Source organism: Ralstonia pickettii (assembly GCF_000607165.1).
GTDB lineage: Bacteria > Pseudomonadota > Gammaproteobacteria > Burkholderiales > Burkholderiaceae > Ralstonia > Ralstonia holmesii.
The window spans coordinates 57,672-113,572 of record NZ_JFZG01000005.1; the positions used below are offsets into that span (position 1 = coordinate 57,672).

57 protein-coding genes and 1 tRNA gene (2 of these 58 cut by a window edge) are annotated in these 55,901 nt (G+C 63.2%); 18 read left to right on the plus strand and 40 right to left on the minus strand.

Translation table 11 applies throughout. The features are described from left to right. From BG83_RS0105860 to BG83_RS0105985, 25 genes are all read right to left on the minus strand, one after another. A protein-coding gene (locus tag BG83_RS0105860) for a sensor histidine kinase (protein ID WP_024975849.1) crosses the window boundary here: on the minus strand, nt 1-283 show its start. 992 nt of this gene lie to the left of the window's left edge; only the first 283 of its 1,275 coding nucleotides appear in the window; its start codon is at nt 281-283; its stop codon lies off the left edge, out of view. A 135-nt stretch (nt 284-418) separates the two neighbouring features. Beyond that, entirely contained in the window at nt 419-1,378 is a 960-nt protein-coding gene (locus tag BG83_RS0105870) for a CysB family HTH-type transcriptional regulator (protein WP_024975850.1), read from the minus strand. 41 nt (nt 1,379-1,419) lie between these two features. After that, entirely contained in the window at nt 1,420-2,529 is a 1,110-nt protein-coding gene (locus BG83_RS0105875) for a sulfate/molybdate ABC transporter ATP-binding protein (RefSeq protein WP_024975851.1), read from the minus strand. Next, nucleotides 2,526-3,506 (minus strand): sulfate ABC transporter permease subunit CysW, encoded by a 981-nt coding sequence (gene cysW, locus BG83_RS0105880; protein ID WP_024975852.1) that lies wholly within the window; start codon nt 3,504-3,506, stop codon nt 2,526-2,528. Before cysW ends, BG83_RS0105875 begins: the two co-directional genes overlap by 4 nt. A gap of 1 nt (nt 3,507) precedes the next feature. Further along, a complete protein-coding gene (gene cysT / locus BG83_RS0105885) occupies nt 3,508-4,422 on the minus strand; it encodes a sulfate ABC transporter permease subunit CysT (protein WP_024975853.1) in 915 nt (304 codons plus the stop codon). Nucleotides 4,423-4,540: 118 nt separating this feature from the next. After that, nucleotides 4,541-5,215 (minus strand): RBBP9/YdeN family alpha/beta hydrolase, encoded by a 675-nt coding sequence (locus tag BG83_RS0105890; protein WP_024975854.1) that lies wholly within the window; start codon nt 5,213-5,215, stop codon nt 4,541-4,543. 10 nt (nt 5,216-5,225) lie between these two features. After that, the gene (locus tag BG83_RS0105895; RefSeq protein ID WP_024975855.1) at nt 5,226-6,104 is read right to left on the minus strand and encodes an EAL domain-containing protein; all 879 of its coding nucleotides are present in this window, start codon (nt 6,102-6,104) and stop codon (nt 5,226-5,228) included. A gap of 40 nt (nt 6,105-6,144) precedes the next feature. Continuing rightward, nucleotides 6,145-6,360 (minus strand): TOBE domain-containing protein, encoded by a 216-nt coding sequence (locus tag BG83_RS0105900; protein ID WP_024975856.1) that lies wholly within the window; start codon nt 6,358-6,360, stop codon nt 6,145-6,147. A 70-nt stretch (nt 6,361-6,430) separates the two neighbouring features. Continuing rightward, a complete protein-coding gene (locus BG83_RS0105905) occupies nt 6,431-7,270 on the minus strand; it encodes an ATP-binding cassette domain-containing protein (protein ID WP_024975857.1) in 840 nt (279 codons plus the stop codon). Nucleotides 7,271-7,289: 19 nt separating this feature from the next. Continuing rightward, nucleotides 7,290-8,096 carry an aliphatic sulfonate ABC transporter permease SsuC gene (ssuC, locus tag BG83_RS0105910; protein WP_024975858.1) on the minus strand — a complete coding sequence of 269 codons (807 nt, stop codon included), beginning with the start codon at nt 8,094-8,096 and terminating at the stop codon, nt 7,290-7,292. 15 nt (nt 8,097-8,111) lie between these two features. Then, a complete protein-coding gene (ssuD, locus tag BG83_RS0105915) occupies nt 8,112-9,275 on the minus strand; it encodes an FMNH2-dependent alkanesulfonate monooxygenase (RefSeq protein WP_024975859.1) in 1,164 nt (387 codons plus the stop codon). 27 nt (nt 9,276-9,302) lie between these two features. Further along, nucleotides 9,303-10,334: a sulfonate ABC transporter substrate-binding protein gene (locus tag BG83_RS0105920; protein ID WP_024975860.1), complete on the minus strand. Its 1,032-nt coding sequence runs from the start codon at nt 10,332-10,334 to the stop codon at nt 9,303-9,305. Nucleotides 10,335-10,339: 5 nt separating this feature from the next. Further along, nucleotides 10,340-11,332 (minus strand): sulfonate ABC transporter substrate-binding protein, encoded by a 993-nt coding sequence (locus BG83_RS0105925; RefSeq protein WP_024975861.1) that lies wholly within the window; start codon nt 11,330-11,332, stop codon nt 10,340-10,342. A gap of 115 nt (nt 11,333-11,447) precedes the next feature. After that, nucleotides 11,448-12,080, minus strand: a complete 633-nt coding sequence (gene ssuE / locus BG83_RS0105930; protein ID WP_024975862.1) for an NADPH-dependent FMN reductase — start codon at nt 12,078-12,080, stop codon at nt 11,448-11,450. Between the two features lie 37 nt (nt 12,081-12,117). After that, nucleotides 12,118-13,137 (minus strand): sulfate ABC transporter substrate-binding protein, encoded by a 1,020-nt coding sequence (locus BG83_RS0105935; RefSeq protein ID WP_024975863.1) that lies wholly within the window; start codon nt 13,135-13,137, stop codon nt 12,118-12,120. A 1,294-nt stretch (nt 13,138-14,431) separates the two neighbouring features. Continuing rightward, nucleotides 14,432-17,020 (minus strand): ATP-dependent chaperone ClpB, encoded by a 2,589-nt coding sequence (gene clpB, locus BG83_RS0105940; RefSeq protein ID WP_024975864.1) that lies wholly within the window; start codon nt 17,018-17,020, stop codon nt 14,432-14,434. Between the two features lie 170 nt (nt 17,021-17,190). Further along, nucleotides 17,191-19,368 (minus strand): 3-hydroxybutyrate oligomer hydrolase family protein, encoded by a 2,178-nt coding sequence (locus tag BG83_RS0105945; RefSeq protein WP_024975865.1) that lies wholly within the window; start codon nt 19,366-19,368, stop codon nt 17,191-17,193. A 146-nt stretch (nt 19,369-19,514) separates the two neighbouring features. Beyond that, entirely contained in the window at nt 19,515-19,895 is a 381-nt protein-coding gene (gene crcB / locus BG83_RS0105950; RefSeq protein WP_024975866.1) for a fluoride efflux transporter CrcB, read from the minus strand. 15 nt (nt 19,896-19,910) lie between these two features. Continuing rightward, nucleotides 19,911-20,432: a molybdenum cofactor biosynthesis protein MoaE gene (locus BG83_RS0105955; RefSeq protein ID WP_024975867.1), complete on the minus strand. Its 522-nt coding sequence runs from the start codon at nt 20,430-20,432 to the stop codon at nt 19,911-19,913. 16 nt (nt 20,433-20,448) lie between these two features. Then, nucleotides 20,449-20,706 (minus strand): molybdopterin converting factor subunit 1, encoded by a 258-nt coding sequence (gene moaD, locus BG83_RS0105960; RefSeq protein ID WP_024975868.1) that lies wholly within the window; start codon nt 20,704-20,706, stop codon nt 20,449-20,451. Nucleotides 20,707-20,718: 12 nt separating this feature from the next. Further along, nucleotides 20,719-21,978 (minus strand): gephyrin-like molybdotransferase Glp, encoded by a 1,260-nt coding sequence (gene glp, locus BG83_RS0105965; RefSeq protein ID WP_024975869.1) that lies wholly within the window; start codon nt 21,976-21,978, stop codon nt 20,719-20,721. Nucleotides 21,979-22,059: 81 nt separating this feature from the next. Continuing rightward, nucleotides 22,060-22,677 carry a uracil-DNA glycosylase family protein gene (locus BG83_RS0105970; protein ID WP_024975870.1) on the minus strand — a complete coding sequence of 206 codons (618 nt, stop codon included), beginning with the start codon at nt 22,675-22,677 and terminating at the stop codon, nt 22,060-22,062. 4 nt (nt 22,678-22,681) lie between these two features. Continuing rightward, a complete protein-coding gene (thrC, locus tag BG83_RS0105975) occupies nt 22,682-24,127 on the minus strand; it encodes a threonine synthase (RefSeq protein ID WP_024975871.1) in 1,446 nt (481 codons plus the stop codon). Between the two features lie 15 nt (nt 24,128-24,142). After that, nucleotides 24,143-25,462, minus strand: a complete 1,320-nt coding sequence (locus tag BG83_RS0105980) for a homoserine dehydrogenase (RefSeq protein WP_024975872.1) — start codon at nt 25,460-25,462, stop codon at nt 24,143-24,145. A gap of 100 nt (nt 25,463-25,562) precedes the next feature. Beyond that, nucleotides 25,563-26,804 carry a pyridoxal phosphate-dependent aminotransferase gene (locus BG83_RS0105985; RefSeq protein WP_024975873.1) on the minus strand — a complete coding sequence of 414 codons (1,242 nt, stop codon included), beginning with the start codon at nt 26,802-26,804 and terminating at the stop codon, nt 25,563-25,565. Nucleotides 26,805-27,100: 296 nt separating this feature from the next. Between BG83_RS0105985 and BG83_RS0105990 the strand changes: the two genes are divergently transcribed. The 12 genes from BG83_RS0105990 to BG83_RS0106045 all read left to right on the plus strand — a co-directional run bounded on the left by BG83_RS0105990 (nt 27,101) and on the right by BG83_RS0106045 (nt 38,979). Then, nucleotides 27,101-27,481 carry an Mth938-like domain-containing protein gene (locus tag BG83_RS0105990; RefSeq protein WP_024975874.1) on the plus strand — a complete coding sequence of 127 codons (381 nt, stop codon included), beginning with the start codon at nt 27,101-27,103 and terminating at the stop codon, nt 27,479-27,481. Nucleotides 27,482-27,485: 4 nt separating this feature from the next. After that, nucleotides 27,486-29,156 carry a glycosyltransferase family 39 protein gene (locus tag BG83_RS0105995; RefSeq protein ID WP_024975875.1) on the plus strand — a complete coding sequence of 557 codons (1,671 nt, stop codon included), beginning with the start codon at nt 27,486-27,488 and terminating at the stop codon, nt 29,154-29,156. A 126-nt stretch (nt 29,157-29,282) separates the two neighbouring features. Further along, entirely contained in the window at nt 29,283-29,654 is a 372-nt protein-coding gene (locus BG83_RS0106000) for an SMR family transporter (protein ID WP_012761830.1), read from the plus strand. 40 nt (nt 29,655-29,694) lie between these two features. Next, complete coding sequence (locus BG83_RS0106005; RefSeq protein WP_024975876.1) at nt 29,695-30,855, plus strand: DegT/DnrJ/EryC1/StrS family aminotransferase; 1,161 nt, start codon at nt 29,695-29,697, stop codon at nt 30,853-30,855. Nucleotides 30,856-30,862: 7 nt separating this feature from the next. Beyond that, nucleotides 30,863-31,858 (plus strand): glycosyltransferase, encoded by a 996-nt coding sequence (locus BG83_RS0106010; RefSeq protein ID WP_024975877.1) that lies wholly within the window; start codon nt 30,863-30,865, stop codon nt 31,856-31,858. Next, the gene (locus BG83_RS0106015; RefSeq protein WP_024975878.1) at nt 31,855-32,796 is read left to right on the plus strand and encodes a formyltransferase; all 942 of its coding nucleotides are present in this window, start codon (nt 31,855-31,857) and stop codon (nt 32,794-32,796) included. The genes BG83_RS0106010 and BG83_RS0106015 overlap by 4 nt, the downstream gene beginning before the upstream one ends. Before the next feature lie 16 nt (nt 32,797-32,812). Then, nucleotides 32,813-33,871 (plus strand): bifunctional UDP-4-keto-pentose/UDP-xylose synthase, encoded by a 1,059-nt coding sequence (locus BG83_RS0106020; protein WP_024975879.1) that lies wholly within the window; start codon nt 32,813-32,815, stop codon nt 33,869-33,871. Between the two features lie 23 nt (nt 33,872-33,894). Continuing rightward, nucleotides 33,895-34,788, plus strand: a complete 894-nt coding sequence (locus BG83_RS0106025; protein ID WP_024975880.1) for a 4-deoxy-4-formamido-L-arabinose-phosphoundecaprenol deformylase — start codon at nt 33,895-33,897, stop codon at nt 34,786-34,788. Nucleotides 34,789-34,884: 96 nt separating this feature from the next. Beyond that, a complete protein-coding gene (locus BG83_RS0106030; protein WP_024975881.1) occupies nt 34,885-35,349 on the plus strand; it encodes a peroxiredoxin in 465 nt (154 codons plus the stop codon). Between the two features lie 467 nt (nt 35,350-35,816). Next, complete coding sequence (locus BG83_RS0106035) at nt 35,817-37,544, plus strand: PhoH family protein (protein ID WP_024975882.1); 1,728 nt, start codon at nt 35,817-35,819, stop codon at nt 37,542-37,544. Nucleotides 37,545-37,662: 118 nt separating this feature from the next. Continuing rightward, nucleotides 37,663-38,088: a hypothetical protein gene (locus BG83_RS0106040; RefSeq protein WP_024975883.1), complete on the plus strand. Its 426-nt coding sequence runs from the start codon at nt 37,663-37,665 to the stop codon at nt 38,086-38,088. A gap of 141 nt (nt 38,089-38,229) precedes the next feature. Next, on the plus strand, nt 38,230-38,979 hold the full coding sequence (locus BG83_RS0106045; RefSeq protein WP_024975884.1) for a C40 family peptidase: 750 nt from the start codon (nt 38,230-38,232) through the stop codon (nt 38,977-38,979). A gap of 78 nt (nt 38,980-39,057) precedes the next feature. Here BG83_RS0106045 and BG83_RS0106050 read toward each other — a convergent pair whose 3' ends face one another. The 9 genes from BG83_RS0106050 to BG83_RS0106090 form a co-directional block, all read right to left on the minus strand. Then, nucleotides 39,058-40,068, minus strand: a complete 1,011-nt coding sequence (locus BG83_RS0106050; protein WP_024975885.1) for an inorganic phosphate transporter — start codon at nt 40,066-40,068, stop codon at nt 39,058-39,060. Between the two features lie 15 nt (nt 40,069-40,083). Next, nucleotides 40,084-40,710, minus strand: coding sequence for a DUF47 domain-containing protein (locus tag BG83_RS0106055; RefSeq protein WP_024975886.1), 627 nt, complete (start codon nt 40,708-40,710; stop codon nt 40,084-40,086). Between the two features lie 149 nt (nt 40,711-40,859). Continuing rightward, complete coding sequence (locus BG83_RS0106060) at nt 40,860-42,248, minus strand: replicative DNA helicase (RefSeq protein ID WP_012435397.1); 1,389 nt, start codon at nt 42,246-42,248, stop codon at nt 40,860-40,862. Nucleotides 42,249-42,391: 143 nt separating this feature from the next. Then, the gene (gene rplI, locus BG83_RS0106065) at nt 42,392-42,844 is read right to left on the minus strand and encodes a 50S ribosomal protein L9 (protein WP_024975887.1); all 453 of its coding nucleotides are present in this window, start codon (nt 42,842-42,844) and stop codon (nt 42,392-42,394) included. A gap of 24 nt (nt 42,845-42,868) precedes the next feature. After that, complete coding sequence (gene rpsR, locus BG83_RS0106070; RefSeq protein ID WP_037022304.1) at nt 42,869-43,147, minus strand: 30S ribosomal protein S18; 279 nt, start codon at nt 43,145-43,147, stop codon at nt 42,869-42,871. Between the two features lie 12 nt (nt 43,148-43,159). Then, nucleotides 43,160-43,486 carry a primosomal replication protein N gene (gene priB, locus BG83_RS0106075; protein WP_024975888.1) on the minus strand — a complete coding sequence of 109 codons (327 nt, stop codon included), beginning with the start codon at nt 43,484-43,486 and terminating at the stop codon, nt 43,160-43,162. Between the two features lie 41 nt (nt 43,487-43,527). Next, a complete protein-coding gene (gene rpsF / locus BG83_RS0106080; RefSeq protein WP_024975889.1) occupies nt 43,528-43,896 on the minus strand; it encodes a 30S ribosomal protein S6 in 369 nt (122 codons plus the stop codon). A 93-nt stretch (nt 43,897-43,989) separates the two neighbouring features. Further along, on the minus strand, nt 43,990-44,982 hold the full coding sequence (locus tag BG83_RS0106085) for an asparaginase (RefSeq protein WP_024975890.1): 993 nt from the start codon (nt 44,980-44,982) through the stop codon (nt 43,990-43,992). 136 nt (nt 44,983-45,118) lie between these two features. After that, nucleotides 45,119-45,895, minus strand: coding sequence for a ferredoxin--NADP reductase (locus BG83_RS0106090; protein WP_024975891.1), 777 nt, complete (start codon nt 45,893-45,895; stop codon nt 45,119-45,121). 255 nt (nt 45,896-46,150) lie between these two features. On the opposite strand from BG83_RS0106090, the gene lexA reads away from it, so the two are divergent. Beyond that, nucleotides 46,151-46,801, plus strand: coding sequence for a transcriptional repressor LexA (lexA, locus tag BG83_RS0106095; protein WP_024975892.1), 651 nt, complete (start codon nt 46,151-46,153; stop codon nt 46,799-46,801). 119 nt (nt 46,802-46,920) lie between these two features. Next, nucleotides 46,921-47,106 (plus strand): hypothetical protein, encoded by a 186-nt coding sequence (locus BG83_RS0106100; RefSeq protein ID WP_024975893.1) that lies wholly within the window; start codon nt 46,921-46,923, stop codon nt 47,104-47,106. A 341-nt stretch (nt 47,107-47,447) separates the two neighbouring features. Here BG83_RS0106100 and BG83_RS0106105 read toward each other — a convergent pair whose 3' ends face one another. Both BG83_RS0106105 and BG83_RS0106110 read right to left on the minus strand, forming a co-directional pair. Further along, entirely contained in the window at nt 47,448-47,759 is a 312-nt protein-coding gene (locus tag BG83_RS0106105; protein WP_024975894.1) for a cupin domain-containing protein, read from the minus strand. Between the two features lie 16 nt (nt 47,760-47,775). After that, the gene (locus BG83_RS0106110) at nt 47,776-49,506 is read right to left on the minus strand and encodes a dipeptidase (protein ID WP_024975895.1); all 1,731 of its coding nucleotides are present in this window, start codon (nt 49,504-49,506) and stop codon (nt 47,776-47,778) included. 132 nt (nt 49,507-49,638) lie between these two features. On the opposite strand from BG83_RS0106110, the gene BG83_RS0106115 reads away from it, so the two are divergent. Beyond that, the gene (locus tag BG83_RS0106115) at nt 49,639-50,031 is read left to right on the plus strand and encodes a DUF4440 domain-containing protein (protein WP_024975896.1); all 393 of its coding nucleotides are present in this window, start codon (nt 49,639-49,641) and stop codon (nt 50,029-50,031) included. Nucleotides 50,032-50,086: 55 nt separating this feature from the next. Here the strand turns inward: BG83_RS0106115 and BG83_RS0106120 are convergent. From BG83_RS0106120 to BG83_RS0106130, 3 genes are all read right to left on the minus strand, one after another. After that, nucleotides 50,087-50,162, minus strand: a tRNA-His gene (locus BG83_RS0106120). Between the two features lie 88 nt (nt 50,163-50,250). Then, complete coding sequence (gene dusA, locus BG83_RS0106125) at nt 50,251-51,285, minus strand: tRNA dihydrouridine(20/20a) synthase DusA (RefSeq protein WP_080693649.1); 1,035 nt, start codon at nt 51,283-51,285, stop codon at nt 50,251-50,253. Between the two features lie 44 nt (nt 51,286-51,329). Next, the gene (locus BG83_RS0106130; RefSeq protein ID WP_024975898.1) at nt 51,330-52,439 is read right to left on the minus strand and encodes an enoyl-CoA hydratase/isomerase family protein; all 1,110 of its coding nucleotides are present in this window, start codon (nt 52,437-52,439) and stop codon (nt 51,330-51,332) included. A 146-nt stretch (nt 52,440-52,585) separates the two neighbouring features. On the opposite strand from BG83_RS0106130, the gene BG83_RS0106135 reads away from it, so the two are divergent. Continuing rightward, complete coding sequence (locus BG83_RS0106135) at nt 52,586-53,491, plus strand: sterol desaturase family protein (protein WP_024975899.1); 906 nt, start codon at nt 52,586-52,588, stop codon at nt 53,489-53,491. On the opposite strand, the gene BG83_RS0106140 is transcribed toward BG83_RS0106135, so the two are convergent. After that, on the minus strand, nt 53,484-54,353 hold the full coding sequence (locus BG83_RS0106140; RefSeq protein WP_024975900.1) for a LysR substrate-binding domain-containing protein: 870 nt from the start codon (nt 54,351-54,353) through the stop codon (nt 53,484-53,486). The genes BG83_RS0106135 and BG83_RS0106140 overlap by 8 nt on opposite strands. Before the next feature lie 187 nt (nt 54,354-54,540). Between BG83_RS0106140 and BG83_RS0106145 the strand changes: the two genes are divergently transcribed. After that, nucleotides 54,541-55,377 carry a transporter substrate-binding domain-containing protein gene (locus BG83_RS0106145; RefSeq protein ID WP_024975901.1) on the plus strand — a complete coding sequence of 279 codons (837 nt, stop codon included), beginning with the start codon at nt 54,541-54,543 and terminating at the stop codon, nt 55,375-55,377. Nucleotides 55,378-55,393: 16 nt separating this feature from the next. After that, nucleotides 55,394-55,901, plus strand: partial view of an amino acid ABC transporter permease gene (locus BG83_RS0106150; protein ID WP_024975902.1) — the 5' portion only. Its footprint extends 185 nt past the window's final position; only the first 508 of its 693 coding nucleotides appear in the window; its start codon is at nt 55,394-55,396; the stop codon falls past the right edge of the window.

Consider the following 55,901-nt stretch of genomic DNA (forward strand, 5'->3'; position numbering starts at 1 on the left):
CGTCACCCCAGAGCACATGGCGCGGTATGCCGATCAGCGAGAACATCGACAACCCGATCGCCTGGCTGAAAACGAAGTCTTTCCAGAAGGTCTCTTCTGGCCGGATGCCGAACGCAAGCACGGCCGCAATCAGCGTATTGATGACGATGATGACCGCGTAGCGGATCACCCAGCGCCGGGCAAGGTGAACGCAATCGGCAAGCGAAGGGAAGGACACATTGGCAAACATGCGGGCGATCTTACCGGACGGTTCTCCGGCGTTGAAGCGTGGGGTTTCCCGCATCAGCGCGGGTCGGCCGGCGTGGTGCCGAGGATGTCCGCAGTATAGGAATGGCGCCCGGGCGGGCGCCACAGGCATGCGACGAATGGCGGCATTGAGCGGATGAACGGCGCGCCACCGGCGCCGCCCACGCAACCGTTAAGCCGCCAGCGCCTCCCGTGCGGACTGCGACAACACCGTGGAAGCCACGGCCTCCGCCACCGTGTCACGGGAGAGGTGCGGCGCAAACATCCCGATGAAGTCATGCGCGTAGCCACGCAGATATGCGCCACGGCGCACCGCCACGCGCGTGGTATTCGGCTCGAACAGGTGATCTGCGCCAATGCAGACGAGGTTGTCGTCCTTGCGTCCGTCGTAGGCCATCGAGGCGATGATGCCCACGCCCACGTCCAGCGCCACATAGGTCTTGATCACGTCCGCGTCCATGGCGGTCAGCACAATCTCCGGGTGCAGTCCGGCGCCGGCAAATGCCGCGTCGATGTTGCGGCGGCCCGTAAAACCCGCGTCGTAAGTGATGAGCGGGTATTGCGCCACGTCTTCGAGCGTAGGGAGCGGGTTCTTCGTCAGCGGATGGTCGGGGCTGACCACCAGCACGTGACGCCAGCGGTACGCCTCGAACGACGTCAGGCCCGGCTCGTTGGCCACCGCCTCGGTAGCGATGCCGATATCGGCCTGGCCCGTCAGCAGCAGTTCGACGATGTGCGAGGGCGATGCCTCCTGCAGCGCCAGCGTGACGTGCGGATATTCCTTGCGGAACGACTGCACCACCTTCGGCAGTGCATAGCGGGCCTGCGTATGCGTGGTCGCCACGGTAAGGCGGCCGGATTGTCGGCCGGAGAATTCCTCGCCGGCTTGGCGCAGGTTTTCGGCTTCGAGCAGCAGGCGTTCGACAATGCGCACGATCTCGCGGCCCGGCTCGGTCAGGCCCGTCAGCCGCTTGCCGTAGCGCTCGAAAATCTCCACGCCCAGCTCATCCTCCAGCTCGCGGATCTGCCGCGACACGCCGGGCTGCGACGTGTACAGCGCGTTGGCAACTTCGGTCAGGTTGAACTGGCGGCGCACCGCCTCGCGGATGGAACGCAGTTGCTGGAAGTTCATGGCTCGTGTCCTCTCGTATTGGTTGTCGTCGGAGCGGCGCGTTATGCGGTCGGCTGCGCGGCGGCCGGCCGTGCACCTTGGGCAAACACGCGAATGGCGCGCGGGCGCACCACCAGCGTTTCGCCTTCACGGAAGCCCTCGGCGCGGAAGCGCTCGATGGGCAGGGAGACTTCGATGATGTCGTCGGTGTCTTCGCGTTCCAGCTCAAGCTGGGCAATGGCGCCCAGCGTGAGCGCGCGGCGCAGCATGACGGGAATGCCCTCGGCACCCGGCGCGTAGCGCTCCAGATCGATTTCATGCGGGCGCACGAAGGCCACCGCCTGATCGGCACGCGAAGAATCGACACCACCCGACGGCACGGCAATGGCTGAATCACCCACGTGCAGCACGCTTCCGCCCTCGCCTTCTTCCAGGCGACCATGGAAGAGATTGACGTTGCCGAGGAACCCGTAGACGAACGGCGTGGCCGGCGTGTTGTAGACCGCATCGGGGCTGCCGACCTGCTCTACCTCGCCGCGGTTCATCAGCACCACGTTGTCGGCCACTTCCAGCGCTTCTTCCTGATCGTGCGTGACGAACAAGCTGGTGACGTGCAGATCGTCGTGCAGGCGGCGCAGCCAGCGGCGCAGCTCCTTGCGCACCTTGGCATCGAGCGCGCCGAACGGCTCATCGAGCAGCAATACGCGCGGCTCCACCGCCAGCGCGCGCGCCAGGGCAATGCGCTGGCGCTGCCCGCCCGACAGTTGCGGCGGGTAGCGATCAGCCAGCCAGTCAAGCTGCACAAGCTCCAGCAACTCTTTCACCTTCGCGCGGATCTGCGCTTCACTCGGCCGCTGCGCACGCGGTTTCACGCGCAAGCCGAACGCCACGTTTTCGAACACCGTCATGTGCTTGAACAGCGCGTAGTGCTGAAACACGAAACCAACCTGGCGCTCGCGCACATGCTGGTCCGATGCGTCTTCACCGTTCAGATGAATGCTGCCCGAATCCGCATGCTCCAGCCCCGCGATGATGCGCAGCAGCGTGGTCTTTCCGCAGCCCGACGGGCCCAGCAGCGCGGTCAGCTCGCCTTGCTTGAAATCGAGCGAGACATCGTTGAGGGCAACAAAATTGCCGAAGCGCTTGGTGATGTGTTGAACCTGGATGCTCATGCTGCGTTCACCTCCAGCGGAGATTGCACGGAGACGTGCGAATTCGAAATCGATGAGGACGGTGCAACGCGTGCCCCCGGGCCTTCACCCACGCCGGCATCTGCATCGGCCAGCTCGCGGCGGCTGCGCCATTCGACCAGCGTCTTCAGTGCCAGCGTCACAAGCGCCAGCAATGTCAGCAGCGAAGCCACGGCAAACGCGGCCGCAAAGTTGTATTCGTTGTAGAGAATCTCCACATGCAGCGGCATCGTGTTGGTCAGCCCGCGAATGTGGCCCGACACCACCGACACCGCGCCGAACTCGCCCATCGCCCGCGCGTTGCACAGGATGACGCCGTACAGCAGGCCCCACTTGATGTTCGGCAGCGTCACGCGCCAGAACGTCTGCCAGCCCGAAGCGCCGAGCACGATGGCGGCCTCTTCCTCTTCGCTGCCCTGCGCCTGCATGAGCGGAATCAGCTCGCGCGCCACAAACGGGAACGTGACAAACACGGTGGCCAGCACAATGCCCGGCACAGCAAAGATGACCTTGAAATCGTGGTCGGACAGATATGGCCCGAACCAGCCCTGCGCGCCAAACAGCAGCACGTAGATCAGCCCGGCAATGACGGGCGACACCGAGAACGGCAAGTCGATCAGCGTCAGCAGCAGGTTCTTGCCGCGAAATTCGAACTTGGCAATCGCCCACGCCGCCGCCACGCCAAACACCACGTTCAGCGGCACGGCAATCGCCGCAATCGTGAGCGTGAGCCCGATGGCCGAGAGCGCATCCGGCTCGACCAGCGCTTCGAGATACACGACGATGCCCTTCTTGAACGCTTCAACAAACACGCTCGCCAGCGGCACGAACAGGAACAGCGCCAGGAACACGAACGATACGAGGATCAGCGTGGTCCGCACCCAGGCCGATTCTGCGGTGGCGCCACGGCGGCCAACAGCCTGCGCGTGACCAAGATGACGGGAAACAGTACCGGCCATGTCAGGCTCCTGCTGCCGCATTGGCGGTCAAGGGTTCGGGTGCGCGCTCGATGGCGTCGTTGCGATTGCCGCGTCGGCGCGTCCAGGCCTGCAGCAGGTTGATCACCAGCAGCAGCGTGAACGAGAGACCGAGCATGACGACGGCAATGGCCGTGGCGCCCGCGTAATCGAACTGCTCCAGCTTGGAATAGATCATCAGCGGCGTGATCTCGGAGACCATTGGCATGTTGCCGGCGATGAAGATGACCGAGCCGTACTCGCCCGTGGCACGCGCAAAGGCCAGCGCAAAACCCGTCAGCAAAGCAGGCAGCAAGGTCGGCAGGACGACGCGAATGAAGGTCTGCCAGCGCGTGGCGCCAAGGCTGGCTGCCGCCTCTTCCAACTCGGCCTCTAGATCTTCGAGCACCGGCTGTACCGTGCGCACGACAAACGGCAGCCCAATGAACGTGAGCGCCACCACGATGCCCAGCGGCGTGAACGCGACCTTCAGCCCCAGCGGCTCCAGTCGCGAGCCGATCCAGCCGTTCGGCGCGTACAACGCGGTGAGCGCGATACCGGCCACCGCAGTCGGCAGCGCAAACGGCAGATCCACCAGCGCATCGATCAGCCGCTTGCCCGGAAAGCGATAGCGCACCAGTACCCATGCCACGATCAGCCCGAACACGAGGTTGATCACTGCCGCGATCAGCGATGCGCCAAAGGTCAGCTTGTACGACGCCACCACGCGCGGCGCGGTGACGGTGGTCCAGAATGCATCCCACGTCATGGTGAACGTCTTGAGGACGGTCGCCGACAGCGGAATCAGGACGATCAGCGCGAGGTACAGCAGCGAAAAGCCCAGCGCCAGCCCGAAACCGGGCAGCACATTGGCAGGCTTACGCCGCCGGGACAAAGAAAACGCAGAAGACAGGCTCATCAGCGCACCGATAAAAAGGGCCGCAGGGCAAAAACACTGCGGCCGATATGCAGATGAACCGATTGTGGCGAACTGTTCTTATGACGAAAACGAATATTTGCGCATGTGCATCATCGTTTTAGATATAAGGAGTGCTCGGTAAGACATCCCACTGGGCTTGCCAGTCGGCGCCATCGCGAGTGGTGTCTTGTGCACTTGCACGGCCGATCAGGCGATCGAGCACCGTCAAGCCAGCGTCCCAGTCGCCGAGGTTGGAGTCAGCGTTGATATGACCAGCCTCGCCAGCGTCAATGAACTCGGCGCCCCAGCGCGCGCCCCAGTCGATGGCGCTGCCTTGCGGCATCCACGGGTCGTTGCGGCTGGCAATGAGCGTGACGGGAAACGGCAAAGCGTGGTCCGGAAGCAGATCGCGCACACCGAATTTGTCCGGATCAGCCGGCGCGACCAGCAGCACCGCAGCCACCGCTTCCTTTGTCTGAACCGTCCAGTGCAGCGCCGCCAGGCAGCCGAAGCTATGCGCCACCAAGATCACGGGGCGCCGCGTGCGCGTTGGCGGGCGCTCGGCCAGCGCCGCGTGCACTGCTTCGCCCACCTGGGCAGACCAGCGCGGCAGGTCGGGCGTTGACCAGTCGGCCTGCTCCACGCGGCGCCAGTTTGGAAACCGATGCTCCCAACGCGTCTGCCAGTGGCCGGGGCCGCTGCCATGCAAACCAGGAACGGTCAGGATGACGGCGTCTGCCGGCCACTGCCAGGCTGGTGCGTCCGATGCGATTACGGGTGCGCTGCGTGCCATGGGGTCGTGCTCATTGCGTGAGAGAAATGCCGGCGCACTGCTGCTGCACCAGCGGCGCCTGCGCCATCGGTATCACCAGCGGCGTAGGTACAGCGTCCGGCTCGGGCTCGGCTGCGGGCAGGATGCTGCCCTGCACATAGGCGATACCGGCGGCCCGTGCCAGTTCCAGATCGCTCGGGCGTTCGCAACGGCGCAATGCCAGCGTCACGCCCAGCTCACGTGCGGAATCGGCCAGCGACACCACGTGCCGCGTGCGCCATTCACGCCGGGCATCGAGCTTCAGATAGGCGGGCTTGGCATGCACGAGCAGCGCGCCCGCTTCTGCCGGGTCCGATGCCTGCACCGCCACAGCAAAGCCGTTGCGCCGGTAGTTGTCCACCACGAACAGCAGCAGTCCCAGATCGTCATTGGCCGTGGACGGCACCTGGATGACGAACTGATCGGGATGCAGCCCGAGCGCCGTCACCGCGCGATGGAACGCCTTGCCGTGGTCCGCAGCCACCGCCGCGAGCAACCGGCCGTGCACGTTCACAACAAGCCGCTGCGCGTCGGTGCGGGAGAAGTAGTTGAGCGTATGCACGAGCCGGCACAGGCGATCCAGCTCGACCAGCGTGCCGTCGTCCGACGCCAGCGAAAACACCTTCCACGGGTTCAGGCCGAGATCGCCGTCGCGTGTCCAGGTGCGCATCAGCGCTTCGTGGCCGGCGGGTGCGAGCGCGCCATCGGCGGCAAGCTGCCAGACCGGTTCAAACAGGCTGGTGAGCGCGCAATGGAAGAACTGGCCCTGCACGCGGCCGGCAGCGTCGCGCCACAACTGGCGGTCCGGCGTCGGGGCGCTCGGCAGCGTACCGAGAAATTGTGCGACTGCGGTGGTGTGCATCAGACTCATCGGGATGGGCTCCTGAAAAAAGTCGCCTCCTCCTCCCCCGTCACAACTTGGCGATCGACACTTCAGTCGCCTTCACCAGCGCAACCACTTCGCTACCGATCTTGAGGCCGAGGTTGTCGACCGAGCGCGTGGTGATGACCGAGGTGACGATGCCGGCCGGGGTCTCCACGTCGATCTCCGAGAGCACGTCGCCCCGGATGATCTCTTTGATCTGCCCGCGAAACTGGTTGCGTACGTTAATCGCTTGGATGCTCATGATGTTCCTTCTTAGATGACAACGGCACTACGTGCCAATGAATGTTTTCAGGAGAACGGGTTTCGCCGGCTTACACGGCCCAGCGCACAGCAGTGGCGGACACGTCAAAGGGTGATGCCCACGCCGTGTGCGAACGCACATCGGTCACTTCGTTCGGATCGATCTTGCGCTGCATCACGCGGTTCAGGATGGCTTCTTCCAGCCGCGCAAACGCGGGCGAACCACGATGGCGCGGACGCGGCAGATCAATGCGTTCATCCAGCGCAATGCGGCCGTCTTCGATCAGCACCACGCGGTCGGCCAGCGCTACCGCTTCGGCCACATCGTGCGTGACGAGCACGGCGGTAAAGCCAAGGCGTTGCCACAGGCCTTCGATGAGGTTCTGCATGTCGATGCGGGTGAGCGCGTCCAGCGCACCCAGCGGTTCGTCCAGCAGCAGCAGGCGCGGTCGATGCACGAGCGCGCGCGCCAACGCCACACGCTGGCGCTGCCCGCCCGACAGGCGTGCCGGCCATTCCCCTGCCCGCTCGGCCAGCCCCACTTGTGCGAGCACTTCAGCGGCTTGAGCGCGCTGCGCTTTCGGCAGCCCGAGTGCAACGTTGTCGAGCACCTTCTTCCAGGGCAGCAGGCGTGCGTCCTGGAACATCACACGGGCATCGTCGTGCAGGCCGTCTTCGGCTGCGCCGTCGCGGCGCAGATGGCCATCGTCAATGCCTTCCAGCCCGGCAATCAGCCGCAGCAGCGTGCTCTTGCCGCAGCCGCTGCGCCCGACGATAACGACAAACTCGCCCGGCGTGATGTCCAGATCGATGCCGTGCAGCACTTCACGATCGCCGTAACGCTTGACGACGTGTTCGATGTGCAAGGCGGTGCCGGCCAGCGCGGCATGTTCAGTGGCGTTGCTTTGCATGCGTCTCTCCAATTCAGCCTCAGGCCGCTGCTTGATAACCGGGGTGCCAGCGCAACCAGTAACGTTCCAGCCCGCGCGACAACCAATCCGCCAGCTTGCCAAGCAACGCATACAGCAGGATGCCGAGCAACACGACGTCGGTCTGCAGGAACTCGCGCGCATTCATCGTCATGTAGCCGATGCCCGCCTGCGCAGAAACCGTCTCCGCCACGATCAGCGTCACCCACATCAGGCCGAGCGAGAAACGCACGCCCACCAGGATCTGCGGCAACGCACCGGGCAGGATCACCTCGCGATACAACTGCGCACGCGACAGGCCGTAGCTGCGTGCCATTTCCACCAGGGCCGGATCGACCGAGCGAATGCCGTGATACGTGTTCAGGTAGATCGGGAAGAACACGCCCAGCGACACGAGGAACAATTTGGCCGACTCATCGATGCCGAACCACAGGATCACGAGCGGAATCAGCGCCAGCACAGGGATGTTGCGCACCATCTGCAGCGTGGTGTCGAGCAGCGTCTCGGCCGTGCGGAAGGTGCCGGTCAGCAGCCCCAGCGCCAGCCCCAACGAACCGCCGATGGCAAAACCCAACAGCGCGCGCCATGTGCTGACCGCCACGTGCGTCCACAGCTCGCCTGAACGCGCCAACGCAACAGCGGATTTCGCCACGTCCAGCGGCGCCGGCAGGATGCGGTTCGACAGCCAGCCCCACTGCGCAGAGGCCTGCCACAGCACCAACAGCACAAGCGGCACGATCCACGGCGCCAGTCGTTGCCGGGCGGTACGCAGGAAGGTGTTTGCCTTCGATTTCGATGCGGATGCCATTACCGTGCCCCCGGCTCAGCTTGCCGACACGCGGGGCACGATGCCGGTGGCGATCACCTCGCCAAACGGCCCGTTGAGCACGTTGCCGGGCAGCTTGTCGCGCACCGAGCGCGGCAGCAGCGGGAACACCAGTTCGGCAAAGCGGTAGGCCTCTTCCAGATGCGGATAACCGGACAGCACGAACGTATCGATGCCCAGCTCGGCGTATTCCTGCATGCGTGCCGCCACGGTTTGCGGATCGCCCACGAGCGCCGTGCCGGCACCGCCGCGTACCAGCCCCACACCCGCCCACAGGTTCGGGCTGATCTCCAGATCGGCGCGCGTGCGTTTGACGCCGCCGGCATGCAGCGCAGCCATGCGTTGCTGGCCGGCCGAATCCATCTTGCGGAAAGCCGCCTGCGCACGCGCAACGGTGTCGTCGTCGAGCTTGCTGATGAGCTTGTCGGCGGCAGCCCAGGCCTCGTCTTCCGTCTCGCGCACGATCACGTGCAGACGGATACCGAAGCGCACGGTGCGGCCATGCTTGGCAGCACGCGCCCGCACGTCGGCCAGCTTCTCCGCCACGGCGGCAGGCGGTTCGCCCCAGGTGAGATACGTGTCGACCTGTTCCGCTGCCAGCTCATGCGCCGCTTCCGACGACCCGCCGAAATACACCGGCGGATGCGGCCGCTGCACCGGCGGATACAGCACCTTTGCGCCCTTCACGCTGAGGTGCTTGCCGGTGTAATCCACCGCAGCGCCTTCATGGCTTGCCGCCAGTGTTTCGCGCCAGATGCGGATGAACTCTTCCGACGCTTCATAACGCTGCGCGTGGTCCAGGAACAGGCCATCGCCGGCCAATTCTGCAGGGTCACCACCCGTGACAAGGTTGACCAGCAAGCGGCCATTCGACAGACGGTCGTACGTGGCAGCCATGCGCGCAGCCAGCGTCGGCGCCATCAGCCCCGGGCGTACCGCGACCAGAAAACGCAGACGCTTCGTCACCGGAATCAGGCTCGCGGCCACGATCCACGGGTCTTCGCACGAACGGCCGGTGGGAATCAGCACGCCCTCGTAGCCGAGCGTATCGGCGGCCACGGCCACCTGCTGCAGATAGGTGTGATCGACCTGGCGGGCGCCCTCGGCGGTGCCGAGATAGCGGCTGTCGCCGTGCGTCGGGATGAACCAGAAAACTTGCATGACAACTCCTCGAATCGTGAATCGTATTCAGCGTTGGGCAATCGCCAGTTGTGCGGGCGTCGGATGCCAGACCAGCTCGATCGGCTTGACCTGGCGTGGAATCAGCCCCAGCCCATGAAAGGCATCGGCCACACGCTGCTGCTCGGCCACCGCTTCGGGCGTGACGGGCCTCACGGGTGAAGGCGGCCGTCGTGACAGGAACAGGTGCACCGTCGCCAGCGACAGGCCGGAAAAATCGGCAATGCGCTGCGCAGCTTCCTTGCGGTTCTCCTGAACGAGCCGGTCGGCACGCGACAGCTCCGCGAAGATCGCCGCGATGGTGTCGCCATGCTTCTCGGTAAAAGCCGTCGGCGCGAAGTAGAACGAGTTGTTCGACGACAGCGTGCGCCCGGTGGCCAGCACGCGCGGCTTGATGGCGAGTTCCGTGGCGGCGTAGTACGGATCCCAGATGCCCCAGGCGTCGACGCTGCCGCGTTCGAAGGCGGCACGCGCATCGGCCGGCGTGAGATACACGGGCTGGATGTCGGTAAAGCTCAGCCCGCCCTTCTGCAAGCCCTGCACGATCAGGAAATGCGCGCTCGAACCCTTCTGCAGGGCCACGCGCTTGCCCTTCAGATCGGCCAGCGTCTTGAGCGTCGAATCCTGCTGCACGAGGATGGCCGAGCTATCCGGCTTGGGCGGCTCCACGCCCACGTAGCGCAGGTCCTTGCCCGCCGCCTGCGCGAACACCGGCGGCGTATCGCCCGTGATGGCGAGATCGAGGCTGCCCGCGGACAGCGCTTCAAGCTGCTGCGGCCCGGCGGGAAACTCCAGCCAGGTGATCTTGGTGCCCGGAAAGCGCTGCTCCAGCGCCCGGCTCACTTTCACGATGACGAGGTTGACCGCGCTCTTCTGGAAACCGATGCGCAGTTGCGCGGGCGGCGTCACCTTGGGTAGGCCCGCCTGCGCAGTTGCGGCAGCGGCGGCATTGGCGGCGTGCGCGACCGGGCCGAAGGTGGCCAGCGATGCGCCCGCCACGGAAGCGCTCAACAGACGGCGGCGTTGGATATCGATGCTCATGGCAATCAGCGCGCGGCTTGCTGCGTGGTGGGCCGCCACGCAGAATCAGCCACCTTGACGGGGCGCGGAATCAGCTTGAGCGCGTGGAACGTATCGGCAATGCGCTGCTGGTCAGCCAACGCCTCGGCGCCCACGGGCTGGATGCCGTACGCAATGCGCGACACCGAACGCGCCACCACGGCAGGCTCCAGCCCCAGTTGCGGGCCCAGGATGGTCGCCACGTCCGCCGCGTTTGCAGCCGCCCAGGTGTCGGTCTTCTTCAGTTCATCGAGCACGATGTTCAGCACATCGGGCCGGGCACCCGCATAGCCTTTCGATGCCAGGAAATACTGCGAGTTGTTGACCACGCCCGTGCCATCGGCCAGCACGCGCGCGCCCAGTTGCTGTTCGGCCGCGGCAAAGAACGGGTCCCAGATCACCCACGCGTCGATGGCGCCGCGCTCGAAGGCGGCACGCGCATCGGCGGGTGTCAGGTACACGGGCTGGATATCGCTGTAAGGCACATTGGCCTTTTCCAGCAGCTTCACCAGCAGGTAATGCACGTTCGAGCCCTTGTTGAAGGCGACGCGCTTGCCTTTGAGATCGGCCACGCTCTTGAGCGGCGAATTCTTCGGCACGATGATCGCCTCGCCGGCCGGCGCGGGCGGCTGGTTGCCGACGTAGACGAGATGGGCCCCGGCAGCCAGCGCGAAGATCGTCGGCGCTTCACCCGTGGTGCCGAAATCGATGGCACCCACATTCAGGCCTTCCAGCAACTGCGGGCCGGCGGGAAACTCCGTCCACTTCACTTCGATGCCTTGTGCGGCAAGGCGCTTTTCCAACGTGCCGCGTGCCTTGAGCACGGTCAGCGTGCCGTATTTCTGATAGCCGATGCGCAGTTGTTTGGCGGCGGTCGGGGGCGGTGCATCGCTGTTGGCGAATGCGGCAGGGGCGCCGAGCGTGGCAAGCAGCGTGGCGGCGATGGTCAAAGTCCTGCGCAGAGGCGAGTGGGTGTTCATGGCGAAATTGGTGGATGCGGTGTGTATGGGCGGCACGATCCGCGCGCAGAGGCTGCGCGGCGTGACAACAACGGGAAAAAGTTGGCTGCGTGTGTAAGGCGACGCGTTCAGCGCATCACGCCAGACATCGCATTCGCCCAGTGTCGGCCTGGGCGTGGATCAGTGCGGCGGCACGTGCGGCGCTGCGGCTGGAGACAATCACCTGCGCCACGGTCGGATGCCGTGCCAGCGCAAGCGCCTGATGCACGCGCTCCACGCCGTCGTCCAGGCGCTGTTGGAGGGATGGGTCGACCGTGACGCCGTCATCGGCCACGACGATCTGCGAGTCGACCGCAAAGATGCCCGGCAGGATCGAGCGCGCAGCCAATGCCGTCAGCACCGGGCGCAGCGCGTAGTCGATCGCAAGCGTGTGGGCGAGGCTGCCGCCGGTGGCAATCGGCAGCACGACCTTGTCGCGCAGTCCGCTCTGCGGCAGCAGATCGAGAAACGTCTTCAGCAAGCCGCTGTAGGCCGCCTTGTAGACCGGCGTAGCGAGGATCACCACCTCGGCCGCTTCCACCCGCGCCACCGCATCGGCGATGGCCTGGTCGGAGACCTGCGCGCCGAGCAAGGCGTCAGCTGGGAGGCTGCGCAGATCCAGGTGATCCGCCCGCTCGCCGGCGCGTTCGAGTTGCGCGCGCACGTGGCCCAGCAAGCGCGCAGACCGCGATTGCGCTGAAGGGCTGCCGGAAATGGTCAGGATTTGCATGATGCGGATCACTCGATGTTGTTGCGTCGCTTGGGTCTTACTTGCCCGGTTGATAGAGCTGGTCAAACTGACCACCGTCGGCAAAGTGCGTCTTCTGCGCCTTCTGCCAGCCGCCGAACGTGTCGTCGATCGTCACCAGCTTCACCTTCGGGAATTCGCTCTCGTGCTTCCTGGCCACTGCCGGGTCGGTCGGGCGATAGAAGTTCTTTGCGCCAATCTCCTGCCCTTGCGGCGAGTACAGGAACTTGAGATACGCCTCCGCAGCCTTGCGCGTGCCCTTCTTGTCGGCCACCTTGTCCACCACCGCCACCGGCGGTTCGGCCAGGATGGAGATGGACGGCACCACCACGTCGAACTTGTCCTTGCCCTCCACGCGCGAGGCCAGCAACGCCTCGTCTTCCCACGCGATCAGCACATCGCCGATACCACGCTCGGTAAAGGTGGTGGTCGCACCGCGCGCGCCCGAATCGAGCACCGGCACGTTCTTGTAGAGCTTCTGCACGAAGCCCTTGGCCGTCGCATCCGAGCCGCCCGGCTGCTTGAGCGCATAGGCCCAGGCGGCAAGGTAGTTCCAGCGTGCGCCACCGGAGGTCTTCGGGTTGGGCGTGATGACGGCAATGCCCGGCTTGACCAGGTCGCTCCAATCCTTGATGCCCTTCGGGTTGCCCTTGCGCACCAGGAAGACGATGGTCGAGGTGTACGGCGAGGCGTTGTGCGGCAGGCGCTTCTGCCAGTCCTTAGCCGTTAGGCCTTTCTCGGCGATCGCGTCGATGTCGTAGCCCAGCGCCAGCGTCACCACATCGGCATCCAGCCCGTCGATCACGGACCGCGCCTGCTTGCCCGAACCGCCATGCGAAGCGCGCAGGGTGATGTCCTCACCCGTTTCAGCCTTCCACTTCTTGGCGAATTCGGCGTTGATTTCCTTGTACAGCTCGCGCGTCGGGTCGTACGACACATTCAGCAGCGTCGTTGCCGCATGCGCACCCACGGTTCCCCCCGCCACGATGGCAGCCGCCGTAGCACGTACCAGCGTGTTGAAAACAAACTTGCGAATCATCTTGCAGGCTCCGTTTCTGATCTCTGATGGATTTGGAATAGGAGCAAGACTACCGAGCGTGTCTTGTACGGGGAACGAATGGTTTCAGGGAATGTTCATCGGTTTTTGCATAAAGGCGGGGATTGGGGCTGCGCGGATGCGGGGCAAAGGGCTTCAGGCGGGGGGTCGAGCGTGGCGCTTGAGGGTCAAACCCTCGGCTTTGGGTGTTAAAGAGCCGAGCTTAGGCCTCGGACAGCGGGACTCCGGGGGTTTTGGGTGGAGGCCGGGCCTTGGAGAGACGTTGGGTCGAGTGTTTTTGGGTGGAGCTTGGGTGTTGGAGCGTGGAGCTTGAGGGTTTTTGGGTGACGCTTGAGTGTTGGAGGGTCGAGGCTGGCTGATTTTGTCGGGCGATTCGAATGTCGGAGGGGCGAGAGCGAGGGTTTTGGGGTGGCGTTCGAGTCTTGGAGGGTGGAGTTCGACTCTTGGAGGGTGAAGTTCGAGCCTTGGAGGGTGGAGGTTGAACCTTGGAGGGTGGAGGTTGAGGGTTTTGGGGTGGGGCTTGAGGGTTTTGGAGTCGCGGCGTCGGGGGCTACCTGGAGCCCTTGGGGTCGGGTTTTGTGGTGGCGTGCGGGGCTTGCTTGCCTGGGGGCGGTCTTTTTTTTGTTGGTGGTGCATCCCTTGTTTCATCCCCTGCCGGGGGCGACTCACTTTCTTTGTCTTGCCAAAGAAAGTAAGCAAAGAAAGGCGCGCCCGAGATGGCGAAAGACTCCTTCAATTTTCGTAACCGGGCGGAGGCGGGGAAAACTCGCTGCGCTCAAACAGTTCCCCGCCTTTTTTCCGCCCGCTTACGAAAATTGAAGGCGCCATCAAGGGCAGGAACGTCAACGACCAAACCGGTGGTTTGCGTGTCCTGTCGGAGTTTCGTTTCTTGCGGTGTGCTGCTTCGCTTCGCTCGCTATCTCAACCTGTTCTTACTGCTTTGCCTCGCGTCTTGCCGCACATCCCACTACTGCGGTTGTGCTTCGATGGTGTGGCCGTACCTTGCCCTAGATGGCGCCTTGAATTTCTGTTGCAGAGAGGAAAAAGGAAGGGAAACTGTCTGAGCGCAGCGAGTTTTTCCCTTCCCCTCTCTGCGACAGAAATTCAAGGGGAAGTCGCCATCTCGGGCGCGCCTTTCTTTGCTTACTTTCTTTGGCAAGACAAAGAAAGTGAGTCGCCCCCGGCAGGGGGTGAAACAAGGGATGCACCACAAACAAAGAACAAAAAAAACCGCTCTGGCGAACCCAGAGCGGCTTTTCGAAGCGCTAACGTAGCCTCAGTGCACAACCCGATCAAACGAGAACTGCCCATCCCGGTAATCCACCGGCACCACATCCTTCGGGGCAAACTTGCCCTCCAGAATCATCCGTGCCACCGGATTCTCAAGCTGCTGCTGGATGGCCCGCTTCAACGGCCGTGCCCCAAACACCGGGTCGTAACCCGCCGATGCCAGCTTGGCCACCGCCTCGTCGCTGATCTCCAGCGCCAAGTCCATCTGCGCCAGACGTGCCGAGAGGCGCTTGAGCTGGATACGCGCGATCGATTCGATGTTGCGTTGGTCCAGCGCGTGGAACACCACCACCTCGTCGATCCGGTTCAGGAACTCGGGCCGGAAATGCGTTTTCACTTCCTGCCACACCGCACCCTTGATCACATCCGCCGGTTCGGTCACCATCTGCTGGATGAGCTGCGAGCCGAGGTTCGACGTCATCACGATCACCGTGTTCTTGAAGTCCACCGTGCGGCCCTGGCCGTCGGTCAGGCGACCGTCATCCAGCACCTGCAACAGCACGTTGAAGACGTCCGGGTGCGCCTTCTCCACTTCATCGAGCAGCACCACGCTGTACGGCTTGCGGCGCACGGCTTCGGTCAGGTAGCCGCCTTCCTCATAGCCGACATAGCCCGGGGGCGCGCCGATCAGCCGGCTCACGGAATGCTTCTCCATGAACTCGCTCATGTCGATGCGGATGAGGTGCTCTTCCGAATCGAACAGGAAGCCGGCCAGCGCCTTGCACAGCTCGGTCTTGCCGACGCCCGTCGGGCCCAGGAACAGGAACGAGCCGTAGGGCTTGTTCTCGTCTGCGATGCCGGCGCGCGAGCGGCGGATGGCGTCCGACACCAGACGCACGGCCTCGTCCTGGCCGACCACGCGCTCGTGCAGGCGGTCTTCCATCTTGAGCAACTTCTCGCGCTCGCCGGTCATCATCTTCGCCACGGGAATGCCCGTAGCGCGGCTGACAACTTCGGCAATCTCTTCGGCACCCACCTGCGTGCGCAGCAGCTTGTTCGGCTGCTTCTGGCCGGCAGACTCGGCGGCAGTGGCGGCCTTGAGCTTGCCTTCCAGTTCGGGCAGCTTGCCGTATTGCAACTCGGCCACCTTGTCGAGCTTGCCTTCTCGCTGCAGCTTGGCGATCTCAAGCTTGATCTTTTCGATCTCTTCCTTGAGCGTCGCCGCACCCTGCGCGGCGCCCTTCTCCGCCTTCCAGATCTCGTCCAGATCGGCGTATTCCTTCTGCAGGCGTTCGATCTCCTGCTCGATCAGCTCCAGGCGCTTCTGCGAGGCTTCGTCGGTTTCCTTCTTGACGGCCTCACGCTCGATCTTGAGCTGGATCAGGCGGCGGTCGAGCTTGTCCATCGCCTCGGGCTTCGAGTCGATTTCCATCTTGATGCGCGCCGCCGCTTCATCGATCAGGTCGATGGCCTTGTCCGGCAGGAAGCGGTCGGTGATATAGCGGTGGCTGAGTTCCGCCGCGGCCACGATCGCCGGGTCGGTGATCTCCACGCCGTGGTGCAGTTCGTATTTTTCCTGCAGGCCGCGCAGGATGGCGATGGTCGCCTCCACGCTCGGCTCGCCCACGAGCACCTTCTGGAAGCGTCGTTCCAGCGCGGCATCCTTCTCGATGTACTTGCGGTATTCGTCCAGCGTGGTCGCGCCGATGCAATGCAGCTCGCCGCGCGCAAGCGCCGGCTTGAGCATGTTGCCGGCGTCCATCGCGCCCTCGGCCTTCCCCGCGCCCACCATGGTGTGGATCTCGTCGATGAAGAGGATGGTCTGGCCCTCTTCCTTCGCGATGTCGTTGAGCACGGTCTTCAGGCGTTCCTCGAACTCGCCACGGTACTTGGCACCGGCAAGCAAACCCGCCATATCGAGCACTAGCACGCGCTTGTTCTTCAGGCTTTCAGGCACCTCGCCGTTGATGATGCGCTGCGCCAGGCCTTCGACGATGGCCGTCTTGCCCACGCCCGGCTCGCCGATCAGCACCGGGTTGTTCTTGGTGCGGCGCTGCAGGATCTGGATGGCGCGGCGGATTTCATCATCGCGGCCGATGACGGGGTCGAGCTTGCCGATCCGGGCCATCTCAGTCAGGTCGATGGTGTACTTCTTGAGCGCTTCACGCTGGCTCTCGGCTTCGGCGCTGCCGACGGTCTGGCCGCCGCGCACGGCGTCGATGGCGGCTTCGAGCGGCTTGCGCGACAGGCCGTGTTCGCGCGCAATGCGCCCCGCCTCGCCCTTGTCGTCAGCAGCTGCCAGCAGGAATAGCTCGCTGGCGATGAACTGGTCGCCGCGCTTGATGCCTTCCTTCTCGGTTTGCTGCAGCAGGTTGCCCAGATCACGGCCGACCTGCACCTGCTCACCGCCCTGCACCTGCGGCAGGTGCTTGATGGCACGGTCCAGCGCCGTGTCGAGGGCGCCCGTGTTGACGCCCGCGCGGGCGAGCAGGTTCTTGGTCGCGCCATCCGGCTGGCGCAGCATGGCCAGTAACAGGTGGACGGGTTCGATGTACGGATTGTCGTTGCCCAGCGCCAGGCTCTGCGCGTCGGCCAGCGCTTCCTGGAAGCGGGTCGTCAGTTTGTCCAAACGCATTAAAAACCCCTTGCGGAAAATGTTTCACTGCTCCGAAAGATAGGGAGCTTCGGTGGCTTTTCAAGCAGGGAAACGCGAGTTTTGATGCAGATTTGCGCCAGAACAAACGGCGGCGCGCCTGCTGGCCACGCCGCCGTCCCAAGTGCGTCAAAACCGTCCCGGCTAGCGCATCAGTTGGGCACCGATACCGTCGCCACACCGCCCGACACGCTCACCGAGATGCGGTCGCCCGCGGCTGGCGTGCTGGTGAAGTTCGGCACGTTTGCCGCATTGATGGCCGGTGCGGCACCGGGCGTGCCACCGCGCGGGGTCGTACGCACCACCTGCGACGGCGGCAACGGCGTGCCGTTCTTCAGGTTCGCGTACATGGCGTCCAGCGCGCGCTGCTCATACAGCACCAGCGGCACGAACAGCGCGTCATAGCCGGGCACAAGGTCGATAAAGCCGTCGAAATGCTGCGCGTTCATCACCTCGATGTACGACAGCTTGCTCGAGCCGCCCTCCACCTTGGCGTTCAGCCCCAGATACGGCCGAGAGCCATGGTTGACCGGCAGTAGCGCGTCATTGCGGCCCTGCACGATCAGCGCGGGCTTGCCCTGCAGATTGCCCGTGCGCAGCGTCTGGCTGATCCCCGTCTGCAGCGATTGGGAGGCGGCATCGGCGCCTGTCAGCAGGTTGCGCAGGCACAGCGCGCCATCGAGGTTGGCGGCCTGCGTGCCGGTCGAGTCCACCGACTGGTTGCTGCGCGTCGGGCCGCCCTGCGCGTTGTTGTTGACGAGCTGCACGCCGGAGGTGGGCGGAATGCCGTTGCCAAGCGCCGCCATCTGCGCGAGCGCCGTGGCGTTCACCGCCGTCGGATGGAACGACGCGTCAGTTGCCGCGAAGCTCAGCCCGCACAGGTTGTCGATCACGCTGGCGCGCGAGAGTGCGTTGCCAAACGTGGTCGCCACCGATGGGTCGATCTCGTAGAACGACATCGACGCGTGCACGAGGTCCGACTCGGGCTCCCAGCCATAGGCGCGCATCTTCTGCAGGGCTTCGTCAGCCTGGGCAGCCGCCGTGGTGGACGTCAGCAGCCCGGCCGCCTTGAGCGCTGCGCAGCGATTAGCCTGCGCGCCAGCCGGGAACGTCGTGAGGCTCGTAAAGAACGCCTGCGCCGGTGCGGTGGCAACGCTCGCAGACGACGCCGCGCAGAGCCGGAACACATTGGCGTAGCTCACGTAGTCGAAGAGGGGCTTGCCGGTCGTCGGCAGCGTCGTGCCACCGCGCACCACCTGCACACCGGTATTGGGCGGCAGGTTCAGGCCAGGCTCGCCGACGGCCACCCCGTCGATCCACCCGCCGGTGTCCTGCTCGGCAGCCGCAATGGCCGCGCCGCCGCCGTTCGAGATGCTCGACGCGATGACGATGGTGTTGTCCGGACGCACCGGCAACGCGCTGCCAATGAGCGCACCACTGGCTCCCGCGATCTTGTCGTTGATCGCCCAGAACGCGAACTGCACGGCCTGCAGCGTGAACAGACCCCAATCCTTCTCGGGGTTGCGCTGCGAATGCGCGTGCTTGAACGCCAGCCGGTTCGGCGTGGCGGCATTGAAAGCGGACAACTGGCTGCTAGTGAGCGGCGCGGCAAAGTGCGCGTTGGACCCGGCTGCGCTGCGCGTGGTGCGCGTGCCGTCCTGCAGGGCGACGGTGTCGGTAGCCAGATCGTGCGGGCCGGCACCTGTGCCCTTGTCGGTATAGGCAACGGCGCACTTGCGCTTGAGGCCCCACTCGCCGGTGGAAATCGCGCCGTAGATGCCGCGCGAGCCCGACGAGGTGGCGGTGATGATGCAGGGGTTGTTGGCGTCGAAGCTGTCCGGAATCTGCACGAGCAGCACCACGTTCTGCTGGCCTGTGCCGTCGTCGGAGTACGTCACGTATTCCGTCCCAGCGATCATGCCGGAGCCCTGTGTGACGTTGCCGCTGGCATCGACGTTCGGGCCATAAAGCGTGCCGTAGCCGCCCTTGGCTGCCGTGTCGACCAGCGCACGGTAGTTGGCATAGATCGCCAGGCGACGCAGCTCAGCTGCCGTGGGCGCTGCCGGGTTGGCGATGGTCGGCGCGGTGGCCGAAGCCAGGCCGCTTGCGCCCAGGCCGGCGGTCAACAGATCGTCGGACACGCCGTCGTACCGGTTGATGGTCACCTTGCCGGCAAAGGCCGGCTTGGTATTGCCCGGCACGTTGTTGCCATCATTGCTGCCGCCGCAAGCGCTCAGCACACCGCAGCCGGCCAGCAGCACGGCACCGGCCGCGATGAGGTTGCTTGCGAAGACGTGCCGTCGCAGGCGCGCCGTTCGGGTTGGTTTCATTGCGTCTCCTTCTCGTTATGGATGGAACAACACAAAGCAACCTGCGGCGGCCTCCGATACTGCACGTCCCTACGCCACCGCAGGCACTACCAGTATGTGAACCAAACTTCTCATTCGCAATTCAATTTGCGTGATCGGCCTTGCGATCAACTGAACGTGCGTACCGTCCAGAGACCCAGCATGGTCAGGAACAGCGAGCCCCCGAGATGCGCCACGATATGCAGCGCGCCCATCAGGTGGTCGCCGGCCAGGATGTTGGCGACAACCTCGCTGGAAAACGTCGAGAACGTCGTGAGACCGCCCAGAAAACCGGTGATGACGAGCAAACGCCATTCCGGCGGCAGCCCCGCGTGCGTATCGAAAAAACCCACCGCAACGCCGATCAGATAGCCTCCCACCAGATTGGCTGCCAGCGTGCCGTACGGCAAGGCCGGATTGATGGCGTTCCACAAGATGGCGAACGCCCAGCGCAACCAGGCTCCCAGCGCAGCGCCCACCCCAACTGCCAGAATGCCCATTCCGCTCATGCGGTCGCGTCCTTGTTATTCGTAGTCGTTGGGTTGCGCCGATGCGCCAGGCTGATTGGCCGTGTTTGCCCCGGCGTTGGTGGTCGCAATGCCCCAGCGGGCGAGCGCCTTGTCGTCCGTGACGCGTGCATCGACCCAGCGCGCGCCCTCGGGCGTCTGCTCCTTCTTCCAGAACGGCGCCTCGCTCTTGAGGTAATCCATGATGAATTCGCACGCGGCAAAGGAGTCGCCGCGGTGCTTGGAGGCCACCGCCACCAGCACGATCTGGTCTTGCGGCTTGAGCTTGCCCACGCGGTGGATGACGAGCGCGTCAATCAGCTCCCAGCGTTGCATAGCCGCGCTGACGATGTCGGCGAGCGCCTTTTCAGTCATGCCGGGATAGTGCTCCAGCTCCATCTCCGACACACCGGTGCCATCGTTGATATCGCGCACGGTGCCAATGAAGCTGGCCACTGCACCAATGTTCGGGCGGCCGGCACGCAGCGCTGCAATCTCGGCGCCGAGGTCAAAGTCGGCTTCCTGCACACGGACGGACATGGTTGCTCTGCTCCGTTCAGCCGCCGGTCACTGGCGGGAAGAATGCGACTTCGCAGCCGTCATGCACAGCGGTATCGGCCGGCACGATCTGGTGGTTCACCGCCATGCGCAGCGCACGGCCTTCGGCCAGGGTTTCGCCCCAGACCGGACCGCGCTGCGCCAGCCAGCGGCGCACATCGCCCACGGTGCGCACGGCCTCCGGCACGACCACCTGCTCCTGTGAGGTTCCGAGTTGCTCACGCACGCTGGCAAAGAAACGAAGCTCAATCTGCATGGCCATCGCTCCTTACACCAGACCCGCGAACGGCAGGAAGCTGACCATATCGCCCTGCGCAATCGGCTGGTTGGGCGGGTTGTCGATCAGGCCATCGCCCCATACGGTGGAGGTCAGCACGCCCGAGCTTTGATTGGGAAACAGGTCCAGCCCGCCGTTGGCGTTGATACGCGCACGCAGAAACTCGTTGCGGCGATCGCCCTTCGGCAGCGCAAAGTCGGCCCGCATCGGGATGCGCTTCGGGGCCACGTCGGACACGCCCTGCAGACGCAGGATGAGCGGCCGCACGAACAGCAGGAAGGTGACGAAGCTCGACACCGGGTTGCCCGGCAGGCCGATGAAAAACGCGGTGGGGCCACCCACCATGCCTTCGGGCCGGCGCACCTCGCCAAAAGCCAGCGGCTTGCCCGGCTTGATGGCGATCTGCCATAGGTTCAGGCGCCCTTCGGCTTCCACTGCGGGCTTGATGTGGTCTTCCTCGCCCACCGACACGCCGCCGGAGGTGATGATGAGGTCGTGCTCCTCGGCCGCTTCGCGCAGTGTGTCGCGCGTGGCTTGCAGCGTGTCGGGCACGATGCCGAAATCGGTGATGTCGCAGCCGAGGTTTTCCAACAGCGCGCGCAGCGTGAAGCGGTTGGAGTTGTAGATCGCACCGGGCTTGAGCGGCTCGCCGGGCATGGCAAGCTCGTCGCCGGTAAAGAACACGGCCACGCGCGGACGGCGCACCACGTGCAGATTGGCGCAACCGACCGAAGCTGCCAAGCCGAGTTGCTGCGGACCGAGACGCGTGCCGCGCGGCAGGATCTCGGCACCGTCGGCAATATCCTCGCCGGCGCGGCGGATCCACTCGCCGGATTCAGGCACGTGGTCGATGGTGACGGTGCCCGTGTCCGGGTCAGCCTTGCATTGTTCCTGCATGACCACCGCATCCGCGCCCGGCGGGATCAGCGCGCCGGTAAAGATACGCGCCGCCTCGCCCGCATTGAGCGGCTGACCGACATAGCCAGCCGGAATGCGCTGGGCCACCTTCAGGCGCACGCCCGGCCCGGTGATGTCGGCGGCGCGCACGGCGTATCCGTCCATCTGCGTGTTGTCGGCAGGCGGCACATTCAAGCTGCTGCGAACGGCCTGCGCGAGGACGCGCCCGTTGGCGTGCAACGTCGACACAGTTTCGGTCTCGTGCAAGGCGCGCACTGCGGCAAGCAGTTGCGACAGCGCCGCATCGAGCGTCAGCAAGGACGGTTTGACGGCGGGAGCATCGTTGGCGGACATGCGGGAATGGGAAAACGAAATCGGAAAGGAGATTTCGATTGTATCGGTTCCAGGCCGATGCCATGCATCAGCGCCGGCGTATCAAGCGAATGCGCGGGCCAGCGCGGCCCGCAGTGCCGGCACGATGTGCGCGTCAAACCACGGGTTGTGTTTGAACCAGGCCAGATTGCGCGGGCTCGGATGCGGCAGCGGAAACAGCACTCGGCCGTCGGCGTCCTGCACGGGCCCATTACGCACCACGTCCGTCAGCGACCAGTCGCGCGGCACGTCGAGGTAATTGCGCTGGGCATAGGTGCCCACCAGCAGCGCGAGCCTCACATCGGACATCGCCGTCAACAGCGGCCAGTGCCATTTGGGCGCGCATTCGGGGCGCGGCGGCAAATCGCCATTCGCGCCGGTGCCGGGAAAGCAGAAGCCCATCGGCACCACGGCGATGCGCCTGTCAACGTAGAAATCGTCGTATGAGATCTGCAACCACTGGCGCAGGCGGTCGCCCGAGCGGTCGTTCCAGGGGATACCGGTTTCGTGGACGATGCGGCCGGGCGCCTGCCCGATAATCAGGACGCGGGCGCGGCGGTCCGCCACGACCACCGGACGAGGCTCGTGCGCCAATGCGCCCTTGCACTCGCGGCAGGCGCGGATGTCGTGCAGGCAGCGCTCGAACGCTGCCCCGGCTACGTCATCCGGCACTGCTTCCATCGTTTTAGAGACCGGTGTGCTGGGCGATGTAGCCCTTGATACGGTCAGCGTCGGCCGGCATGACTTCGAAGCGCTGCGGCAGCGATTCGATATCAGCGTAGCCAGCCGGACGCTCCGGCTCGCGGTCAAGCGCTTCGCGAATGGTGTCGCCGAACTTGGCCGGCAGCGCCGTTTCCAGCACCACCATCGGCACGCCCGGCGTCAGGTTTTCGCGCGCCACTTTCACGCCGTCGGCGGTGTGGGTGTCGATCATCGTGCCGTAGGTGGCAAACACGTCGCGAATCGTATCGACGCGGTCTGCGTGCGAGCTGCGGCCCGAGACAAAGCCGAACTCGGCGATGCGATCGAACTCCGGCTTGCCCGTCATCGAGAAACCACCCTTTTCGTCCACGTCGCGGAAGAGCTGGGCCAGGCGTGCAGGATCACGATCCAGCAGGTCGAACACGAAGCGCTCGAAGTTTGACGCCTTGCTGATGTCCATGCTGGGACTGGACGTGTGATACGTCTGCGCGGCCGAACGCACGCGGTACGTGCCGGTGCGGAAGAATTCGTCGAGCACGTCGTTCTCGTTGGTGGCAACGACCAGCTTGTCGATCGGCAAACCCATCATGCGCGCGATGTGGCCGGCGCAGACGTTGCCGAAGTTGCCCGATGGCACGCAGAACGAAACCTTGTCGCCAATCTTCGGGGCCGCCAGCAGGTAGCCCTTGAAGTAGTAGACGACCTGGGCGACGACACGCGCCCAGTTGATCGAATTGACCGTACCGATCTTCTGGCGGGCCTTGTATTCGAGATCGTTCGACACTGCCTTGACAATGTCCTGCGCGTCGTCGAACACGCCTTCGATGGCGATGTTGAAGATGTTCTTGTCTTGCAGGCTGAACATCTGCGCGGTCTGGAACGCGCTCATCTTGCGGTGCGGGCTCAGCATGAACACGCGAACGCCGCGCTTGCCGCGCATGGCGTATTCGGCGGCGCTGCCCGTGTCGCCCGAGGTGGCGCCCAGGATGTTCAACTCGGCATGTTCACGGTCAAGTGCGTATTCGAACAGGTTGCCCAGCAGCTGCATCGCCATGTCCTTGAAGGCCAGCGTCGGGCCGTTGGACAGGCACAGCAGCGAGAGCGACGTGCCGCCTTCCTCGCCCAGCTTGTGCAGGGGCGTGATGTCGGCAGTGTTGTCGCCGGCGCGCGCGTTGCCGTACACCTCGGGCGTATAGGTGCGGCGCGTCAGTGCTCGCAGATCGTCTTCGGGAATGTCGGTGGCGAACTTGCGCAGGATTTCGAACGCGAGGTCGGCGTACGGCAGGTCGCGCCAGCGGGTCAGCTCATCAACGCTGACCTGCGGGTACTGCTCAGGCAGGTACAGGCCGCCGTCCGGCGCCAGGCCGCCCAGCAGGATGCGGGAGAAGCTCTGCGGCTCTGCGTGGCCGCGGGTCGATCGGTATTGCATGCTCATGTCCTGCGCTTAGTTCAGTTCTTCCATGCGGATGCGCGTGACCTTCGACAGCACGGTCGGCAGCGCTTCGATGGCGGCGATGGCGGCGTTCACGCGCTTTTCCACGGTCACGTGCGACAGCATGATGATGTCGGTCTGCGGCTCGCCTTCGCGCGATTCCTTCTGCAGCATGGCGTCGATCGAGATGCCGCCTTCGGCCAGGATGCGCGTGATGTCGGCCAGGACGCCGGTTTCATCGGCCACGCGCATGCGCAGGTAATAGCTTGAGCGCACTTCGTCGATCGGCAGCACCGGCGTGTCGGACAGCGCGTCCGGCTGGAACGCCAGATGCGGCACGCGGTGTTCCGGGTCGGCCGTGTGCAGGCGCGTCACATCCACCAGATCGGCGACGACGGCCGAAGCGGTCGGCTCGGCGCCTGCGCCCTTGCCGTAGTACAGCGTCGGGCCCACGGCATCGCCGTTGACGACCACGGCATTCATCGCGCCTTCGACATTGGCGATCAGGCGCTTGGTCGGCACGAGCGTCGGATGCACCCGCAGTTCGATGCCGGCCTCGGTACGACGCGTAATGCCAAGCAGCTTGATGCGATAGCCGAGTTCTTCGGCGTAGCGAATGTCAACGGCTTCCAGCTTGGTGATGCCTTCCACATACGCGCGTTCAAACTGGATCGGCACGCCAAAGGCGATGGCGCTCATGAGTGTGAGCTTGTGCGCGGCGTCAAAGCCTTCGATGTCGAAGGTCGGATCGGCTTCGGCGTAGCCCAGGCGCTGGGCTTCCTTGAGCACCGTATCAAAGTCCAGACCCTTGTCGCGCATCTCGGTCAGGATGAAGTTCGTGGTGCCGTTGATGATGCCGGCGATCCACTCGATGCGGTTGGCTGTCAGGCCTTCGCGCAGAGCCTTGATGATGGGGATGCCGCCGGCGACGGCGGCCTCGAACGCCACCATCACGCCCTTGTCCTGGGCAGCCTTGAAAATCTCGTTGCCATGCAGGGCCAGCAGCGCCTTGTTGGCAGTGACAACATGCTTGCCGTTGGCGATGGCGCGCAGCACCAGCTCACGCGTCAGGTCATAGCCGCCGATCAGTTCCACGACGATATCGATCTCGGGCGAATCCACAATCGCAAACGGATCGTTCACCACGGGCACGGTCGCCCCGGCTTCCTGCACGATGGCGCGGGCGCGGTCGAGATTGCGCACGGCAATCATGGCGACTTCGATGCCGCGACCCGCGCGACGGCGGATTTCTTCCTGGTTCCGTTGCAGAACCTTGAGGGTACCGCCACCGACGGTACCGAGCCCGAGCAGGCCGATCTTGATGGGATTCATGAGACGTGTCGTAAAGAAACGAAAAAGCGGAGAAGCAAAAAACACACAGGGCAGACACTTCGGTCTGCCCCGCAGTTACTGATCTGGCGGAAGACCGAGTTTATGCGGCCCGGATGCCAGTACCGTGACGCTGACGGTACCGCTCCAGGAAGCGCGAAATTCGGCCGATCGCTTCACGAAGATCGTCTTCGTGTGGCAGGAAGACGATGCGGAAGTGGTCCGGCGAGTGCCAGTTGAAGCCGGTGCCCTGCACCAGAAGCACGCGTTCTTCCTCCAGCAGCTGGCGGATGAAAGTCTGATCGTCTTCGATGGGATACACCGCCGGGTCCAGGCGCGGGAACATATACAGCGCAGCCTTGGGCTTGACGCAGGTCACGCCAGGGATGGCGGTGATCAGCTCGTGCGCAAGATCACGCTGACGGCGCATGCGACCGCCCGGTGCCACCAGGTCTTTGATGCTCTGGTAGCCGCCCAGCGCGGTCTGGATGGCCCACTGCCCCGGCACGTTGGCGCACAGGCGCATCGACGACAGCATGTTCAGGCCTTCGATGTAGTCCTTGGCCGGGCGCTTGTCACCGGACACGACCATCCACCCCGCGCGGTACCCGCACGAGCGGTAGCTCTTCGACAGGCTGTTGAACGTCACGGTCAGCACGTCTTCCGACAGCGAGCCGATCGCGGTGTGCTTGTTGTCGTCGAACAGAACCTTGTCGTACACCTCATCGGCGAAGATCACCAGGCCGTGTTCGCGCGCGATGGCGACGATGCCCAGCAGCAGCTCGTCCGAATACAGCGCGCCGGTCGGATTGTTCGGGTTGATGACGACGATGCCCTTGGTGTTCGGCGTGATCTTGGCGCGGATGTCGTCCAGGTCCGGCATCCAGCCGTTGGCTTCGTCGCAGGTGTAGTGCACCGGCGTGCCGCCCGAGAGGCTGGCCACGGCGGTCCACAACGGGTAGTCGGGCGCCGGCAGCAGCAGCTCGTCACCGGCATCGAGCAGCGCGTTGGTGGCCAGCGAGATCAGCTCCGAGGCGCCATTGCCCAGATAGATGTCTTCCAGCGTGACGTTCTTGATGCCCTGCTCTTGCGTGTAGTGCATCACTGCCTTGCGCGCCGCGAAGATGCCCTTGGAATCCGAATACGCCGCCGAATTTGGCAGGTTGCGGATCATGTCCTGCTGGATCTCTTCAGGGGCATCGAAACCGAACACGGCCAGGTTGCCGATATTCAGCTTGATGATCTTGTGGCCCTCTTCTTCCATCTGCTTGGCCTTCTCGAGCACGGGGCCGCGAATGTCATAGCAGACGTTGTTGAGCTTGGCGGATTTCTGGATCGTTTTCACGGGCAAGGCGGCGAGTGGCGACGTTGGACGGGCTGGAACTACGGGGCATTCTGTGGCGCAGCAAAGCGGCGACGGTAACGCCACACAGCGGCAGGCGCCGCTACGCTATTCCTTGCCGGACATCGCTTGTGGCGCGGCGGGCGAAGGAGAGAAAAAGATATAATTTAGCCCATTATGACAGACTTAGGCGGGCATTTTTGCAACGCAGCGAAACCTGTCCGAAGTCTGAAACCTAGCGCCTTTGCCAGCGTGCCGCCGTATGCGCCGCAGTCATCGCGCCCGATGGGATTCCCACCTTGAAGCTCCATTCATCCGATTCGTCGACCATTCTCAATACCGTTACCGGCTATGGCGACGGCTATATCGAAATCAACAAGGTGCGCTACGAGCACTCGGTGCTGGTGATGCCCGAGGGCGCCGTGGTGCAGTGGGATGTGTCGCGCTTTGAGGATCTGACGCCCGAGCATTTCGCCCGCGTGCTCGAACTGGGGGCCGAAGTGGTGATCTTCGGCTCCGGCAACAAGCTGCGCTTCCCGCACCCGCGGCTGACGGTGCCGCTCACAGAAAAGCGCATCGGCGTAGACGCCATGGACCTGCAGGCCGCCGGCCGCACGTACAACATCCTGATGCTGGAAGGCCGCAAAGTGGCCGCCGCCCTGCTGATCGAGCGTGCCTGAACGCATGCCGATCGACCGCACTGCTCAAGCGCCCACCCTTCCCTGGCGCAATGCGTCGCTGTGGCTGCTGGCTGCTGCGTTCCTGGCCGTCTGGCTCGGCACGCTGGGCTACCGGCACCTGATCCCCACCGACGAAGGCCGCTACGCCGAGATCGCACGCGAGATGTTCTCCTCCGGCGACTGGGTGACCATCCGTTACAACGCCCTGAAGTATTTCGAGAAGCCGCCGCTGCAAATGTGGGGGACCGCACTCGCCTACACGTTGTTTGGCATCGGCGACTGGCAGGCGAGGCTCTTCACGGCGCTCTCGGGTATCGTCGGCATTGTTTTCACGATGCTGGCGGCCGCGCGCTGGTGGGGCAAGCGGACGGCGGTCATCAGCGGGCTGGTGCTGGTGAGCGCCCCTCTCTGGAACGTGGGCTCGCACTTCAATTCGCTCGACATGGGCGTGGCCGGCTGCATGACGATGGCGCTGGGTGCGCTACTGCTCGCGCAGCATCCGGATGCCACGCGCGCTCAACAACGCGGCTGGATGTGGGCCTGCTGGGCATCAATGGCGCTCGCGGTGCTGAGCAAGGGCCTCATCGGCGTGGTCCTGCCGGGCTTTGTGCTGGTGGTGTATACCTTAGTCGCGCGCGACTGGGCCCTGTGGAAACGATTGCATCTGGTCAGCGGGCTGATCATCTTCTTCGCCGTCGGCGCGCCGTGGTTCGTGCTGATCTCGATGCGCAACCCGGAATTCGCGTGGTTCTTCTTCGTGCACGAGCATTTCCAGCGTTTCACGTCGACCGTGCATAACCGAAACGCGCCGCTTTGGTACTTCGTGCCATTGCTGGTGGCCGGGTTCCTCCCGTGGCTTGCTCAATTGCCCGGCGCTGCACGCCTGACGCTTGCCCGAGGTGAAACCGCCAGTAACGGTTTCCGCCCCACGCTCATGCTCGGCCTGTGGGCCATCCTGATCTTCGCGTTTTTTAGCATTTCGGACTCGAAGCTGCCGGGCTATATCTTCCCGATCATCCCAGCGCTGGCGATTCTGGCGGCCCTGGTGCTCGACCACACCAGCGAGCGCGCGTGGCGCTGGCAACTCAAGGGCTTCCTGGTGCTGGCGCTGGCTGGTCTGGCGGCCAGCGGTTACGTGGCGACCATGTCGTCGGATATGTACCCGAACGCCGTGTTTTCCCGATTTGCGATGTTCCTGGCTGTGGCGTTCGTGGCGGGAGCCGGGTTCACGTGGCTGGCACTTCGCTTGGCGGACCGGCGCTTCGAGAGCGTGGCCGCATTTGCGTGCGCATGGTTCCTGACATTTGCAGCGGCCATGCTCGGCCATGAAGCATTCGGGCGCTCCATGTCGGGTATCGATCTCGTGCCGGCCGTCAAGCAGTGGCTCAAGCCCGACGTGCCGTTCTATGCGGTCGAGCGTCTGGACCATACAATGCCGTTTTACCTCGGCCGGCCCACCATCATGGTGCAGGAGCCTGATGAACTGGCCTTTGGCGTCCAACAGGAGCCGGCCAAGTGGGTGCCGACCACCGAAGCGTTCGTGGCGCGCTGGAAAGCCGGCGGTCAGGCCGTCGCCATGATGGGACCGGGCACCTATGACCGGCTGGCAGCCCAGGGCGTACCGATGGTGGTGATTGCCCGCGATGCCCGCCGTGTGATCGTCCGGCGCAACTAGGTTTCACCACCACGGATTGTCGAAAGGGGCGCGCAAGCGGAATTGTCGTAACATGCGGCCCGGCGGCTGGATTAAGAACATCCGCACGGGGAAACCGCCGCAGTCTGTAAAACATCAAAAGAACACATGAATCTGGTCACTTTCGGGCTGATCCTGACGGGCGTCATGCTCAATGCCTGCGCTCAGCTGCTGCTCAAGGCGGGCGTCAATAACATCGGCCGCTTTGCGTTTTCGGCCGACAACATCCTGCCGATCGGCATCAAGCTTGCAACGCAGTGGCCCATAATTGGCGGCTTGTCGTGCTACGTCATCTCGGTGGTGGTGTGGATTCTCGGCCTGTCGCGCGTGGATGTGACCATCGCGTATCCGATGCTCTCGCTGGGCTACGTGGTCAACGCCTTCCTGGCGTGGTATCTGTTTGGCGAAGTGCTGACGGTGCAGCGCCTGATCGGCATCGCGATCATTCTCGTCGGCGTACTTGTGCTGGCTCGCTCGTGAGCCGATCCGCCCACACCCGGCACCCAACCTCATTCAAGTCATGACGCAAACCACCGCCACTGCCGAGCTTCCCTTCCTGCCCTTCGTGCGCCCGACCATTGACGAAGCGACCATCGCCGCCGTGGCCGACGTGCTGCGCTCGGGCTGGATTACCTCGGGGCCCAAGGTCGCGGCATTCGAAGCCGCGCTGTCGGAATACTTTGGCGGCCGCATCGTCCGCACATTCGCCAACGGCACGGCTACGATGGAAGTCGCGCTGCGCATCGCGGGCATCGGCCCTGGCGATGAGGTGATTACCACGCCGATCTCGTGGGTCGCCACGTCCAACGTGGTGCTGACGGTCGGCGCCAAGCCAGTCTTCGTCGACATCGACCCGGTGACGCGCAACATCGATCTGGACAAGGTCGAGGTCGCCATCACGCCGCGCACCAAGGCCATCATTCCGGTCTATCTGTCGGGCCTGCCCGTCGACATGGATCGCCTCTACGACATCGCTCGCCGCCACAAGCTGCGCGTGGTGGAAGACGCCGCGCAGGCCATCGGTTCGCGCTGGGGCGACAAGCGCATCGGCCAGATCGGCGACCTGGTCAGCTTCAGCTTCCAGGCCAACAAGAACATCACGACCATCGAAGGCGGCGCGCTGGTGCTGAACACGCCCGAAGAAGCCGTGCTGGCCGAGAAATATCGCCTGCAAGGCGTCGTGCGCACCGGCTTCGACGGCATGGAAGTCGACCTGGTGGGCGGCAAGTTCAATTTGACCGACGTGAATGCCGCGATCGGCCTGGGTCAGTTCGCTCAGTTGGAAGTCGTCACTGCACGCCGCGCCGCACTGGCACGCCGCTATTTTGCCGGCATGCGCGCCGCCGACATCGAGTCGTTCGGCGTCGAGCTGCCGGTAGAGAACTTCACGCACACCAACTGGCACATGTTCCAGATCGTGCTGCCGCTGGATCGTCTGAAGGTCGATCGCGCTGGCTTCATGGCTGGCTTGAAGGCGCTGGGCATCGGCGCGGGCGTGCACTATCCGCCCATCCACCTGTTCAAGCTCTACCGCGAACTCGGCTGGAAGCCGGGCATGTTCCCGGTGGCCGAGCGCATTGGCCGTGCCATCGTTACGCTGCCGATGTTTGCCGGCATGGAAGATTCCGATGTGGATCGCGTGGTCAGCGCGGTCCGCCAACTTTGCGCCCAGTACCAATAATCCAATAATGAAGACACCCGCTCTCTCGGTCGTCATTCCTGTTTACAACGAAGAAGACGGGCTCGCCGCGCTGTTTGCGCGTCTGTATCCCGCGCTCGACGCGCTCGGCATTTTGTATGAAGTCGTGTTCGTCAACGACGGCAGCCGCGACCGCTCCGCCGCCATGCTGGCTGAGCAGTTCCGCGCGCGCCCAGACAGCACGCGCGTGGTGCTATTCAACGGCAACTATGGCCAGCACATGGCCATCCTGGCCGGCTTTGAACATGCGCGCGGCGAACGCGTCGTCACGCTCGATGCCGACCTGCAGAATCCGCCGGAAGAAATCGGCCGCCTGGTGGAAAAGCTCGACGAAGGCTACGACTACGTCGGCACCATCCGTCGCGTGCGCCAGGACAGCTGGTTCCGCCGCACCGCATCGCGTGCGATGAACTCGCTGCGCGAGCGCATCACGCACATCAAGATGACCGACCAGGGCTGCATGCTGCGCGCATACAACCGGACCATCGTCGACACCATCAACCGCTGCCGCGAAGTCAACACCTTCATCCCGGCACTGGCCTACACGTTCAGCAAGAACCCGACCGAAATCGAAGTCGACCACGAAGAACGCTTTGCGGGTGAGTCGAAGTACTCGCTGTACAAGCTCGTGCGCCTGAATTTCGACCTGGTGACGGGCTTTTCCGTCGTGCCGCTGCAATGGTTTTCGGCGATCGGGATGCTGTTGTCGTTTGCCTCTGCCGTGCTGTTCATCCTGCTGGTGGTGCGGCGCTTCATCCTGGGCGCGGAAGTCCAGGGCGTATTCACGCTGTTCGCCATCACGTTCTTCTTGATGGGCGTGCTGCTGTTTGGCATTGGCCTGCTGGGCGAATACATCGGCCGCATCTATCAACAGGTGCGCGAACGCCCGCGCTATCTAGTGCAGGGTGTGCTGGAAGAGACGCCGCACCTGCATGAAGCCGGTGCTGCCGATCTGAAGACAGGCTCGCAGCGGGGTGTTGCATGAGTTCCGGGCTCAAGCGGCGCGCGGTCGTTTTCGCGTATCACAACGTCGGCGTACGCTGCCTGCGCGTGCTGGCTGCGCGTGGCATTCAGGTCGAACTCGTTGTCACGCACGAGGACAACGTCGCCGAGAACATCTGGTTCGGCAGCGTGCGTGCCACCGCACAGGAACTCGGTATCCCGTACATCACGCCGGATAATGCAAACGGTGAAGACCTGCACGCCCGCATTGCAACCATTGCGCCGGACTTCATCTTTTCGTTCTATTACCGGCACATGATCCCGATGCACCTGTTGAGCCTCGCCAAATTCGGCGCGTTCAACATGCACGGTTCACTGTTGCCCAAGTACCGCGGCCGCGTGCCCATCAACTGGGCGGTGCTGCACGGCGAGACCGAAACCGGCGCCACCCTGCACGAAATGGTCGAAAAGCCGGATGCCGGTTACATCGTCGACCAGACCATCGTGCCGATCCTGCCGGACGACACCTCGCACGAAGTGTTCGAAAAGGCCACCGTGGCGGCCGAGCAAACCCTATGGCGCGCGCTTCCCGCGATGATTGCCGGGCACATTCCGCAGCACCCCAACGTGCTGGCCAACGGCAGCTATTTCGGTGGCCGCAAGCCCGAAGACGGCCGCATCGACTGGTCCAAGCCGGCCCAGCAGGTCTATAACCTGATCCGTGCCGTGGCGCCGCCCTACCCCGGTGCCTTTACGGACGCCGGCAGCGAACGCTACGTTGTCGCGCGAGCCCGCTTGGCGCATCAAACCTTTACGAATTTGCCGCCGGGCTTGCACGTCGTGGATAATGCGATGTTCGGCGTGTGCGGCGATGGGGGAGCCATCGCCATCCACGAGCTCTGGCGTGTCGAGCCCCAAGCTGCCAGCGGAACGTCTGTCGTGACCGCGCAGCAGCTCGCCAGCCAGCTCGCCCTCTCCTGATCTTGAGTTTGCCTTCATGAAAAAAGTACTGATCCTCGGCGTCAACGGCTTCATCGGCCACCACCTGTCCAAGCGCATCCTGGAGACCACCGATTGGGAGGTCTATGGCATGGACATGCAGACCGAGCGTCTGGGCGACCTGGTCAACCACCCGCGCATGCACTTCTTTGAGGGTGACATCACCATCAACAAGGAATGGGTCGAGTATCACGTGAAGAAGTGCGACGTGATCCTGCCGCTGGTGGCCATCGCCACGCCGTCGACCTACGTCAAAGACCCGCTGCGCGTGTTCGAGCTGGACTTTGAAGCCAACCTGCCGATCGTTCGCTCGGCTGCCAAGTACGGCAAGCACCTGGTCTTCCCGTCGACCTCCGAGGTCTACGGCATGTGCGGCGATTCGGAATTCGATCCGGAAGCCTCGTCGCTGATCTACGGCCCGATCAACAAGCCGCGCTGGATCTACGCATGCTCGAAGCAATTGATGGACCGCGTGATCTGGGGTTACGGCATGGAAGGGCTGAACTTCACGCTGTTCCGTCCGTTCAACTGGATCGGCCCGGGCCTCGACTCGATCTACACCCCGAAGGAAGGTTCGTCGCGCGTTGTGACGCAGTTCCTCGGCCACATCGTGCGCGGCGAGAACATCAAGCTCGTCGACGGCGGCAGCCAGAAGCGCGCCTTCACGTATATCGATGACGGCATCGACGCGCTGGTGCGCATTATTGCCAACAAGGACGGCGTGGCCTCGGGCAAGATCTACAACATCGGCAACCCGTCGAACAACTACTCGGTGCGCGAGCTGGCCAACATGATGTTGGAACAAGCCGCCAAGATCGACGAGTACAAGGACACTGCCAAGCAGGTCCAACTGGTGGAAACGACGTCTGGCGCCTACTACGGCGCCGGCTATCAGGACGTGCAGAACCGCGTGCCGAAGATCGCCAACACCATGGAAGACCTCGGCTGGAAGCCGACCACCGTGATGAAGGACGCGCTGGCGAATATCTTCGAAGCGTATCGCACGCACGTGGCTGAAGCCCGCAGCCTGGTCGAAGACGGCAACGGTAACAAGTAAAAGCAACACCCCCGCGCAGGTTCATGGCTCTCATCGTCCTCAAGATTGACGTCGACACCCTGCGCGGCACCCGCGAGGGTGTGCCCAACCTCGCGCGCATGCTGCGCGAGCACGAGGCGGGCGCGACCTTCCTCTTCAGCCTCGGCCCGGATCACACCGGCTGGGCGCTGCGCCGGGCCTTTCGCCCCGGCTTCCTCAAAAAGGTTTCCCGCACCTCAGTCGTCGAGCACTACGGCTTTCGTACGCTGATGTACGGCGTGCTGCTGCCCGGCCCCGATATCGGCCGCAAAGCCGCAGCCGAAATGCGCGCCATCGCCGAGGCAGGCTTCGAAACCGGCATCCACACCTGGGACCACGTGCTCTGGCAAGACAATGTCCGCCAGCGCGATGCCGGCTGGACCGCCCGCCAAATGACTGCCGCCCACGCGCGCTTCGTCCAGGTATTCGGCAAGCCACCCGTGACGCACGGCGCCGCCGGCTGGCAGATGAACGACCACGCGTTCCGCCAGATTGACAACTGGGGCATGGCCTACGCCTCCGATGGCCGGGGCACGCATCCGTACATCCCGAGCGTTGATGGCAAAGCGCTGAACCACGTGCAATTGCCGACCACGCTACCCACACTGGACGAGCTGATCGGCGTGGAAGACATCACCCTCGACAACGTCGCCTGGCACATCCTGAAGATGACCGAGTCCGACCGCGACCAGGTATTTACCTTGCATGCAGAACTTGAAGGGCAGAAACTCGCCCCGATCTTCCGCGAGTTGCTGCGAGGCTGGCGCGCGCAAGGCCATCGACTAGGGTCGATGGGCGATTACTACGCGACGCTCGATCGCAGTACCCTGCCCGTGCAGCCCGTCACATGGGGCGAAGTTGCCGGCCGCAGCGGCAGCCTGATCGTTCAGCCGGCCTGATCTTTCCGATCTCCGGTTTGGCGACGGGCGCGGTATCTCAGATTTGCCCGTCTACGAGCTTCCCGTCTCTCTCCTCGCGGTTTTCCGGAACACACCATGCCCGTCACGATCGACCAGCCTCTTCCCGATTTCTCCGCACCGGCAACCAGCGGCATCACGTTCTCGCCTGCATCGCAGCGCGGCAAGATCGTCGTGCTGTATTTCTATCCGAAGGACAACACGCCTGGCTGCACCACCGAGGCAATGAACTTCCGCGATCAATACGACGCCTTTGAAGCCGCCGGCGCCGTGGTGTTCGGCATCTCGCGCGACAGCCTGAAATCGCACGAAAACTTCAAGGCGAAACTGGAGATGCCGTTCGAGCTGATCTCCGACGCCGACGAAGCCGTCTGCAACATCTTTGACACGATCAAGATGAAGAAGATGTACGGCAAGGACGTACGCGGCATTGAGCGCAGCACATTCCTGATCGACAGCAAGGGCGTGCTGCGCAAGGAATGGCGCGGCGTGAAAGTGCCCAACCATGTGGATGAGGTTCTCGCGGCGGCGCGTGCGCTGTAACTGCACGTAGAACCAACCCGTCGGGAAAACGCCGTGCGAAGCATCCTGGCGCTTGCTTTTCCGTCGATTTCGCATCGTCAGTTGTGACCAGTTTGCGACGCACCACACGTCACATGGGACAGATTGCAAATCACAAAAGCTTCCGATACAGTCGGAACCGATGAGTACAAAATCCGGATGCCATTCCGATAGCCCACGACGGTACCGGCGGCCAAGTTGGTCTGATACCGCTTCTGCGTTTTTCCCGGCAAGCAGGCTGGGCAGAACGTCCGAATCGTGCAGCTTGTCGTGGCGTTCACCTAGGCCGCCCAACCTCCCGCAGGTCATGGCGGCTTTTTTGTGGCCGTCGTTCGCGCATCAAACGCTGCGGCGCGCCCATCCGTTTTACCGCGTTTTCCGCCAGCACCGCCTCGCCATGTGCGCGGACGGTGTTTCGTCGTTGTTCCACCCAGAGAGGTAATCGAAGCATGCCGCTGCCGACCATGCCCACCCAGCCAGCCCAATTGCTTGACCCGGCTGAATTCAAGCCTTTCGGCAAAGCCGGAAAGCCGAAGGCGGGTCAGGAACCTCGAAAACCGGTGCCAGCGCTCGAGCGCGAGGCGTTGTCAGAAACCGGTCGTGCGCAACCTAAACGCACTGCAGCCAGCACGGCCCGCGCCCGCTCGGGCGAAGCGTCCCCCATGGCAAAAGAGGCCTCACGCGAACACGCCGGCATCCTCGCCAAGGCTGTCGATAAGGTGAGCGCGACCGGCAAATCGACCGAAACCGCTGCCCGTCGCCGCGACCGCCGCGATGAAGGCCCCGCCAAGCTGTTCGTGCTCGACACCAACGTCCTGATGCACGATCCGACATCGCTCTTCCGTTTTGAAGAACACGACGTCTATCTGCCGATGATGACGTTGGAAGAGCTGGACAATCACAAGAAGGGCATGAGCGAAGTCGCGCGCAATGCCCGTACGGTCAGCCGCACGCTCGACCAGCTCGTGGCTGGCACCGATGGCGTCATGGACGACGGCCTGCCGCTCGCCAAGCTCGGCAACCGCGATGCGCAGGGGCGCCTGTTCTTCCAGACGCGTCTGAACGACATCAAGCTGCCCGATGGCCTGCCGCAGGGCAAAGCGGACAACCAGATCCTTGGTGTGGTGGCCGCATTGCAGCAGCAACGTCCGGACCGATCGGTCGTGCTGGTGTCCAAAGACATCAACATGCGGATCAAGGCACGCGCCCTCGGCCTGCCGGCGGAGGACTACTTCAACGATCGCGTACTGGAAGACACCGACCTGCTCTACAGCGGCATCATGGCGCTGCCGACGGACTTCTGGCAGAAGCACGGCAAGAACATCGAGAGCTGGCAGGACCCCAAGACGGGCACGACGTTCTACCGCTTGTCCGGACCGCTGGTGCCGTCGTTCCTGGTCAACCAGTTTGTCTTCCTGGAGCCGAATGACGGCAGCCTGCCGTTGTATGCGCAGGTCAAGGAGCTGAACGGCAAAACCGCTGTGCTGCAGACGCTCAAGGACTACACGCACCAGAAGAACAACGTCTGGGGCGTGACAGCGCGCAACCGCGAGCAGAACTTCGCGTTGAACCTGCTAATGCACCCGGAAGTCGACTTCGTTTCGCTGCTCGGTCAGGCCGGCACGGGCAAGACGCTGCTGGCACTTGCGGCGGGCCTTGAGCAAGTGCTGGATCAGAAGCTCTACAACGAGATCATCATCACGCGCGCCACGGTGCCCGTGGGTGAAGACATCGGCTTCCTGCCCGGCACGGAAGAAGAAAAGATGCAGCCGTGGATGGGCGCTTTCGACGACAACCTCGAAGTGCTGCAAAAATCCGATGACAATGCCGGTGAATGGGGCCGCGCGGCCACGCAGGAGCTGATCCGCTCACGCATCAAGGTCAAGAGCATGAACTTCATGCGCGGCCGCACCTTCGTCAACAAGTTCCTGATCATCGACGAGGCGCAAAACCTGACACCCAAGCAGATGAAGACGCTGGTCACGCGTGCGGGTCCGGGTACCAAGATCGTCTGCCTGGGGAACATCGCGCAGATCGACACGCCATATCTGACGGAAGGTTCGTCGGGTCTGACTTATGTGGTGGATCGCTTCAAGGGATGGAGCCATAGCGGACACATCACGCTAGCGCGCGGCGAGCGCTCGCGGCTTGCAGATCACGCCTCGGACGTGTTGTAAAAATCACTCGGGGACATATTTGTCTGCCGCCAACCGTTGTGCCATCAGGCCACGCAATTGCGTGGCCTTTTTTTTGCTGCTTGTCGGGCACCTCTCTTTTTCCCGATGGAGGCCAATGATGCCCATGCAGCAAAACCTGCAGACCCGATCGCGTTTGACCCTGACGTCGGCCGCGCTGGCGATGATGCTGTCCGCCGGCGCCTCCATTGCACTCGCCGACAACCTCACGCCAAAGACCGCCGGCCAGATCAGCTACATCTGCGGCGGCGTTGCACAGGACGAGCAACAGGCGCTGAACAGCGAAGCGCACAACTACAACCTGTCTCTGCTGTTCACGCAAGGCGCGCGCGGCGAGTATCTGGCCGACGTCGACGTACAACTCACGCGACACGGCAAGGAGGTCGCAAGCTTTCACGCCGATGGCCCGCGTTGCCTGATCAAGGCCCCACCGGCCAGCTATAACGTCATCGCCACATACCAGGGCGCCACCAAGCGCGCAACGGTGCAGACCGGCAGCAGGCGCAGCGTCCAACTGCGCTGGTAAAACTGCCTGCAAAACGCGACGCCATCAGGGCAAAATCCGCAGACCCGCGCCCCGCTTGGCGTTGCGCCTCGCCAACACGCAGTTTGGCTTTCTGACGCGGCGCGCATAGCATGCTTGCTATCCGGACTCTCCTGATGGCGCATGCTCACGCAGCACAGCTTTCCCCACGGAAACACGCGACTGGCGGGCGCCGCCCTGCTGGCGCTGGTGTGCCTGCTGTCTGCCTGCTCGTCAACACCGACCCGCTCCACCGCCTCGCGCGACGCGGGCCTGCGCACACGCGGCACCCCGATCCACGATCCGAGCGCCGGTCTGGAGGAAATCTCCATCGAGGCGATGGCGCTGGTCGGCACGCCCTACCGCTACGGCGGCAATACGCCCGACAGCGGATTTGATTGCAGCGGGCTTGTGCGCTACGTCGTGCAGCGCGCTGCTTCCGTGAACCTGCCCCGCACCGCCGCCGAAATGGGCCGCCGAGGCTCCTCGCTGGATCGTCGCGACGTTGCATCGGGCGACCTCGTCTTCTTCAACACGACCGGCCAGCCAAATTCACACGTGGGCATCTATGTGGGCCAGAACCGGTTTGTCCATGCACCGGCCACGGGCGGCACGGTACGCCTGGAAGACATGACCAAGTCTTACTGGGCAAGCCGCTACATGGGCGCGCGCCGTGTCGTGGCCGTGAGCAATCTGCCCGATGCACCAGCACCGACCGTCGCACCGATGACTCCGGCGCCTGCCAGCCCTGCCCGTCGGATCGATGATGATCCGCTGGGTACCCTCGCCCGCGCACGCGATGTTCAGGCCGATAACCTGATGTCGACGCGCGTACCGCCTGCTTCGATCCCGCCAGCCGACGATGACCCTATTGCGCGCTTCGCCACGCAATAACGCATCGCTCGCCCCCAATGCAAAACGCCCACCGGTTTGGTGGGCGTTTCGTTTTTCCGGAGACGATCTGCGATCGCCTTACAGCACGTGTCGTCCGATCCACCAGGCAATGGCTGCCATGAACGCTGATGCGGGAATCGTCAAAACCCACGCCCAGACGATGTTGCCCGCCACACCCCAACGCACTGCAGAGGCCTTCTGCGCCGCCCCCACACCGACGATGGCGCCGGTGATGGTATGCGTCGTCGACACTGGCACACCCAACGCCGATGCCAAGAACAGCGTCATGGCCCCACCGGTTTCAGCGCAGAAACCGCCGACCGGCTTGAGCTTGGTGATCTTCTGGCCCATCGTGCGCACGATCCGCCAGCCGCCCAGCAACGTACCCAAACCGATCGCCACATAGCAACAGACGATGACCCAGATCGGCGGTTCAGTTGCAGTGGCCGATGCGTAGCCGCCCGCAATCAGCAGCATCCAAATGATGCCGATCGTCTTCTGTGCATCGTTGCCGCCGTGGCCCAGGCTGTACAGCGACGCCGAGAACAGTTGCAAGCGCCGGAACCATCGGTCCACCTTGGATGGCGGCGTTCGGAAGAACAGCCAAGACACTGCCACCATCAGCAGCGAGCCGAGAATAAAACCCAGCAACGGCGAAATCAGGATGAACGCCACCGTCTTGAGCAATCCACTGGCCACCAGCGAGCCCGTACCCGACTTGGCCACAGCCGCGCCCACCAAACCGCCGATCAGCGCGTGCGACGAGCTGGACGGAATGCCGTAGTACCACGTGATGATGTTCCACGCGATGGCGCCGACCAACGCCCCAAAGATGACGTAATGATCAACGATGGACGGATCAATCGTGTCGCGCCCCACCGTAGTTGCCACCTTGAGGTGGAAGATGAAAATGGCGATCACGTTGCAGGCTGCAGCCATCGCCACCGCCTGCTGCGGCTTGAGCACGCCGGTCGACACCACCGTCGCAATGGAGTTGGCCGCGTCGTGGAAGCCATTCATGAAGTCGAACACGATGGCCAGCGCCACCAGCAGAACGACCACCCAGAGACTGATCTGAAGCGTATGCATGAGGGCGTCGTCTCGTCAGGCGTTTTCGAGCACGATGCCTTCGATGATGTTGGCAACATCCTCGCAACGGTCGGTGACACTCTCCAGTTGCTCGTAAATCGCCTTCAGCTTGATCAGCAGCTTGATGTCGCTTTCGGTGCGGAACAGCTTGGCCATGGCGGCGCGCATCACGCGATCGGCTTCCGACTCAAGACGATCGATCTCCTGAGCGATGGAGAGGATCTGGCGGCCGTTGTTCATGTCGTTGAGCAGAGCCACGGCCTTGCGGACTTCTTCGCAGCAAGCCACGCAAATCATCGCGAGCTGACGCGATTCGTCCGTGACATTGGTCACGTCGTACAACGAGATGGTGAGCGACACGTCTTCCATCAGGTCGAGGATGTCGTCCATCGTCGTGATCAGCTTGTGGATCTCGTCGCGGTCGAGCGGGGTGATGAAGGTCTTGTGCAGCAGCTCGATCGTGTCATGCGTGATGCGATCGGCTTTCTTTTCAAAGTTCTGCACATTGCGTGCATGCATTTCGGCATTGGGTAAGTCATTGACCAGTTCCTTGAGTGCATGGGCCGCCTTGACGGCGCACTCGGCGTGCTGGTTGAAGTACTCAAAAAACTTGCCTTCGGTGGGCATGAAGCGACCGAACATGATGATCCTTGGGAACGGAAAAAAGCAGGAGTCGTAAAAACAACGCCGGACGGGATCACCGCCGGCGCTGTCATTAAAACGCAATATTTTACCGGAACCAGCCTCGCGACATGCGTGGCACGTTGTGGCGGGCCGACACGAACTACACGTTACGTGTCGTTGTCAAAGAATGCATTGCCCCCGGTGAAGTTGTCGAACTTCGTGTATTCACCCAGGAACGTAAGACGAACGGTACCAATCGGGCCGTTACGTTGCTTACCAATGATGATTTCGGCCGTACCCTTGTCCGGAGAATCGGGGTTGTAGACCTGATCACGATAGATGAACAGGATCACATCGGCATCCTGTTCGATAGCGCCGGATTCACGCAAGTCTGACATCACAGGACGCTTGTTCGGACGCTGCTCCAGGCTTCGGTTCAACTGCGACAGCGCGATCACCGGGCAGTTGAGTTCCTTGGCCAGGCCCTTGAGCGATCGGGAGATTTCCGAAATTTCGGTCGCGCGGTTCTCACCGCTGCCCGAGCCCGACATCAGCTGCAGGTAATCGATCACGATCAGGCCGAGCTGCCCGCACTGCCGTGCAAGCCGGCGCGAGCGCGCACGCAATTCCATCGGGTTCAACGCGGGCGTCTCGTCAATGAAGAGCTGCGCGTCGTTCATCTTCTGGATGGCATGCGTCAGGCGCGGCCAATCCTCGTCGAGCAAGCGGCCGGTACGCAGCCGGTGCTGATCCAATCGCCCGACCGAACCCAACATACGCATGGCGAGCTGCGTGCCGGCCATTTCCATCGAGAACACGGCTACCGGCAGCCCCTGCTCCACCGCAACGTGTTCGCCGATGTTCAGCGAGAACGCCGTCTTACCCATCGACGGGCGACCGGCCACGATGATCAGATCGCCGCCCTGCATACCGCTGGTCATGCGGTCGAGGTCAACGAAGCCCGTCGGCACGCCGGTAATGTCGCTCTGGTTATCGCGGTGGTACAGCTCGTCGATACGCTCGACCACCTGCGTCAGCAGCGGCTGGATTTCCAGAAAGCCCTTCTGCCCGCGTGAACCTTCTTCGGCAATCGCGAACACCTTGGATTCCGCCTCGTCCAGCAGCTGGCGCACGTCGCGCCCCTGCGGGTTGAAGGCACCGGCGGAAATCTCGTCGGCGATCGTCACGAGTTGGCGCAGCACGCCTCGATCACGAACGATTTCCGCATAGCGACGGATGTTGGCTGCGCTCGGCGTGTTCTGCGCCAGCGCGTTCAGGTAGGCCAGCCCCCCCACCTCTTCCGCCTTGCCGGCGGCCTGCAACTGCTCGTACACCGTGATCACGTCGGCCGGCTTGGCCTGCGAGATCAGCTTGCCGATATTGTGGAAGATCAGCCGGTGGTCGTAGCGATAGAAATCGTGCTCGTTGATGAAATCGGCAATGCGATCCCAAGCGGCGTTATCCAGCAGCAACCCGCCGAGCACCGACTGTTCGGCCTCGATGGAATGCGGGGGCACCTTGAGGGAATCGAGCTGGGGATCGGAGGGCGCGTTCATGGCGGGATTATAGCGGCGCTGCTCGGTCTTCAATCTGGAACCCCTGACACAAAGGACAACAAAAAAAGGCAGAGACTTTCGTCCCTGCCTTCTTGACTCGCGTCGATCGGTGACCCGGGCGCCGCGAGGTGCTGCGTGCGTGCTTAGACCGACTCGCCTTGCACCGACACGTTCACGTCAACTGCCACGTCGGTGTGCAGCGACACGACGACCGCGTGATCGCCCACAGTCTTCAGCGGGCCGTTCGGCAGACGCACTTGCGCCTTCTCAACCTTGAAGCCTTGCGCAACCAGTGCGTCGGCGATGTCGTGGTTGGTGACGGAGCCGAACAGACGGCCATCCACACCAGCCTTTTGCGACAGTTGCAGCGTCAGGCCGTTCAGCTTCTCGCCTTCGGCTTGCGCAGCAGCCAGCTTTTCAGCGGCCAGCTTTTCCAGCTCAGCGCGGCGGGCTTCGAATTCCTTGATGGCGGAATCCGTAGCGCGGCGGGCTTGCTTGTTCGGGATCAGGAAGTTACGAGCGTAACCGTCCTTCACACGCACCACGTCGCCCAGGTTACCCAGGTTGACGACCTTCTCGAGCAGAATAATTTGCATTGTGAGTTCTCCTTATCCCGCTGATTAGTGCTTGTGCTGATCGGTGTACGGCATCAGCGCGAGGAAACGTGCGCGCTTGATGGCCGTGTCCAGCTGGCGCTGATAGATCGCGCGCGTGCCGGTCAGGCGGGCCGGGGTGATCTTGCCGTTCTCGCCGATGAAGTCCTTGAGCGTATCCAGATCCTTGTAGTCGATCTGCTCAACGCCGGCCACGGTGAAGCGGCAGAACTTCTTGCGCTTGAACAACGGGTTTTGCTGCTGGAAGCGCTTCTTGTTCTTCGCGTCGCGCTGCTTCTTGTTCATGAATGCCATGATTCAATCCTTTACGAATACGTTACATCCGGAGATGTGAAAGACCAGTGCCTTACTGCTGCGGTGCTTGCGAGCCAAGAATCCTACGCAATCCAGGACGGTGCCCGGAGCGATGCGATCCAGAACGGAAGCCATCTTGCCGGCTGCCAGTGCTTCCATCGAAAACTCGATCTGCCGCACTGTCTGCGCTTCGACCGCCTGCCCGCTGTATGCCAGAAGACAATTGACGATCGGTACGCCGGCTGGGGTGTATCGCATCACCTCGCGCTCGACCAGAGTGGCGACGAGCTGCAGGCGGTTGATGGCGTTGTCCCCGTGGGTTTCGTTCATGCTGGTGATGCGCGATCAGGCTTGCGCAGCACCGCGCGGCATCAGGCGGCCTGCTCGGTCTGAGCGGCGGCCTTCTTGGCCTCTTCGCGTGCGACTTCCTTCATCATCGGCGACGGTGCCGTTTCAGCCTTCTTGGTCTGAACGATGAGGTGACGCAGCACGGCGTCGTTGAACTTGAACGCGTGCTCAAGCTCAGCCAGGGTGTCCTTGCCGCACTCGATGTTCAGGCACACGTAGTGAGCCTTCGCGAGCTTCTGGATCATGTAGGCCAGTTGACGACGGCCCCAGTCCTCGACGCGGTGCACTTGGCCGCCTTGCGTGGTGACCGTGCTCTTGTAGCGCTCGATCATCGCGGGCACTTGCTCGCTCTGGTCCGGATGGACGATGAATACGATTTCGTAATGACGCATTGACGCTCCTTGTGGATTAAGCCGCCCGGGCGTCACACTCCGGTGCAGCAAGGTTGGTTAGCCTGCCATTATACGCAGGCCTTGGAGATTTTTTCAATATCGATCAATGACTTGCTGCAGGGAGGCAACTTCTGCCTGGGCGCGCCCTGAGGCCAGAAGCAACGTCAACAGCACACGCGCCTTATATGGGTTAAGCGAGCCGCTCGAGGCCCAGCGCTCCCCACCAGGTTGCGCGGGCACCAAGCCAGCCCCGGTACGCGTGGAACGCAGCACGAAAACGCCCTGCTGACTCGCCCGGTTCAGCGCAGCCTCAAGATTGGCGTGAATCGAGCCTGCGCCAGTTGCGGCAATCACCAGCCCCTTTACGCCAGCGGCAACCAGGGCATCGACCACACGTGCATCGGGTTGCGCATAGCTCGCCACAACCTCAACCCATGGCCACTGCCCCGCTGGCGGCATCGGCAACACGTCTGCCGCGGCTACATGCTGCCCGGCACGCTGAAACTGCACCTGCGTGTCGAGCACGAAACCCAGCGCCCCCGTATCCGGCGAGACAAAAGCCTCCACCGCGTAAGTGTGACTCTTCTGCACATCGCGAGCGGCATGCACGCGCTGGTTGAGCGCCACCAACACGCCACGCCCGCGCGCAGACGGATTGGCCGCGAGCCGTACCGCGTTCAGCAAATTCAGCGGACCATCCGCCGACAGCGACGTCGACGGCCGCATCGCCGCCGTCAGGACGATCGGGGTATCGGTCTGCTGCGTCAGGTGCAGCAGCATCGCGGTTTCCTCCAGCGTGTCGGTACCGTGCGTGATGACCACGCCGTCCACACGCTCGACGTCGATCCAGTGACGGATGCGTGCAACCAGTTTTTCCCATACCTCGAACGTCAGGTCCTTGCTGTCGATCTGGGCGACCTGCTCGGCGCGCACGTTGGCGAGGCGCTCTAAACCAAGTTTGCTGGCCGCGAGCAGTTGATCGATGGGGACGGCGCCTGCGCGGTAGCGCGCGGCGGAGCCAGCGTCGTCAGCGGAGCCGGCGATCGTGCCGCCGGTAGCGAGGATGGCGATGGTAGGCAAGGACATCGTTGCAGACATGCGTTGTGGGCAAGGCGCGCATTGTATCCGCCCGCCCCGCCTTTGCCGACGCGGGATTGCCCTGGGCGCCCCGAAAACAAAACGCCGGCTCACAGGCCGGCGTTTGCAGCGGAAGCAGCGTCGATTATTTCTCGACGAAAGCGCGCTCGATCACGTAGTCACCGGCTTCGCCCATGCGCGGCGAGATCTTGAAACCCCGGGCATCGAGCAGCTTGCAAGTGTCTTCCAGCATGGCCGGGCTGCCGCAGATCATGGCGCGATCCTCCGCCGGATCCATCGGAGGCAGGCCGATGTCGGCAGACAGCTTGCCGCTATCGACGAGGTCAGTCAGACGCCCCATGTTGCGGAACGGCTCGCGCGTGACGGTCGGGTAGTAGATCAGCTTCTCGCGCACCTGATCGCCGAAGAACTCGTTATTCGGCAATTCGCGGGTGATGAAGTCGGCATAGGCCAGCTCGCTCACTTGGCGCACACCGTGCAGCAGCACGACCTTCTCGAAGCGCTCGTAGGTGTCCGGGTCTTGGATGATGCTCATGAAAGGCGCGAGGCCGGTGCCGGTCCCGAACAGATACAGGTTCTTGCCGGGCAGCAGGTCATCCAGCACAAGCGTGCCGACCGGCTTCTTGCTCACCAGCAGCTTGTCGCCCACCTTCAGATGCTGCAGCCGCGACGTCAGCGGACCGTTCTGCACCTTGATGCTAAAGAACTCGAGGTGCTCTTCGTAGTTCGGGCTGGCAATGCTGTAGGCGCGCATCAGCGGCTTGCCCTCGACCTCCAGCCCGATCATGACGAAGTGGCCGTTATGGAAACGCAGCGCCTGGTCGCGCGTGGTCTTGAAGCTGAATAGCGAGTCGTTCCAATGATGGACGCTCAGAACGGTCTCTTGATTGAAGGCGGACATGGTGACGTTCGGGCCAGCCCAACGAGGCTCAATCGGGCTATGTGGCGGTGCAAAAAAATCGGTCAAGGCCTTGATTTTATGCGATTCCCCACGGCCGCGCCTGCATGGATTGCGCATAAGCTTCTAACCAGTCGCATAGGTTTTGACGCCGGTCATAAGGGCCGGGTGCTCACGCAACACATCACAACAAAATCACTTGCGCTTCCCGCGTCACTGTATAAAATCACAGCACCTGTTCAAATATACAGTACGCCAATGGCCGCCCTCACCTCTCGCCAACAGCAGATTTACGACCTGATCAGCCAGACGATCCAGCGCACGGGCTTTCCGCCAACGCGCGCCGAGATTGCCGCAGAGTTCGGCTTCTCATCGCCGAATGCGGCCGAGGAACACCTGCGCGCGCTGGCACGCAAGGGGGTGATCGAACTGACGCCCGGCGCCTCGCGCGGCATTCGGCTGCGGGCGGCAGGCAACACGGCGCAGCATCAGTTCTCGCTGCCGTCGATGGGGCTGATGCAATTGACACTGCCGCTGGTGGGTCGCGTGGCTGCCGGTAGTCCAATCCTGGCTGCAGAGCACATTGATCGCCAATATCAGGTTGATCCATCGCTGTTTTCTGCGCAGCCCGATTTTCTGCTCAAGGTGCGTGGCATGAGCATGCGCGACGCCGGCATTCTGGATGGCGATCTGCTGGCCGTGCAGCGCGCCGCCGAAGCGGCCAACGGCAAGATCGTCGTGGCTAGACTGGGCGATGACGTCACGGTCAAGCGCTTCCAGCGCAAGGGCCGGCATGTCGAGCTGATTGCCGAGAACCCGGATTTCGAACCGATCCACGTCGATCTGGATCGTGATGAGTTTCACCTGGAGGGCTTGGCCGTCGGTCTGATCCGGCCTGCTGCTCCGTAAGTCTCTGGCGCATCTCAGCGCCAAACCTTCGCTGTTTGATCCACCCTGGAGGTGAGCCATTGGCTCGCCAGGGCGGAGTCTTGCCTCTCGCTTTTCCACCCGAACTCACGAGGTCTGCCATGCGACTCGGATCGATGTCTTCCCGCCGCCGTCCGGTACAGCCGGTGCCCTTCCGCCAAACCCAGGGCGTGCGCATCTATCAGGGGGAGCAGCGCCGTACGATGGTCGGCAGCATGGCCGCCATCTGCCGCATGCTGGATGCGATTCCGGTCGCTTCACGTACCGCTGGCGCCGAAAACTGCTGAGGAAAAGAAGGACGATGAGGGGCGATGAAACGCGCTGCAGCGGCCGATCAGGGCATACCCCAATGCTGCCGCCGCAACTGATTTCATACACTTGCCCTGCCCTGAGGACAGGGCTTTCTTCAACTGATTTTCGGCCCGCCGTCTGAGCGGGCTGTTTTTTTCTGTTCGCAAGTTGCTGCAGCGGCACATTCGGCGATGTTCCGTCAGCAAAACGGACGTTTACCCGGATGTTGTTTGGCGTACGTGACAGTAGTATTGCCAGTGCCCTCAGGGGCAATGAGATCGCTGAATTCGAAGCCCGCACATTGCGGGCTTTTTTTTCGCAATCGGCTGGCGAGCCGCTAAACGCTCCCGGCTTTCTCGACGACGAGAATTCTTGCCTCACCGCGTGGGTGCGCCACATGCTCGCAGCCGACACCGGCGAAGAAGATGTCGCCGGGCTCCAGCGTCGCGACCTTCTCTTGGCCGGCTTCGCGGTAATGCATGTCGACCGTGCCGTCGAGCACCACAAACACCTCTTCGCCATCGTTCACATGCCAGCGATAAGGCTCGTCGGTCCAATGCAAGCGCGTCGTAATGCCGCTCATGTTGGCAATATCGAGCGCGCCCCAGGCACGCTCGGCAGTAAACGACTTGGCGCGGATGATGTTCACGGCGATCCTCCGGCGGTTACTGCATCGACTGCAGATTGCCGATACGTACCAGCATCTCGGTGAACATCTGCATATCGAGGTCGAGGTCCGGCACTTCCTTGTACTCGTTGGCGTTGTGCGCAGTGTATTTCTTGCCGGGCATGGCGGGGCCGAAGTTGATGGCGTTCGGCATCAGCTTGGCGGTCGTACTGCCGGCGGTCGGCACGGGCTTGGCGTCGAGGCCCGTGGTGTCTCCGTAGATGTTGAGCAGCGTCGACAGCCATGCCCCCTTCGGATCGCGTGCCATCCAGTTGCCTTGCTCGTGGTTGATCTCAAGGGCGACATGGTTGGCGTTGGCCCATGCGTTGATCTTGCCGGCGATCTCACCGCGCAGCGCGTCGGGCGTTTTGCCGCGCGGCATGCGTACGTTGGCGGTCACCTCCACGCGGCCATTCTTGTCGCCGATCACCGTAGGCGAGATGGTGAGCGGACCCATGAAGTCGTCCTTGTAGGCGAGGCCCATGGTGTTGCCGAGGTAGTCGGTGCCGTAAAGGTCGGTGAGGTAGCGCACAGCGTGAGCGTAAGCGTTGTCCGCCAGACCGAGATCGGCTGCTCGCAGGAACAGCGCCAGACGCGGCAGCGGGTTAACGCCTTCCTCCGGGCGCGAGCCGTGCGCCGACGTGCCGGTAACCTTGACGACGATGCTGTCCGCGGTGCGCGTGATGTCGATCGCAAACTTGCCCTGTGCGGCCAAGCTGTTCACGAACGCGTCGCGCTTGGCTTCGAGCGCGGCGGCCGCCACGCCCAGATCCCCGCCTTTAAGCGTAGCGGTGGCCGTCTGCGGGACGGAGCTGGCCGACGCCGCACCCGTCATCGAAACGATGGCCGTATGCGCTGCATCGCCGGCCTGCGCAGGGAAAAACACCTTCAGCGCGCCAGTGCCTTTCTCGGCGACCACCGCCGGGTATTTGCTGTCGAGCACGATGTTGTACGCGGGCAATTGCGTGTGCTCGCGGTAGTACTTCATGCCATCGCCACCGGTTTCTTCGGTGGTTTCGATCATCAGACGAATCGTGCGCGCAAGCGGCACGCCGCTGTCCTTGACCGTTTTCATGGCGTACATGGCGGCGGCAATCGAGCCCTTGTCGTCAATCGTGCCGCGGCCGTACAGCAGATTGCCAACGCGCGTGACCTTGAACGGATCGAGCTTGGTGCCGTCGCCGAGCACCCATTCTTCGGGCTTTGCGGGTACGACATCGGCGTGCGTCAGGATGCCGAATTCATCCGAGCCGGTGCCGGGCAGCGTGACTTCAAATACGCGGTTGTCGACGTTGCGATATTTCAGGCCGAAGTCGCGCGCCATGCCCTCGACCAGCTTGCCGAACGCAACGATGGCGGGGTTTTCGTACTGCGGAATTTTGTCGTCACGCACCGTCGGCAGCGCGACCATCTTCTCGATCGAGGCGATCACGGCCTGCTGGTTGTGCAGGCGGTTGTACAGACCCAGCAGACGCCCGATGTTGATGAGGTCATCGCCAGTGAGCGCGGCCTTCTTCTGGTACGCGGCGACGCTACCTGCAACCTGCGGATCAGCCTTGGCGGCTGCCGCTAGAAGACTGCTCAGGTCAGCCGATGCCTTGGATTGTTCGGCGGCGAGCAGCGCGTCGAGTTGCGGTTTCTGAAGCGTGGCGGCAAAGGCGCCGGTGCCGCAAGCCAGCGACAGTGCGATCGTCAGCGAAGACAGGCCAATACGGGCAGTGCGTTGCATCGAAGTGGTTTCCGGAAAAGGGAAAGGCGCCATCATAGGGGCGAAGCGCAAGCCACGCATTGTGCAACGCGAAAAGCGCTAAGCCACGCCCGCTGCGCGGTATGCTTGGAACTTTCCCAGGAGGCTTGCCGCATGGAACCGTCTCTGGATACCGCCCCGGGTCTGCTGAGCGTGCTGGAAGAACTGCGCCGGCGCGAACCCATCTTCCATCGCCCCGAATTCGGCACGCGCCGCGAAGACTTCGAGCGCATGACCACGGAAGACTTCTGGGAAACAGGTGCCTCGGGTCAGCGCTATAGCCGCAGCTATGTGCTCGGCGTTCTCGATGCCCGGCACGGCCATATCGGCGAGGATTTCTGGCAAACGCGGGATTTCCGCTGCCAGGAAATTGCGCCCGACAACTACCTGCTGACGTACACGCTGGTGCAATCGAACCGGACAACACGCCGGGCAACGTTGTGGCGGCGGACGGCTGATGGCTGGAAGGTGGTGTATCACCAGGGGACGGTCGTGGCGGAGGCGTAGACACTGCGCGCAGACGTAAAAAAGCCCGCTTTTGCGGGCTTTTTTACTGAAACTTTGGGGTGACTGATGGGATTCGAACCCACGACAACCAGAATCACAATCTGGGACTCTACCAACTGAGCTACAGCCACCATCGTACGAACAGCAAAACTGGCAACTGCTCGGCGAAAACCGAAATTATACAAACATTCTTTCGGCGTGCCTAGGGGGTCGTGCAATTTATGCTGCGACCGCCTCGTCAGCTGATTCTTCGCCGCGCCGCAAATGGGTCCGGGCCTCATCAAACAGCCTGTGGGCGTCGGCCAGCGTCTTGACGCGACCCAGCGCCTTGGAATCCGACAGCACGCGCCGCCAGCCGCGCGCACCCGCCACGCCACGATACAGTCCCAGCATATGGCGCACCGCCGCACCGGCGTAGCCGCCGCGCTCTACCCAGCGGCCGACGTAGCCGATCATTGCGTCTTCCACCTCTGCGCGCGCGCGGGCCTCGGTGCCTGCGCCGTAGTACCGCGCATCGAACACCGCCATCAGATGCGGATGGTGATATGCCTCGCGGCCGATCATGACGCCATCAATGTGTGCAAGGTGCGTGTCGATCTGCTCCAGCGTCTGCACCCCGCCGTTGAGGAGGATTTCCAGATGCGGAAAATCGCGCTTGAGCTGGTAGACGACTTCATACCGCAGCGGCGGAATCTCGCGATTTTCCTTGGGGCTCAGGCCTTTCAGGATGGCGTTGCGCGCGTGGACGATGAAGGTTTCGCAACCCGCCTCGGCGATGGTGCCAACGAAATCGCGCACGAAATCATAGGTCTCGATGGCGTCGATGCCGATGCGGTGCTTGACCGTGACCGGAATCGACACCGCGTCGCGCATCGCCTTGACGCCCTGGGCGACGAGCTTCGGTTCGGCCATCAGGCACGCGCCGAACGCACCTCGCTGCACGCGCTCTGACGGGCAGCCGCAGTTGAGGTTGATTTCCTTGTAGCCCCATTGCTGGCCGAGACGCGCGGCCTGGGCCAGATCATCGGGTTCGCTGCCGCCGAGCTGCAATGCCACGGGATGCTCGACCTCGTCGAAATCGAGGTGGCGCGGGACGTCGCCGTGCAGCAGCGCGCCGGTGGTCACCATTTCCGTGTAGAGCCAGGTGTGGCGCGAGATCTGGCGATGGAAGAACCGGCAATGTCGGTCCGTCCAATCCATCATGGGCGCCACCGACAAGCGGCGAGGGTTGGGCGTGGGGCGTTCAGCGGTCACAGCAAGATCAACGATTCAAATTCCAGGCGCGCAGTTTACCGGTTCTAGTCCGACAGCCCCAGCAGCGGATGCTGCTCATGGCGCCACGGCGAGATAAAGAACGCAGCCACTTCATCGTCACGGACAGCGTCGATGTTCGCGTGCTTCCACTTGGGCGCATGGTCCTTGTCGACCGCGAGTGCGCGAATGCCTTCGATACCGTCGCCTTCAGCAAACACGTGCGTCATCATGTCCAGCTCGCGGCGCAGTTCATCGGCCAACGTGGTGTGGCGGCCGCGGCGGATCAGCTCAAGCGTCACCGCCATCATCAACGGCGAGCGCTTGGCCATGTGCTCAGCGGTCTGTGCGGCCCATTCGGCCTCCGTGCTGCCAGCCAGATCGGCAAAGATGCCTTGCACGCTGCTCTGGCTGAAGCAGGCGTCGATGGCCTCGCGGTGAGGCGCGATGATGGCCTTGGCATCATCCGGCGTCGATGCAGCTTCGGTAAAGCAGGCAGCGATCTGCTCGGCGCTGCTCCAGTCTCCGTCGCGCAGGCGTTGGACGATGGCCGCCAGCGCCTCGGTGGTGACGTGGCAATCGGCAAGGCCAACCGACAACGCGTCCGCCGCTTCGATCATCTGCCCTGTCACTCCCAGGTATTCGCCCACATGGCCGGGCACGCGCGCCAGGAACCAGCCACCGCCCACGTCCGGGAACAGGCCGATGTTGGTTTCGGGCATGGCCATCTTCGTGCGCTCGGTCACCACGCGCAGCGATGCGCCTTGCGAGATGCCCATGCCACCGCCCATCACCACGCCGTCCATCAGCGCGATGTAGGGCTTGGCATAGCTGAAGATCAGGTGATTGAGGCGGTATTCCTCGGTGAAAAAGGTGATGAGTTGCGGGTCGCCCGCCGTGGCGGCGCGGTGGAAGAAACGGATGTCGCCGCCTGCACACAGGGCCTTGCCGCCCTCGCCACGCAGGATGACGGCGTGGACCTCCGGATCGTGCTGCCAGGCCAGCAGCGCATGCGACATCGCGCGGATCATCTCCAGCGACAGCGCGTTGAGCGCCTGCGGCCGGTTCAGCGTCAGCCAGCCGATGCCGCCGCGTACTTCGGCGATCACGTTGGGTTGGACTTCAGCCTGAGGCGCGATGGAAACAGTGGATTGCATGTCTCGGATGTTGTTGTGGGAATAACGGCTCGCACTGTACACGACAGCGTATTGAAGCGAGGAAGGGCTCTAGCCTGCCCCCTTTCGCAGCGCGGGTGTTGGGCGTATACCTGCCGGTTGGAGACGACACACATCACAACAATCCAATGACCCCTGCGAACGCTACCCCGGGCGCATCCGGTTTCGACCCAGGCCTGATCCTGCTGGCCTTTGCGCCAGTCTTCCTACTGACCATCGGCGCAGAGGCGTGGTACTGGCGCAAGCGCGATCCATCCGTCTACAGCTTCAAGGACACCGTTTCAAACGCCTGCCTCGCACTCATGCACCAGGCGTCGGATGCGTTCTTTCTGTGGCTGATGATCAAGACGGTCTACTCGTGGACGTACAGCCACGGCCTGCGCGCGGTGCCCGAGACGTGGTGGTCCTTCGTGTTGCTCCTGTTGCTGCAGGATTTTCTGTACTACTTCTTCCACCGCGCGAGCCATCGCGTGCGCTGGATGTGGGCCTCGCATGTGACGCACCACTCGTCGGAAGGCATGAATTTTTCGACGGCGTTCCGCCAGAGCCTGACCTATCCGATTTCCGGCATGTGGCTGTTCTGGATTCCGCTTGCCTGGATCGGCTTTACGCCGGACTGGGTGATCCTTGCCGTGGGCCTGAACCTGGCATTCCAGTTCTTCGTGCATACGCGGCTGGGTGCGCTGGATTCGCGCTACGCCGGCTTCTGGCGGTGGCTCGGGCAATACGTGAATACGCCGTCGGTGCATCGCGTGCACCACGCCAAGAACCCGCAATACATCGACCGAAACTACGCCGGCGTGCTGACTATCTGGGACCGCATGTTCGGCAGCTTCGTGCCGGAGGAAGACGCGCCCATCTTTGGCATCACGCGGCAAGTCCACACACACAACCCGATCGCCCTCACCTTCCACGAATGGCGCGACATGTGGGCTGACGTGTTCCGCGATCGGGACATTCGCTACCTGTGGAAACCACCCGAGTGGCGCAGCCCGCGCGCGGCGGTAACGGCCGAGGCGATGCCGCTCACATGAACGGCGGCCCGAAGCGCGTGGCGACGCGATCGGTGGAATCGAACAGATCGCGCAGGACGGCGCTGGTGCACGTTGGCTGCACGTAAAGGTAGAAAGCCACCTCCGGCAGTCGCGGCAGGCCATCTGCTTCGGTCAGCACGCGCATGTTGGCATCGAGCAATTCGGTCGTGCGCGCCGTCACGCCCAGCCCCGCGCTGATCGCAGCCTTGATGCCCGTGAGCGTGGGCGACAGGTAACTCGTGCGCCACGGGATGTGATGCGCGTCCAGGCATTCAATCGACAGCTGACGGAACAGGCTCAGCTCGTCGGCCATGACCAGCGGCACCGGCGCGGCAGAGTTGAAGATGAAATCTTCCGCGCAGATCCACACCATCGGCGACGTGCGCAGCTTGATGCCGGGAAACGCATCGTCATAGCGCGTAGAAATCGCCAGATCGAGCGTCTTGTCCCGCAACGCGTCCATCAGGAACGGGCTGCGACCAACGTTGATCTCCATCTGCAATTCCGGCGACAGCTTGGACAACCGCCGCAGCAAATTCGGCAAAATCGAATCGGCCACGTCATGCGGTGAGCCGATGCGGATTTTCTCGATTGGGCCGCCCGTCTGGATCACCTGCACGGCCTGGTCGTTCAGCGCCAGGATCTTGTGCGCATAGGCGACGAGCCGCACGCCATCGGGCGTCATCATCTTGTGGCGGCCGCGCTTTTCGAACAGCGCGCAACCCATTTCCTCCTCCAGCCGCTGCATTTGCTGCGTCACCGCAGACTGCGTGCGCCCCACCCGTGCCGCCGCCGCGGCAAACGTCTCGTGCTGTGCGATCGCTACGAATGTGCGCAGCAAATCGATGTCCAGATTTCGCATCTCGATCCCGATACTTCAGAAGCTCTAATCAATTCCAGCCAAGAATTAAATTGTTCTGCGCAATTCTGGCCGATAACCTGCCGGAAACACAAATAACACTGAACGAACAATACGTTCAGGCAGACACCCGAGCCGTGGGGAAATCGCGGTCCGACACTGAATCGGTTTCATACAAAGGAGGAACACCATGTGGGTATGGAAATGGGCGCAAGCCGCCGCGACGCTGACCTTGGGCACGCTAGGCGTGGCAGGTGCGGCGCACGCCGACGCGCTGACGGATATCAAATCGCGCGGCACCCTGGTCTGCGGCACGCAGAACGCCAGCGAGCCTTACGCCTTTCCCGACGCCGCCACACGGCAGATCGTCGGCTTTGACGTGGATGTGTGCAGCGCGTTGGCCAAGGGTCTGGGCGTCAAGCTGGAGCACCGCGCGCTGTCGACCGACGCACGCATTCCTGAACTGAAGACACATCGCGTGGATGTGCTGGCCGCCGCTGTGGCATGGATGCCGGCGCGCGCCGCGCAAGTGGATTTCAGCAACCAATATTTCGTTGCGCCGATCCGCGTGCTGGTGCGGGCTGATTCGCCCATCCAGACGCTCGATCAGCTTGCCAACAAGAAAATCGCCGCATCCGAAGGGTCCAGCTCGGCAGCCGTGTCGGTCACGCGCCTGCCCGATTCGCGCCTGCTGACATTCCACGATATTTCGTCAGCGTATCTGGCCTTGCAACAGGGCAAGGTCGATGGGCTGGTAGCGGGGCAACTCGTGCTGGCCCGCTTTGCCAACGAGGCAGCGCAGAAAGGCGGCCAGCAATATCGCCTGCTGAGCGCACCCGTTTATGAAGAGCGCTGGGGCGTGGTGATGAACAAGAACGAGCCCGCGCTCATGGCGGCGGTCAACAAGGTGCTGGCGGATTACGACCAGTCCAGCGGACTGCAGACGAGCTTCGACAAGTGGCTCGGCGCCAAGTCGGTCTACAAGTTCTCGCGCGACTACAAGGTCGAACCGATCAAGCCGCAGTAAGCCCAAGGCGGCCGACATGTTCGATCTCTCGTTCCTGCTCGAAGACGGCTATCTGCGCCTGTTGCGGGACGGCATCCTGACCACATTGCGTCTGTTTGTCGTCTCGGGCCTGCTGGCCATCGCCGTTGGCGTTTCACTGGCCACGCTGCGCGCGCTGCCGGTACGCGTGTTCAAGGCGTTCGTCATCGTGGTTGTCGAATACCACCGCAACGTGCCAATGCTGGTGCAGATCCTGGTGTGGTATTTCGGCATCCCGCAGTTGCTGCCGGAATCGCTCAAAGTATGGATCAACGCCGGCAACACCGAGTTCTTCTTCGCGGCGATCGCCCTGGCGCTGAACTCAGGCGCGTTCATCTCCGAAGACCTGCGCTCGGGCCTGCGTTCGATCCCGCATACGCAGCAGGAGGCGGCCTGGTCGATCGGACTGACGCATCTGCAGGCGCTGCGTTACGTGATCCTTCCGCAGGGGATTCGCGTGGCGCTGCCCGCGCTGCTCAACCAGGCGCTATTGCTGTTCAAGAACA

Bases quoted from the DNA above. Each gene is read 5' to 3' on its own strand.
- BG83_RS0105870 (WP_024975850.1), bottom strand. From the start codon at position 1,378: ATGAACTTCCAGCAACTGCGTTCCATCCGCGAGGCGGTGCGCCGCCAG.
- BG83_RS0105875 (WP_024975851.1), bottom strand. From the start codon at position 2,529: ATGAGCATCCAGGTTCAACACATCACCAAGCGCTTCGGCAATTTTGTT.
- cysW (WP_024975852.1), bottom strand. From the start codon at position 3,506: ATGGCCGGTACTGTTTCCCGTCATCTTGGTCACGCGCAGGCTGTTGGC.
- cysT (WP_024975853.1), bottom strand. From the start codon at position 4,422: ATGAGCCTGTCTTCTGCGTTTTCTTTGTCCCGGCGGCGTAAGCCTGCC.
- BG83_RS0105890 (WP_024975854.1), bottom strand. From the start codon at position 5,215: ATGGCACGCAGCGCACCCGTAATCGCATCGGACGCACCAGCCTGGCAG.
- BG83_RS0105895 (WP_024975855.1), bottom strand. From the start codon at position 6,104: ATGAGTCTGATGCACACCACCGCAGTCGCACAATTTCTCGGTACGCTG.
- BG83_RS0105900 (WP_024975856.1), bottom strand. From the start codon at position 6,360: ATGAGCATCCAAGCGATTAACGTACGCAACCAGTTTCGCGGGCAGATC.
- BG83_RS0105905 (WP_024975857.1), bottom strand. From the start codon at position 7,270: ATGCAAAGCAACGCCACTGAACATGCCGCGCTGGCCGGCACCGCCTTG.
- ssuC (WP_024975858.1), bottom strand. From the start codon at position 8,096: ATGGCATCCGCATCGAAATCGAAGGCAAACACCTTCCTGCGTACCGCC.
- ssuD (WP_024975859.1), bottom strand. From the start codon at position 9,275: ATGCAAGTTTTCTGGTTCATCCCGACGCACGGCGACAGCCGCTATCTC.
- BG83_RS0105920 (WP_024975860.1), bottom strand. From the start codon at position 10,334: ATGAGCATCGATATCCAACGCCGCCGTCTGTTGAGCGCTTCCGTGGCG.
- BG83_RS0105925 (WP_024975861.1), bottom strand. From the start codon at position 11,332: ATGAACACCCACTCGCCTCTGCGCAGGACTTTGACCATCGCCGCCACG.
- ssuE (WP_024975862.1), bottom strand. From the start codon at position 12,080: ATGCAAATCCTGACCATTTCCGGCAGCCCTTCAGCGCAATCGCGGTCT.
- BG83_RS0105935 (WP_024975863.1), bottom strand. From the start codon at position 13,137: ATGATTCGCAAGTTTGTTTTCAACACGCTGGTACGTGCTACGGCGGCT.
- clpB (WP_024975864.1), bottom strand. From the start codon at position 17,020: ATGCGTTTGGACAAACTGACGACCCGCTTCCAGGAAGCGCTGGCCGAC.
- BG83_RS0105945 (WP_024975865.1), bottom strand. From the start codon at position 19,368: ATGAAACCAACCCGAACGGCGCGCCTGCGACGGCACGTCTTCGCAAGC.
- crcB (WP_024975866.1), bottom strand. From the start codon at position 19,895: ATGAGCGGAATGGGCATTCTGGCAGTTGGGGTGGGCGCTGCGCTGGGA.
- BG83_RS0105955 (WP_024975867.1), bottom strand. From the start codon at position 20,432: ATGTCCGTCCGTGTGCAGGAAGCCGACTTTGACCTCGGCGCCGAGATT.
- moaD (WP_024975868.1), bottom strand. From the start codon at position 20,706: ATGCAGATTGAGCTTCGTTTCTTTGCCAGCGTGCGTGAGCAACTCGGA.
- glp (WP_024975869.1), bottom strand. From the start codon at position 21,978: ATGTCCGCCAACGATGCTCCCGCCGTCAAACCGTCCTTGCTGACGCTC.
- BG83_RS0105970 (WP_024975870.1), bottom strand. From the start codon at position 22,677: ATGGAAGCAGTGCCGGATGACGTAGCCGGGGCAGCGTTCGAGCGCTGC.
- thrC (WP_024975871.1), bottom strand. From the start codon at position 24,127: ATGCAATACCGATCGACCCGCGGCCACGCAGAGCCGCAGAGCTTCTCC.
- BG83_RS0105980 (WP_024975872.1), bottom strand. From the start codon at position 25,462: ATGAATCCCATCAAGATCGGCCTGCTCGGGCTCGGTACCGTCGGTGGC.
- BG83_RS0105995 (WP_024975875.1), top strand. From the start codon at position 27,486: ATGCCGATCGACCGCACTGCTCAAGCGCCCACCCTTCCCTGGCGCAAT.
- BG83_RS0106000 (WP_012761830.1), top strand. From the start codon at position 29,283: ATGAATCTGGTCACTTTCGGGCTGATCCTGACGGGCGTCATGCTCAAT.
- BG83_RS0106005 (WP_024975876.1), top strand. From the start codon at position 29,695: ATGACGCAAACCACCGCCACTGCCGAGCTTCCCTTCCTGCCCTTCGTG.
- BG83_RS0106010 (WP_024975877.1), top strand. From the start codon at position 30,863: ATGAAGACACCCGCTCTCTCGGTCGTCATTCCTGTTTACAACGAAGAA.
- BG83_RS0106015 (WP_024975878.1), top strand. From the start codon at position 31,855: ATGAGTTCCGGGCTCAAGCGGCGCGCGGTCGTTTTCGCGTATCACAAC.
- BG83_RS0106020 (WP_024975879.1), top strand. From the start codon at position 32,813: ATGAAAAAAGTACTGATCCTCGGCGTCAACGGCTTCATCGGCCACCAC.
- BG83_RS0106025 (WP_024975880.1), top strand. From the start codon at position 33,895: ATGGCTCTCATCGTCCTCAAGATTGACGTCGACACCCTGCGCGGCACC.
- BG83_RS0106030 (WP_024975881.1), top strand. From the start codon at position 34,885: ATGCCCGTCACGATCGACCAGCCTCTTCCCGATTTCTCCGCACCGGCA.
- BG83_RS0106035 (WP_024975882.1), top strand. From the start codon at position 35,817: ATGCCGCTGCCGACCATGCCCACCCAGCCAGCCCAATTGCTTGACCCG.
- BG83_RS0106040 (WP_024975883.1), top strand. From the start codon at position 37,663: ATGCCCATGCAGCAAAACCTGCAGACCCGATCGCGTTTGACCCTGACG.
- BG83_RS0106045 (WP_024975884.1), top strand. From the start codon at position 38,230: ATGCTCACGCAGCACAGCTTTCCCCACGGAAACACGCGACTGGCGGGC.
- BG83_RS0106050 (WP_024975885.1), bottom strand. From the start codon at position 40,068: ATGCATACGCTTCAGATCAGTCTCTGGGTGGTCGTTCTGCTGGTGGCG.
- BG83_RS0106055 (WP_024975886.1), bottom strand. From the start codon at position 40,710: ATGTTCGGTCGCTTCATGCCCACCGAAGGCAAGTTTTTTGAGTACTTC.
- BG83_RS0106060 (WP_012435397.1), bottom strand. From the start codon at position 42,248: ATGAACGCGCCCTCCGATCCCCAGCTCGATTCCCTCAAGGTGCCCCCG.
- rplI (WP_024975887.1), bottom strand. From the start codon at position 42,844: ATGCAAATTATTCTGCTCGAGAAGGTCGTCAACCTGGGTAACCTGGGC.
- rpsR (WP_037022304.1), bottom strand. From the start codon at position 43,147: ATGAACAAGAAGCAGCGCGACGCGAAGAACAAGAAGCGCTTCCAGCAG.
- priB (WP_024975888.1), bottom strand. From the start codon at position 43,486: ATGAACGAAACCCACGGGGACAACGCCATCAACCGCCTGCAGCTCGTC.
- rpsF (WP_024975889.1), bottom strand. From the start codon at position 43,896: ATGCGTCATTACGAAATCGTATTCATCGTCCATCCGGACCAGAGCGAG.
- BG83_RS0106085 (WP_024975890.1), bottom strand. From the start codon at position 44,982: ATGTCCTTGCCTACCATCGCCATCCTCGCTACCGGCGGCACGATCGCC.
- BG83_RS0106090 (WP_024975891.1), bottom strand. From the start codon at position 45,895: ATGTCCGCCTTCAATCAAGAGACCGTTCTGAGCGTCCATCATTGGAAC.
- lexA (WP_024975892.1), top strand. From the start codon at position 46,151: ATGGCCGCCCTCACCTCTCGCCAACAGCAGATTTACGACCTGATCAGC.
- BG83_RS0106100 (WP_024975893.1), top strand. From the start codon at position 46,921: ATGCGACTCGGATCGATGTCTTCCCGCCGCCGTCCGGTACAGCCGGTG.
- BG83_RS0106110 (WP_024975895.1), bottom strand. From the start codon at position 49,506: ATGCAACGCACTGCCCGTATTGGCCTGTCTTCGCTGACGATCGCACTG.
- BG83_RS0106115 (WP_024975896.1), top strand. From the start codon at position 49,639: ATGGAACCGTCTCTGGATACCGCCCCGGGTCTGCTGAGCGTGCTGGAA.
- BG83_RS0106130 (WP_024975898.1), bottom strand. From the start codon at position 52,439: ATGCAATCCACTGTTTCCATCGCGCCTCAGGCTGAAGTCCAACCCAAC.
- BG83_RS0106135 (WP_024975899.1), top strand. From the start codon at position 52,586: ATGACCCCTGCGAACGCTACCCCGGGCGCATCCGGTTTCGACCCAGGC.
- BG83_RS0106140 (WP_024975900.1), bottom strand. From the start codon at position 54,353: ATGCGAAATCTGGACATCGATTTGCTGCGCACATTCGTAGCGATCGCA.
- BG83_RS0106145 (WP_024975901.1), top strand. From the start codon at position 54,541: ATGTGGGTATGGAAATGGGCGCAAGCCGCCGCGACGCTGACCTTGGGC.